This window comes from Caballeronia sp. dw_19 (genome assembly GCF_018449515.1).
GTDB lineage: Bacteria > Pseudomonadota > Gammaproteobacteria > Burkholderiales > Burkholderiaceae > Caballeronia.
Map to the genome: position 1 here is coordinate 1 of NZ_JAAVUQ010000008.1, position 56,395 is coordinate 56,395.

55 protein-coding genes and 1 pseudogene (1 of these 56 cut by a window edge) are annotated in these 56,395 nt (G+C 61.4%); 20 read left to right on the top strand and 36 right to left on the bottom strand.

Going from position 1 to position 56,395, the window contains the following annotated elements; genetic code table 11:
• Positions 1-157: 157 nt before the first annotated feature.
• Entirely contained in the window at positions 158-1,072 is a 915-nt protein-coding gene (locus tag HB376_RS13405) for a LysR substrate-binding domain-containing protein (protein ID WP_213764152.1), read from the bottom strand.
• A 125-nt stretch (positions 1,073-1,197) separates the two neighbouring features.
• Between HB376_RS13405 and HB376_RS13410 the strand changes: the two genes are divergently transcribed.
• The 3 genes from HB376_RS13410 (at position 1,198) to HB376_RS13420 (ending at position 4,942) form a co-directional block, all read left to right on the top strand.
• Positions 1,198-2,352, top strand: coding sequence for a methionine aminotransferase (locus tag HB376_RS13410; RefSeq protein ID WP_213764153.1), 1,155 nt, complete (start codon positions 1,198-1,200; stop codon positions 2,350-2,352).
• A 49-nt stretch (positions 2,353-2,401) separates the two neighbouring features.
• A complete protein-coding gene (locus HB376_RS13415) occupies positions 2,402-3,196 on the top strand; it encodes an ABC transporter substrate-binding protein (protein ID WP_213764154.1) in 795 nt (264 codons plus the stop codon).
• 177 nt (positions 3,197-3,373) lie between these two features.
• Complete coding sequence (locus HB376_RS13420) at positions 3,374-4,942, top strand: DHA2 family efflux MFS transporter permease subunit (protein ID WP_213764155.1); 1,569 nt, start codon at positions 3,374-3,376, stop codon at positions 4,940-4,942.
• Between the two features lie 141 nt (positions 4,943-5,083).
• Here HB376_RS13420 and HB376_RS13425 read toward each other — a convergent pair whose 3' ends face one another.
• From HB376_RS13425 to HB376_RS13435, 3 genes are all read right to left on the bottom strand, one after another.
• Positions 5,084-5,446 (bottom strand): type II toxin-antitoxin system PemK/MazF family toxin, encoded by a 363-nt coding sequence (locus HB376_RS13425; RefSeq protein WP_213764156.1) that lies wholly within the window; start codon positions 5,444-5,446, stop codon positions 5,084-5,086.
• A complete protein-coding gene (locus tag HB376_RS13430) occupies positions 5,446-5,700 on the bottom strand; it encodes an AbrB/MazE/SpoVT family DNA-binding domain-containing protein (protein WP_213764157.1) in 255 nt (84 codons plus the stop codon). The genes HB376_RS13425 and HB376_RS13430 overlap by 1 nt, the downstream gene beginning before the upstream one ends.
• A 187-nt stretch (positions 5,701-5,887) precedes the next feature.
• Positions 5,888-7,396, bottom strand: a complete 1,509-nt coding sequence (locus HB376_RS13435; RefSeq protein WP_213764158.1) for an MFS transporter — start codon at positions 7,394-7,396, stop codon at positions 5,888-5,890.
• A gap of 312 nt (positions 7,397-7,708) precedes the next feature.
• On the opposite strand from HB376_RS13435, the gene HB376_RS13440 reads away from it, so the two are divergent.
• The 3 genes from HB376_RS13440 to HB376_RS13450 all read left to right on the top strand — a co-directional run bounded on the left by HB376_RS13440 (position 7,709) and on the right by HB376_RS13450 (position 10,507).
• On the top strand, positions 7,709-8,182 hold the full coding sequence (locus HB376_RS13440; protein WP_213764159.1) for a universal stress protein: 474 nt from the start codon (positions 7,709-7,711) through the stop codon (positions 8,180-8,182).
• A 135-nt stretch (positions 8,183-8,317) separates the two neighbouring features.
• Complete coding sequence (locus HB376_RS13445; RefSeq protein ID WP_213764160.1) at positions 8,318-9,058, top strand: helix-turn-helix domain-containing protein; 741 nt, start codon at positions 8,318-8,320, stop codon at positions 9,056-9,058.
• A gap of 105 nt (positions 9,059-9,163) precedes the next feature.
• A complete protein-coding gene (locus HB376_RS13450) occupies positions 9,164-10,507 on the top strand; it encodes an SUMF1/EgtB/PvdO family nonheme iron enzyme (RefSeq protein WP_213764161.1) in 1,344 nt (447 codons plus the stop codon).
• Positions 10,508-10,877: 370 nt separating this feature from the next.
• On the opposite strand, the gene HB376_RS13455 is transcribed toward HB376_RS13450, so the two are convergent.
• From HB376_RS13455 to HB376_RS13480, 7 genes are all read right to left on the bottom strand, one after another.
• Positions 10,878-11,231 (bottom strand): copper-binding protein, encoded by a 354-nt coding sequence (locus tag HB376_RS13455; RefSeq protein WP_213764162.1) that lies wholly within the window; start codon positions 11,229-11,231, stop codon positions 10,878-10,880.
• Positions 11,228-14,446, bottom strand: a complete 3,219-nt coding sequence (locus HB376_RS13460) for an efflux RND transporter permease subunit (protein ID WP_213764163.1) — start codon at positions 14,444-14,446, stop codon at positions 11,228-11,230. The genes HB376_RS13455 and HB376_RS13460 overlap by 4 nt, the downstream gene beginning before the upstream one ends.
• The gene (locus HB376_RS13465; protein ID WP_213764164.1) at positions 14,443-15,987 is read right to left on the bottom strand and encodes an efflux RND transporter periplasmic adaptor subunit; all 1,545 of its coding nucleotides are present in this window, start codon (positions 15,985-15,987) and stop codon (positions 14,443-14,445) included. Before HB376_RS13465 ends, HB376_RS13460 begins: the two co-directional genes overlap by 4 nt.
• Positions 15,988-15,998: 11 nt before the next feature.
• Entirely contained in the window at positions 15,999-17,300 is a 1,302-nt protein-coding gene (locus HB376_RS13470; protein ID WP_213764165.1) for a TolC family protein, read from the bottom strand.
• Between the two features lie 112 nt (positions 17,301-17,412).
• Positions 17,413-17,778, bottom strand: a complete 366-nt coding sequence (locus HB376_RS40960; protein WP_255631328.1) for a hypothetical protein — start codon at positions 17,776-17,778, stop codon at positions 17,413-17,415.
• Between the two features lie 145 nt (positions 17,779-17,923).
• On the bottom strand, positions 17,924-18,178 hold the full coding sequence (locus HB376_RS13475) for a DUF2933 domain-containing protein (protein WP_213764166.1): 255 nt from the start codon (positions 18,176-18,178) through the stop codon (positions 17,924-17,926).
• 130 nt (positions 18,179-18,308) lie between these two features.
• Positions 18,309-18,554 carry a hypothetical protein gene (locus HB376_RS13480; protein WP_213764167.1) on the bottom strand — a complete coding sequence of 82 codons (246 nt, stop codon included), beginning with the start codon at positions 18,552-18,554 and terminating at the stop codon, positions 18,309-18,311.
• 699 nt (positions 18,555-19,253) lie between these two features.
• Between HB376_RS13480 and HB376_RS13485 the strand changes: the two genes are divergently transcribed.
• From HB376_RS13485 to HB376_RS41720, 6 genes and pseudogenes are all read left to right on the top strand, one after another.
• A complete protein-coding gene (locus tag HB376_RS13485; RefSeq protein WP_213764168.1) occupies positions 19,254-19,586 on the top strand; it encodes a metalloregulator ArsR/SmtB family transcription factor in 333 nt (110 codons plus the stop codon).
• Between the two features lie 19 nt (positions 19,587-19,605).
• A pseudogene (locus HB376_RS40965) lies at positions 19,606-19,704 on the top strand (arsenate reductase ArsC); the annotation flags it as partial.
• A 25-nt stretch (positions 19,705-19,729) separates the two neighbouring features.
• Positions 19,730-20,815: an ACR3 family arsenite efflux transporter gene (gene arsB / locus HB376_RS13490; RefSeq protein WP_213764169.1), complete on the top strand. Its 1,086-nt coding sequence runs from the start codon at positions 19,730-19,732 to the stop codon at positions 20,813-20,815.
• Positions 20,812-21,237: an arsenate reductase (glutaredoxin) gene (gene arsC, locus HB376_RS13495; RefSeq protein ID WP_213764170.1), complete on the top strand. Its 426-nt coding sequence runs from the start codon at positions 20,812-20,814 to the stop codon at positions 21,235-21,237. The genes arsB and arsC overlap by 4 nt, the downstream gene beginning before the upstream one ends.
• A 125-nt stretch (positions 21,238-21,362) precedes the next feature.
• Entirely contained in the window at positions 21,363-21,494 is a 132-nt protein-coding gene (locus HB376_RS40970) for a hypothetical protein (RefSeq protein WP_255631351.1), read from the top strand.
• Between the two features lie 490 nt (positions 21,495-21,984).
• The gene (locus HB376_RS41720) at positions 21,985-23,298 is read left to right on the top strand and encodes a GGDEF domain-containing protein (RefSeq protein WP_213764171.1); all 1,314 of its coding nucleotides are present in this window, start codon (positions 21,985-21,987) and stop codon (positions 23,296-23,298) included.
• A gap of 112 nt (positions 23,299-23,410) precedes the next feature.
• Here the strand turns inward: HB376_RS41720 and HB376_RS13505 are convergent, their stop codons facing one another.
• Complete coding sequence (locus tag HB376_RS13505) at positions 23,411-23,998, bottom strand: TetR/AcrR family transcriptional regulator (RefSeq protein WP_213764172.1); 588 nt, start codon at positions 23,996-23,998, stop codon at positions 23,411-23,413.
• A 121-nt stretch (positions 23,999-24,119) separates the two neighbouring features.
• Here HB376_RS13505 and HB376_RS13510 point away from each other — a divergent pair, with 121 nt between their 5' ends.
• Positions 24,120-25,481, top strand: coding sequence for a carotenoid oxygenase family protein (locus HB376_RS13510; protein WP_255631341.1), 1,362 nt, complete (start codon positions 24,120-24,122; stop codon positions 25,479-25,481).
• A gap of 224 nt (positions 25,482-25,705) precedes the next feature.
• Here HB376_RS13510 and HB376_RS13515 read toward each other — a convergent pair whose 3' ends face one another.
• The 12 genes from HB376_RS13515 to urtA form a co-directional block, all read right to left on the bottom strand.
• Positions 25,706-26,647 (bottom strand): choline/ethanolamine kinase family protein, encoded by a 942-nt coding sequence (locus HB376_RS13515; protein WP_255631329.1) that lies wholly within the window; start codon positions 26,645-26,647, stop codon positions 25,706-25,708.
• Between the two features lie 13 nt (positions 26,648-26,660).
• On the bottom strand, positions 26,661-27,587 hold the full coding sequence (locus HB376_RS13520; RefSeq protein WP_213764174.1) for a phosphotransferase: 927 nt from the start codon (positions 27,585-27,587) through the stop codon (positions 26,661-26,663).
• A gap of 5 nt (positions 27,588-27,592) precedes the next feature.
• Positions 27,593-28,882, bottom strand: a complete 1,290-nt coding sequence (locus HB376_RS13525) for a Zn-dependent hydrolase (RefSeq protein WP_213764175.1) — start codon at positions 28,880-28,882, stop codon at positions 27,593-27,595.
• The gene (locus HB376_RS13530; RefSeq protein WP_213764176.1) at positions 28,857-29,606 is read right to left on the bottom strand and encodes a DeoR/GlpR family DNA-binding transcription regulator; all 750 of its coding nucleotides are present in this window, start codon (positions 29,604-29,606) and stop codon (positions 28,857-28,859) included. The genes HB376_RS13525 and HB376_RS13530 overlap by 26 nt, the downstream gene beginning before the upstream one ends.
• 72 nt (positions 29,607-29,678) lie before the next feature.
• Entirely contained in the window at positions 29,679-31,217 is a 1,539-nt protein-coding gene (locus tag HB376_RS13535; RefSeq protein WP_213764177.1) for an amidase, read from the bottom strand.
• 44 nt (positions 31,218-31,261) lie between these two features.
• Complete coding sequence (locus tag HB376_RS13540) at positions 31,262-31,990, bottom strand: ABC transporter ATP-binding protein (RefSeq protein ID WP_255631330.1); 729 nt, start codon at positions 31,988-31,990, stop codon at positions 31,262-31,264.
• Complete coding sequence (locus tag HB376_RS13545) at positions 31,987-32,712, bottom strand: ATP-binding cassette domain-containing protein (RefSeq protein WP_213764178.1); 726 nt, start codon at positions 32,710-32,712, stop codon at positions 31,987-31,989. Before HB376_RS13545 ends, HB376_RS13540 begins: the two co-directional genes overlap by 4 nt.
• Positions 32,712-33,767, bottom strand: a complete 1,056-nt coding sequence (locus HB376_RS13550) for a branched-chain amino acid ABC transporter permease (protein ID WP_213764179.1) — start codon at positions 33,765-33,767, stop codon at positions 32,712-32,714. Before HB376_RS13550 ends, HB376_RS13545 begins: the two co-directional genes overlap by 1 nt.
• Positions 33,764-34,630 (bottom strand): branched-chain amino acid ABC transporter permease, encoded by an 867-nt coding sequence (locus HB376_RS13555; protein WP_213764180.1) that lies wholly within the window; start codon positions 34,628-34,630, stop codon positions 33,764-33,766. The genes HB376_RS13550 and HB376_RS13555 overlap by 4 nt, the downstream gene beginning before the upstream one ends.
• A 13-nt stretch (positions 34,631-34,643) precedes the next feature.
• Entirely contained in the window at positions 34,644-35,885 is a 1,242-nt protein-coding gene (locus HB376_RS13560; protein WP_255631331.1) for an ABC transporter substrate-binding protein, read from the bottom strand.
• Positions 35,886-36,110: 225 nt separating this feature from the next.
• Positions 36,111-37,013: an urea ABC transporter permease subunit UrtB gene (gene urtB / locus HB376_RS13565; protein ID WP_213764181.1), complete on the bottom strand. Its 903-nt coding sequence runs from the start codon at positions 37,011-37,013 to the stop codon at positions 36,111-36,113.
• Positions 37,014-37,082: 69 nt separating this feature from the next.
• Positions 37,083-38,276, bottom strand: a complete 1,194-nt coding sequence (gene urtA, locus HB376_RS13570; RefSeq protein WP_213764182.1) for an urea ABC transporter substrate-binding protein — start codon at positions 38,274-38,276, stop codon at positions 37,083-37,085.
• 419 nt (positions 38,277-38,695) lie between these two features.
• On the opposite strand from urtA, the gene HB376_RS13575 reads away from it, so the two are divergent.
• From HB376_RS13575 to HB376_RS13605, 7 genes are all read left to right on the top strand, one after another.
• On the top strand, positions 38,696-39,877 hold the full coding sequence (locus tag HB376_RS13575; RefSeq protein WP_255631332.1) for a transporter substrate-binding domain-containing protein: 1,182 nt from the start codon (positions 38,696-38,698) through the stop codon (positions 39,875-39,877).
• Positions 39,877-40,476: an ANTAR domain-containing protein gene (locus HB376_RS13580; protein ID WP_213764183.1), complete on the top strand. Its 600-nt coding sequence runs from the start codon at positions 39,877-39,879 to the stop codon at positions 40,474-40,476. The genes HB376_RS13575 and HB376_RS13580 overlap by 1 nt, the downstream gene beginning before the upstream one ends.
• Positions 40,477-40,929: 453 nt before the next feature.
• Entirely contained in the window at positions 40,930-41,370 is a 441-nt protein-coding gene (locus HB376_RS13585) for a hypothetical protein (protein WP_213764184.1), read from the top strand.
• 54 nt (positions 41,371-41,424) lie between these two features.
• Positions 41,425-43,851 carry a N,N-dimethylformamidase beta subunit family domain-containing protein gene (locus HB376_RS13590; RefSeq protein ID WP_213764185.1) on the top strand — a complete coding sequence of 809 codons (2,427 nt, stop codon included), beginning with the start codon at positions 41,425-41,427 and terminating at the stop codon, positions 43,849-43,851.
• 18 nt (positions 43,852-43,869) lie between these two features.
• Positions 43,870-44,778 carry a hypothetical protein gene (locus HB376_RS13595; protein ID WP_213764186.1) on the top strand — a complete coding sequence of 303 codons (909 nt, stop codon included), beginning with the start codon at positions 43,870-43,872 and terminating at the stop codon, positions 44,776-44,778.
• The gene (locus HB376_RS13600; RefSeq protein WP_213764187.1) at positions 44,775-45,458 is read left to right on the top strand and encodes a tetratricopeptide repeat protein; all 684 of its coding nucleotides are present in this window, start codon (positions 44,775-44,777) and stop codon (positions 45,456-45,458) included. The genes HB376_RS13595 and HB376_RS13600 overlap by 4 nt, the downstream gene beginning before the upstream one ends.
• 15 nt (positions 45,459-45,473) lie before the next feature.
• Positions 45,474-45,776: a hypothetical protein gene (locus HB376_RS13605; RefSeq protein ID WP_213764188.1), complete on the top strand. Its 303-nt coding sequence runs from the start codon at positions 45,474-45,476 to the stop codon at positions 45,774-45,776.
• Here the strand turns inward: HB376_RS13605 and HB376_RS13610 are convergent, their stop codons facing one another.
• The 12 genes in view from HB376_RS13610 to urtC are tightly spaced (at most 59 nt apart) and all read right to left on the bottom strand, a layout consistent with a single transcriptional unit that may run on beyond the window.
• Positions 45,777-47,504: a hypothetical protein gene (locus tag HB376_RS13610; RefSeq protein WP_213764189.1), complete on the bottom strand. Its 1,728-nt coding sequence runs from the start codon at positions 47,502-47,504 to the stop codon at positions 45,777-45,779.
• 9 nt (positions 47,505-47,513) lie between these two features.
• Positions 47,514-48,344 carry a CbbQ/NirQ/NorQ/GpvN family protein gene (locus HB376_RS13615; protein ID WP_213764190.1) on the bottom strand — a complete coding sequence of 277 codons (831 nt, stop codon included), beginning with the start codon at positions 48,342-48,344 and terminating at the stop codon, positions 47,514-47,516.
• A gap of 36 nt (positions 48,345-48,380) precedes the next feature.
• The gene (locus HB376_RS13620; protein ID WP_213764191.1) at positions 48,381-49,199 is read right to left on the bottom strand and encodes an urease accessory protein UreD; all 819 of its coding nucleotides are present in this window, start codon (positions 49,197-49,199) and stop codon (positions 48,381-48,383) included.
• Positions 49,189-49,851, bottom strand: coding sequence for an urease accessory protein UreG (gene ureG / locus HB376_RS13625; protein ID WP_346730490.1), 663 nt, complete (start codon positions 49,849-49,851; stop codon positions 49,189-49,191). The genes HB376_RS13620 and ureG overlap by 11 nt, the downstream gene beginning before the upstream one ends.
• A 19-nt stretch (positions 49,852-49,870) precedes the next feature.
• The gene (gene ureC, locus HB376_RS13630) at positions 49,871-51,574 is read right to left on the bottom strand and encodes an urease subunit alpha (protein ID WP_346730495.1); all 1,704 of its coding nucleotides are present in this window, start codon (positions 51,572-51,574) and stop codon (positions 49,871-49,873) included.
• A gap of 9 nt (positions 51,575-51,583) precedes the next feature.
• Positions 51,584-52,282 (bottom strand): urease subunit beta, encoded by a 699-nt coding sequence (gene ureB, locus HB376_RS13635; protein WP_213764193.1) that lies wholly within the window; start codon positions 52,280-52,282, stop codon positions 51,584-51,586.
• Positions 52,283-52,300: 18 nt separating this feature from the next.
• The gene (locus HB376_RS13640) at positions 52,301-53,020 is read right to left on the bottom strand and encodes an urease accessory UreF family protein (protein WP_213764194.1); all 720 of its coding nucleotides are present in this window, start codon (positions 53,018-53,020) and stop codon (positions 52,301-52,303) included.
• Positions 52,971-53,435: an urease accessory protein UreE gene (gene ureE, locus HB376_RS13645; RefSeq protein WP_346730491.1), complete on the bottom strand. Its 465-nt coding sequence runs from the start codon at positions 53,433-53,435 to the stop codon at positions 52,971-52,973. Before ureE ends, HB376_RS13640 begins: the two co-directional genes overlap by 50 nt.
• A gap of 51 nt (positions 53,436-53,486) precedes the next feature.
• Positions 53,487-54,527: an aliphatic amidase gene (locus HB376_RS13650; RefSeq protein ID WP_213764196.1), complete on the bottom strand. Its 1,041-nt coding sequence runs from the start codon at positions 54,525-54,527 to the stop codon at positions 53,487-53,489.
• 59 nt (positions 54,528-54,586) lie between these two features.
• Positions 54,587-55,276, bottom strand: coding sequence for an urea ABC transporter ATP-binding subunit UrtE (urtE, locus tag HB376_RS13655; protein WP_213764197.1), 690 nt, complete (start codon positions 55,274-55,276; stop codon positions 54,587-54,589).
• A 2-nt stretch (positions 55,277-55,278) separates the two neighbouring features.
• Positions 55,279-56,016: an urea ABC transporter ATP-binding protein UrtD gene (gene urtD, locus HB376_RS13660; RefSeq protein WP_213764198.1), complete on the bottom strand. Its 738-nt coding sequence runs from the start codon at positions 56,014-56,016 to the stop codon at positions 55,279-55,281.
• Positions 56,013-56,395: the 3' end of an urea ABC transporter permease subunit UrtC gene (gene urtC, locus HB376_RS13665; protein WP_213764199.1), read on the bottom strand. 781 nt of this gene lie beyond the right edge of the window; the window shows 383 of its 1,164 coding nt (coding positions 782-1,164); the start codon falls outside the window, past its right edge — the gene reads right to left on this strand; it ends in the stop codon at positions 56,013-56,015. Before urtC ends, urtD begins: the two co-directional genes overlap by 4 nt.

Genomic DNA, 56,395 nt, shown 5'->3' on the forward strand with positions numbered 1-56,395 from the left:
AATAGTGATAAAGAGAATATCCGACTCTCGCAGACCACTAAGGCCGAAAGCAGCAACCCGGCATTGACCCCGACCGCTAACCCAAAACCGACCACCCCAGCACCGCCCCCGCTCACTACCCCCCAAAACCGCCCCCCACCCCAAGTGCGAACGAAAATCACGCGCTCATGTAAGCCAAAAGATTCGCCCGCGTCACCGCAGCCTCCTCCTCAAGCCATTCAGCAAACTCCCGCAATACCGGCGAAGGCGCCGGCCGCTCCGGATAGATCAGATAATACGAAGCCCCGCTAGGCACACAAAGCGAAAACGGCGTGATGATTCTCTGCGCCCGCAAGTCCTCCTCGATCAGCGATAAATCCCCAATCGTCACGCCCAAGCCCTGCATGGCAGACGAAATGGCAAGATCAAGCGTATCGAAATGCTGCGCTTTCGCCGACGGCAACCCCTGGTACCCATACGCTTGCAGCCACCTGAGCCAGTCCCGTCGATCACGCGTCGGATGCAACAAAGTCTGATTGGCAAGATCATCCGGCGTAGCTGCGCCGACCCGCCCCGCTTTCCACAAACCCGGCGCGCACACCGGCGTCAGCACTTCATCGAACAGATGATGCGAACTCACGCCCTTTAACGTCGGCCGCCCGAACACAATGGCGGCATCGAACTGCTCGGCATTGAACTCCACCCCATGTGACACGGCCGCCGTCACCTCGATCGCGAGCTCCGGACGCTCATTCTGCAACCGGATCACACGCGGCAAAATCCAGCGCATCGCGCACGTGGGACATTTCACCCGCAACGTGCCCGACTGCGCCCCGCTACGCTCCAGCGCCTCAGTAATCTGCGCCAGTGCCTGCTGCAACGGCGCGAGCAGCATCGCGCCATTCGGCGTCAGCGCAAGACCTCGCGGCTGGCGCACGAACAGCGCATAACCCAGATGCGCCTCCAGCCCGGAAATCTGCCGGCTAACAGCGCCTTGCGTGATGTTGAGAACATCGGCGGCACGGGTAAAGTTCAGTCGCTGTGCCACGACCGCGAAGGTTTTAAGCACATCCAAAGACGGCAGCGGTTTCATTGTCGGATCTCGTAAGCCATGAGCTGGATTCATGGCTAGTATGACAAACTTTCGATTGTCCGTACTTTATTGCTGCGGTCGAATGACAATCGATACTTGAATTCAGTCCTCCGGAGACAACCGCCGTGAAAAGTGCCTGGACCCCCGCGTCGAAGCTGCCGAATGTCGGCACGACCATTTTTACCGTGATCGGCCAGCTCGCCGAGGAACATCAAGCGCTGAATCTCTCGCAAGGCGCACCGAATTTCGCGTGCGATCCGAAACTGGTGGACGACGCCGCCCGAGCCATGCGCGCCGGGCATAACCAGTACGCGCCCATGGCCGGCGTGCTGGCGCTGCGCGAAGCCCTCGCGCTGAAAACACAGCAGCTCTACGGCGCCACCTACGACCCGGGCAGCGAAATCACCGTGGTGGCAAGCGCCAGCGAAGGGTTGTACGCCTCGATCAGCGCACTCGTCCATCCCGGCGATGAAGTGATCTACTTCGAACCGTCATTCGATAGCTACGGCCCCATCGTGCAATTGCAGGGCGCAACGCCCATCCCGATCAAGCTCTCGCCGGTGGATTTTCATATCGACTGGGATGAGGTGGCCGCGGCCATCACGCCGCGCACGCGCATGATCATCATCAACTCGCCGCACAATCCGTCCGGCAGCGCATTCACCACGGAAGACATCAATCGCCTCACGGCACTGACGCGCGATTCGAAGATCATCGTGTTGTCGGATGAAGTGTATGAACACGTTGTGTTCGACAGCGCCCTGCATCACAGCATGGCGCGTTACCCGGCGCTGGCCGAGCGCAGCGTGATCGTGTCGTCGTTCGGCAAGTCGTATCACGTGACGGGGTGGCGCGTCGGTTTCACGCTCGCCCCGGCCGAGTTGACCAACGAAATCCGCAAGGTCCATCAGTTCATGACCTTCGCCGCCGATACCCCCATGCAGATCGCATTCGCGCAAGCACTCGGCGACGCATCGAGCTATCTCGGGCTCGGCGAGTTCTATCAGAAGAAACGCGATCTGCTCGCCGAAGCGCTGAGCGGTTCACGCTTCGAACTCTTGCCGAGCGCCGGCAGCTTCTTCATGCTGGCGCGCTTCGGCGCGTTCTCCGATGAATCGGACAGCGACTTCGTGCTGCGCCTGATTCGCGAAAACCGCGTCGCGACCATTCCCTTGTCGGCGTTCTACACCGACGGCACGGACAACCGCATCATCCGACTCAGCTTCGCCAAGGACGACGACACGCTGCGCGAAGGGGCGCGCCGCTTATGCGCGGTTTGACGTTGCCCCCTGATGCCAATTCAACTTCTACCAATAAAGAGACGCTTCAATGAAAAACACCGCTCGCGTTCTGTCGGCCGCCCTGTTGCTGGCCTCATCGTTGTGTAGCGCCGCCGCGTACGCCGCCGAGTCGAACACCCTGCGCTACGGCGTGGAGGCGCAATATCCGCCGTTCGAATCGAAGGCGGCATCCGGTGAATTGCAGGGGCTGGATATCGATGTCGGCAACGCGGTGTGCGCCGCGGCGAAAATGAAATGCGTGTGGGTCGAAACCTCGTTCGACGGTTTGATCCCGGCCCTGCAAGGCCGTAAATTCGACGCAATCTATTCCGCGATGAACGCAACCGATCAACGCCGCCAGGCCATCGAGTTCACGACGGTTGTGTATCGCGTGCCCACGCAACTGATTGCGAAGACGGGTAGCGGGCTTGAGCCGACGCCAGCGTCGCTGAAGGGCAAGAACATCGGCGTGTTGCAGGGTTCGATCCAGGAAAATTTCGCCAAGGCGCATTGGGCGAACGCGGGCGTGAATGTCGTGCCGTACCAGGATCAGAACCAGGCTTATACGGATCTGAAGGCCGGCCGTCTCGACGGCACGCTCGTCCTCTCGGCTGCCGGACAAACCGGCTTCCTGTCGAAACCGGACGGCGCGGGATACGGCTTTGCCGGCGGCCCGGTCAGCGACGACAAGATCCTGGGCAGCGGCATTGCATTCGGCATTCGCAAGAGCGACGATGCGCTGAAACAGCGCTTGAACACGGCTATCGCGAGGCTCAAGGCGGACGGAACGATTGCGCAGTTCGCGAAGAAGTATCTCGGCGACATCGACGTGTCAGCTAAATAAAACTCGTCTGAAACAGGGATATCCGAAGTTGATGGAAGGGCCGCTTAAAGCTTGATAGCTGGATGAAAGCCGCAGCGCGATCAGCGAGGTTTTTTGAACGCTGGCACACTGCGGCCTTCGTTGTTGGCACAATCGGCCGCTGTGTTGCATCGGGTGGCCGCTTTATCCGGATATCCCATGAGCACTGCGCCTGCCGCGCCGCCTGCGCCCTCCCCGCCGCCATTGAAAGGCGGCCAACTGGTTCTCGCGACCATTGCCGTGGCGCTCGCCACGTTCATGAACGTGCTCGACTCATCGATCGCGAACGTCGCTATCCCGACTATTTCCGGCAATCTCGGCGTGTCCGTCGATGAAGGCACGTGGGTCGTGACGGTGTTCGCCGCGGCCAATGCCGTGTCGATTCCGCTGACCGGCTGGCTGACTCAGCGCATTGGGCAGATCAAGCTGTTTGTTGGCGCAATATTGTTGTTCGTGATTTCTTCGTGGCTTTGCGGGCTTGCACCCACATTGCCGATCCTGCTCGCCGCGCGGGTTTTGCAAGGCGCCGTTGCCGGGCCGCTGATTCCGCTGTCGCAGGCGATCTTGCTGGGTTCGTATCCTAAGGAGAAAGCGTCGATGGCGCTTTCCCTTTGGGCGATGACCGCCGTTGTCGGGCCGATTGCCGGGCCGGCTTTAGGTGGCTGGATTACCGACAGTTATAGCTGGTCGTGGATCTTCTATATCAACATTCCCGTCGGCTTATTCGCCGCCAGCGTCACGTGGTTCATCTATCGAAAACGTGAATCGGCGACGCGTAAGGCGCCTATCGATACGATCGGGCTTATTTTGTTGATTGCCTGGGTTGCGTCGCTGCAGGTCATGCTCGACAAGGGACGGGACCTTGACTGGTTTTCATCACCGGTAATCGTATGGCTGGGCATCATTGCACTGATTGCCTTTGCGCTTTTTGTGGTGTGGGAATTGACCGATGCCAATCCCGTCGTCGATCTTCGGCTGTTCGCCGGGCGGAATTTCTTCGGCGGAACGGTGGCTATTTCCGTGGCTTACGGGGTCTTCTTCGGCAACCTTGTTTTGTTGCCGCAATGGCTGCAGGAATATCTGAATTACCGTTCCGTCGATGCCGGGCTGGTCACCGCGCCATTGGGGATCTTTGCGGTGATTCTCACGCCGGTCATGGGACGGTTTTTACCGCGGAGTGACGCGCGTGTTGTCGCGACCATGGCGTTTATCGGGTTCGCCATTGTGTTTTACATGCGCTCGAAGTATGTGATTGAGGTCGATACCTGGCACTTGGTGTTGCCAACGCTTTTGCAGGGCATTCCCATGGCACTGTTTTTTGTGCCGTTGACGTCGATTATCTTGTCGGGGTTGCCGCCATCGAAGATTCCGGCTGCTGCGGGGTTATCGAATTTTGCGCGGGTGTTTTGCGGGGCGGTGGGGACGTCGCTTGCAGGCAATGAGTGGACGAATCGGATAGCCTTGCATCATGAGCGGCTGACCGAGCAAGCCAATGCAAATAATCCGATATTCTTGCAGTCAATACAGGCGTCGCAGGGGGTGCTGAATATCAACGAAGCTCAGGCGCGCGGGTTGTTCGATTTCACGGTGAATACGCAAGCCGCGATGATGGGGCTGAACGATATTTTTTTCGCTTCCTCCATTATTTTCATTCTGATTATTCCGCTTATCTGGATTACAAAGCGGGCGAAAGGCGGTGGAGGCGGAGCGGCGGCAGGCGCGCATTGAGTTTCGCTCGCGCGGGGGATTAAGGTGGTCGTTTGGCGGCCCCGCGCGATCCGCGTTCGGAAAGCGAGTAACGATCAGTTTAACCACTCATTGCGACGTGTCAGCCGCAGCTTGGGCCACGTCGCTATGCTTTATCTTTTCCTAGTCGCCAATCGCGATAATCTGGTTCAACTGCTCGCACGCTGCGGCAAACACCTCATCGGATGCACGCTTCCACGGATGGGCCTTCGCTCCTCGCGCTCGCCAATCGAAAGACTTGGGCTGGTGTCCAAGCACGTAGCTCGTAACGTTTCTCGGCCCCTGGAATTTGATTGCAAACGGATTCGTGTCGTTGAACGCCGCTGTCGTCATCGGAAGCCCGATGACGATCCCGGTGCGCTCGTTGAATGGCTTCGGTGACAAAACCAGCATGGGGTGCATATCCTTCATCTCGCGACCGACCTGAGGGTTGCAATCAATCCAGATAATGTCGCGTCGATCCGGCGCCCACAAAGCGACTGCCATCAAAACGCCTCCACACCGATGCGGCCCGTGGCCATCGCTTCACCACCGTGCGTTGCAGGATCGAACTTCGCCAGTTTCTCCGCGAGCGTGAGCTTGCGAGGACCCACCGGCTTCACCGTCACGCCGATCTCGTCAGTCGTCACCTCGACCTCCTGACCGACCTCGAAATGCGCGGAGCGTGCAATAGCGGCGGGGATACGGACAGCCAGACTGTTTCCCCACTGCTGGATCGTGAGCGTTGCTGTTTTCGCCATGATGCCAACCTCCCATTAACGTTGATACAAGTATATACGTTGCATAGCGAGGTTTCAACATGTCTAAACGGCCAAAACGCGCTTGGGGTCAGTGATATGCCTGGGCAAAAGCCCGTGTGCTGTCCGTCGATTTTCAGGCTGGTTGCAAACGTCCTGTCAATGATGTTCGGCAAGTAATACCCACCCCCTACCCCTTCCGAAAGGTAATGTGCGAAACCCTCCGCACCATCAGCACCGCCGATAACGCCGCCACCGCGGTCAGCGCCACACCAATGTGAATGGACTGCACGAGCACCTCGCGGGCGCTCTCGATCAGCGCCGGCCCATCCAGCCCGGCCGGCACCAGATCGGCCAGCAACTTCCCCCGCAACGCGGAATCAATCAGGATTCGCGGATCGTCAAATCTTGGCAGCCACGCGGTACTCGCCGGTTCGCCGAGCACTCGCAGCGTGCGCGTAATCACGTCCCGGTAATGATGCTGCACGATCACCGCGACCACGCTCGTTCCGAGCATCCCGCCGACCATTCGAGTGGACTGCAGCAACGCCGTGGTAATGCCAAAGCGCTCACGCCCGGCAATCTCCTGCCCGAAAACATTCAGGTTATTCAGCACGAAACCCAGGCCGATACCAATACCCGCCATCGGAATCTCGATCCAGATATGCTGCGTGGAAGCATCGGCAAACGCCAGCGCAATGCACGCGAATAGCAGCAACGTGAATCCAATCGACAAGATGAATGTAGGCTTACGCAAATGAATCACAATGCGCGTGTTGATAAAACTGCCGATGGCAATAAACATCGCAATTGGAGTAGCCAGTAATCCAGCCTCCTGCGGCGATAAACCAAAACCACCCTGCAGCAAAAGCGGCGCAAAAAAGATCAGCGAAAACATCACGAAACCCGACAGCATCGACAACGTGAATAACGTAACAAGCTGCGGGTCTTTGAAGAGGTCGAGGGGAATGATCGGATGCGTCGCGCGACGCTCGCAGATCAGCAACGCCACGGCGGCGCCCGCCACGCACACAGCCAACACCACGTTCCCCGTGGTCAGGCCGCTCTTCGGCACGGCTTCAATGAATGCCTGCAAGCCGCCGAGCACGAGGGCAACCAGCACCGCGCCCAGCCAGTCGATCTTCACCGCACCCTCACGCGGCCGATGGAAATTCGGCAAATGCGCCCATATGAAATAAAACGCGGCAATCCCCACCGGCAGGTTGATCAGGAAAGTCGAGCGCCATCCCCAATGCTCACTCATCCAGCCGCCCAACGACGGCCCCGCCGCCGTCCCGATTCCATATGACGCCGCCATTACCACCTGCCAGCGCACCCGCAAACGCGGATCGGGGAAGAGATCGGGAATGGACGCGAACGCCGTGCCGACCATCATCCCGCCGCCCACGCCCTGCAAACCGCGCGCGATGACCAGGAACAGCATGTCGTTGGCCACGCCGCACAACACCGAAGCCGCCGTGAACGTGATCACCGCGGCAATCACGAACCACTTTCGCCCGAAATAATCGCCAAGCCTGCCGAATACCGGCACCGTCACCACCGATGCCAGCAAATACGCGCTCGCAATCCACGCGTAATACTCGAAACCATGCAATTCCGCGACAATCGACGGCAGCGCGGTACTGACCACAGTCTGGTCAAGCGCAACCAACATGTTGACGAGACCGATGCCGAGCATGGCGAGAAGAGCGTTGCGGAAAGGCAGTGGAGCGGGGGAGTCGGGATGGGACGGGGAGGCGGACTGAGGAGCAGATTGGGACACGGGCTGGGACTAGGAGAGTAAAAATAGAAGGAATCGATACAAAGACCACGTTCCGGATTGTATGACGACATTATTTCGTCCGGTTGGTCAGGATTGACGGGTTGTCGACAAAGAAGAACATTAATCGGATTATTACTGTCGTACATTTGTAAGCCGAACAATCAGACGCGACCGTTTTCATCGATTAAAAAACCGTCGCTTGCATTTCAACCGCTGAAGGAGAACCGTATGTTCAAACGAATCGTCGTGGCTATTGACGGCAGCCACACCTCGCGCCGCGCATTCGAATCCGCGCTCGAACTCGCCGCCACGCACGGCGCGGTGCTGCAGCCCTATTACGTGGTCGCGAACGCATCGGTCTATTACGACGTGCCAGGCTACGACCCATCCAGCCTGCGCGACGAGCTCGTCGACGAGGGCGCCAAACTCGCCAGCGAAGCCAACGCCGAGATGAAACAGCGCGGCGTGCAAGGCGCAGTGGTCATTGCAGAAGGTTCGTCGGTGGATGATGTCGCGGAGATGGTGCTTGCCGCCGCAGTCGCGTTCAACGCGGAACTGCTCGTGATGGGCACGCACGGCCGCAAGGGCTTCCAGCGGCTGCTACTCGGCAGTGTCGCGGAAAGGTGCCTGCGCCAGGCAACGTTGCCGGTGCTGCTGATTCCAGCCGCCGCCGGGGCCGAAGCGCCTGAGTCAAAGCAATAAAGGCAGCGGGGCGAGCGGGCAAGCAAGCATGCGAGCAACCGCGTTCTCACGCGACGTTTTGCCACCCGGGGGCGGATCGCATCGATGGGACAATTTCCTTGTTCCAGATCAAAACGAACCAAAAGCGAGCGAGCCATGCAAACCGTCCACGAGACCTCAGTTCCTCTGCCCAGCGCCCCCTCGCGGCACGCCGCGCATTGCTCGACCTGCGCCTTGAAGCACTACTGCCTGCCGCAAGGCCTCTCTTCCGACGACGTCAACAGGCTCCAGACGGTCATCGTCAACGCTCGCACGATCAAGCGGGGCGAAACCCTGTTTCGCGTCGGAGACACCTTCGACACGCTCTACGCCATCCGCTCCGGCTCGATCAAAACGGTTGTATCAACACCGAACGGCAACGGCCGCGAACAGGTCATGGGTCTTCATCTCGGCGGCGATGCGCTCGGCCTCGAAGGATTCGATAATGGCCGGCACGCATGCCACGCCATCGCCCTCGAAGACAGTTCGGTCTGCCTGATCCCCTACGTGCACTTTGAGCGCGCCTGCCGCGAGACCAGTTCCCTCCAGCGCCGGCTGCTGCAGTTGCTGAGCCGCGAAGTTGTCCGGAAGGCGACGCAAACCCTGATCCTCGGCACATTGCGCGCCGACGAGCGGGTAGCCGCCCTGCTGCTTGATCTCTCCGCCCGGCTGGCCCGCCGCGGTTATGCGGGCAACGAGTTCAACCTGCGCCTCACGCGCGACGACATGGGCAGTTTTCTCGGCATCACGCTGGAAACGGTCAGCCGGACGTTGTCGCGTTTTCAGGCAAAGGGCCTGATCGATGCAAACGGCAAGCTCATCCAGATCCTCGACTTCGACGGCCTGCGCGCGATCTGATTTCCGACCGCTTCTCCGGCCCGCTTGACGATCCAAGCAGGCTTGGCATGTCCTCTGCTACGATTTATCGTTCTGCATCGGCCCATGCCCGGAGACAAGAGCGAAATGAATCGCGAACCTACCCCGCTGCATCCGCTGCTCGCCCGCCTGCGCGAAGCGCGCCAGACTACTGACGCGTTGTTCGGCATCGTCAAACCGGAATTCCTGTATGAACGCCCGATTTCCGAGCGGCATCGGATCGTGTTCTACATCGGGCATCTGGAGGCGTTCGACCGCAATCTGTTCGATCAGCGGCTCTTCGACCTGCCCAGCCGGAATCCCGAGTTCGACCAGTTGTTTGCATTCGGCATTGATCCCGTCGATGGGGGTCTGCCAAGCGACCAGCCTCAAGACTGGCCGTCGCTCGACACGATTCGCGCCTATGTGCAGCGGATTCGCGATGACATCGATGCGCGTTTCGATTCCGTCGAAATTACAAACCGCGAAGATAGCCATGACAATTCCAACGCTCCGGACGCTGCGCCCGAGACGCTGCTGGAGGTCGCGATCGAGCACAGGCTGATGCACGCGGAAACGCTCGCGTACATGTTGCATCAGTTGCCGCTGCATCAGAAAACCGGACCCGCGGTCACCGAAGACACTGCGAAACACCCGCTCGACGAGACCCTGCCAAGGGAAATGGTCCATGTGCCTGCAGGCATGGCTACGCTGGGGCTTAAGCGTGATAGCGGCACGTTCGGCTGGGACAACGAGTTCGGCGAACATAGCGTGGAGGTGCCGGCATTCGAGATGGACCGCTACATGGTGACGAATTCGGACTGGCTGGATTTCATCGATGCCGGCGGTTACGCGCATCGCGATTATTGGCGCGACAGCGACTGGGCGTGGAAAGAACGTGAAGGCATCGAAAAGCCGGCGTTCTGGGTGCGTGATGAATCGTCGGCGGAATCGGAAGACGCCGCAAAGCGCTCACGCTGGAAGCTGCGGACCATGTTCGCCGAGATCTCGCTGCCGGCGGACTGGCCGGTGTATGTGAGCCACGCTGAAGCCAGCGCCTATGCGAAGTGGGCGGGCAAGTCGCTGCCGACCGAAGCACAATGGCAACGCGCCGCCGAGGCGGCCCCACATGCCCAACAGGGCAATTTCGATTTCCGCCGATGGGAACCGTCACCGGTCCAGGCTCACCCGGAGAATCACAGCGCGGCGGGCGTGGTGGGACAGTTCGGCAACGGCTGGGAGTGGACGTCGACGACCTTCGGGCCGTTACCCGGGTTCGAGCCATTTCCGTTCTACCTGGGTTACTCCGCGAACTTCTATGACGACCAGCATTTCGTGCTCAAAGGCGGCTCGCAACGCACGGCGGCCTGCATGCTGAGACCGAGTTTTCGTAACTGGTTTCAAGCGCATTATCAGTACGTGTATGCCGGGTTTCGGTGCGTGCGGGGGTGACTATTGCTTTAACGTGAGCCAACTATCGTTCGGCAGAGCCGGTCTTATCATGGTCCCAGTGACTTTGAACGCGTTGCATCGATTGAAAACACAGCAGGCAGCTTCTATATGCAGACGTGGCCTGAAACTGACGGCCGCAAGACGTGTCATTTGCCAATCGACTAGGATCATCCGTGTATGAGCGCGACTTATTCTATTGGTGCGTCGAGCACGCTCTGCGCGTCAATATCGAAACCATCCGTTATTACGAGCGCGTGCGGCTAATGCCCGTGTGGCCGGGCACGTTTGAACGCGGTCCGGCGCCAGCAAGGCAATGCGGGGCGCCAAGACAAGACGCCGCCACATTGCCGTGCAACCGGCGTAACGGGCGTTACTGTTTCATCAGCTTCACGATGGTCAGCGTCCCATCGACATTCTCCACGCGAACTTTGACCTTCTCACCCTCCTTCGCCTGTTTGATCATTGACGCGTCCTTCGCCTTGTAAGCCATCGTCATTGCCGACATGTTGATGTTCTCCAAGGCTCCATGCTGAAGCGTCACCATGCCGGTGGATGGATCAACCTTCTTGACGACCGCATCGGTGAGCGCTGAGTTGTCCGGCGCCATGGCACTCATTGCGCCATTGTCCATCTTCATGCCCGCCATGTTGTCGGCCGCCAGCGCTGCGGTGGCCAGCGTGAAGGGGGCACAAAAGGCGGCGGTCAGGGTTATCAACTTCTTCATTGGCTTTCTCCAGAGTGAGTTTGCGGCACGAGCGTGCCAGTGGGTACTGCGTGAGGTTGAAGCGTTTCTTCGGTGTTTCGATTCGTGCGCGCGACGCGTCGGCGTTGCAGCAGGAGCCAGGCCGCCGGAATGATGAGCATGGACAAAAGCGGTGCGGTCACCATGCCGCCAACCATGGGCGCCGCGATGCGCTGCATGACTTCGGAGCCGGAACCATGGCCCAGCATGATGGGGATGAGGCCCGCCAGTACGACGGCGACCGTCATCGCCTTGGGCCTCACGCGCAGCACGGCGCCTTCACGGATGGCATCGATGAGCGTTGCTTCGGTAAAGGGCTCGCCTTCTTCTAGCCGACGATTAAGCGCGCCCTTCAGATAGAGCAGCATCACGACACCGAATTCCGCCGCCACGCCCGACAACGCGATGAAACCTACCGCCGTGGCAACGGACACCGCATGTCCCAGTATCCAGATCAGCCAGAAGCCGCCGACCAGTGCAAAAGGCACCGTCGACATCAGCAACAACGCATCGGCCGCCGAGTTGAACGTCAGGAAGAGCAACACGAAAATAACGACGAGCGTCACCGGAATTACCGTCCGCAACTTGGCCGCCGCTCGCTCCAGATACTCGAACTGCCCCGACCACGCGATCGAATAGCCGGGCGGCAGCACGACATTCTGCGCAACCGCGACCTGCATCGCCTTCACGGCCGATTGCAGGTCCGTGTCGCGAATGTCGACGTAGACGTAACCCGTCAACCGCGCATTTTCGCTCCGGATCATCGGCGGCCCATCGGAAATCTTCAGGGTGGACACGTCGCCCAACGTGATCTGCGCGCCCCGGTCCGTGACGATCGGTAACTGCCGCAGATTGTCAACGGAGTTCCGGATCTCCCGTGGATAGCGGATATTGATCGGAAAGCGCTCGCGCCCATCGATGACCTCACCGACGTTATCCCCGCCGACAGCGGACGACACGATGGATTGAACGTCAGTAATCGACATGCCATAACGGGCGGCCGCCAGCCGGTCGATATCGACGTCGATGTAATGCCCGCCGTTCAGACGTTCCGCCAGTGCCGACGTCACGCCCGGGACATTCTTGACGGTGGACTCGACCTGCGTCGCGATCTTGTCGATCTGCCCGAGGTCCGGGCCGGAGATCTTCACCCCCACGGGTGTCTTGATGCCGGTCGACAGCATGTCCAGGCGGTTGCGGATCGGCGGTACCCAGACGTTCGACAAACCGGGAACCTTGACGCGCGCGTCGAGTTCATCGATGAGCTTCTGGGGCGTCATGCCGGGGCGCCATTCGCTGCGCGGCTTGAACTGGATGGTGGTCTCGAACATCTCGAACGGCGCGGGGTCGGTCGCGGTGTCGGCGCGGCCCGATTTGCCGAACACGGTCTTCACTTCGGGCACCGTCTTGATGAGCCGATCCGTCTGCTGCAGCAACTCGGCCGCCTTGTCTGCCGAGATGCCGGGTAACGCGGTCGGCATGTAGAGCAGGTCGCCTTCGTCGAGCGGCGGCATGAATTCGCCACCGAGCCGCGACACGGGAATCATCGTGACACCGAGCGCGACGACCGCCAGCGCAATCGCAATCCATGGCCGCCGTAGCGTCGCTTCGAGCAATGGGCGGTACAGCCGGATCAGCACACGATTGATCGGATTGGCGTTCTCATGCGGAATCCGGCCGCGGATCAGAAAGCCCATCAGCACCGGCACGAGCGTCACGGATAACCCGGCCGCTGCGGCGATCGTGTAGGTCTTGGTGAACGCCAGCGGTGCGAAAAGCTTCCCTTCCTGTCCTTCCAGCGAGAACACCGGGATGAACGACAGCGTGATGATGAGCAGCGAGAAGAACAGGGCTGGCCCGACCTCGGCTGCGGACTCTGCAATCAATTCCCATCGCTGGGAATTGGTGATCGGTACATCGGGGTGCTTATGATCGTACGCTTCCAGATGCTTGTGAGCGTTCTCGATCATCACGATAGCCGCATCGATCATCGCACCAATCGCAATCGCAATGCCGCCTAGCGACATCAGGTTCGCGTTGACGCCCTGATAGCGCATGACGATGAATGCGGCCAGCACGCCCAGCGGCAACGACAGGATGGCAACGAACGCACTGCGCAAGTGGAACAGGAACACCGCGCAGACCAGCCCGACGATGATGAATTCCTCAAGAAGCTTGTCCTTGAGGTTGTCGACCGCACTGTTGATCAACTGCGAGCGGTCATACGTCGTCACGACCTCGACGCCCGGAGGCAGCGATTTCTTCAGGTCTGCGAACTTCGCCTTGACTGCGTCGATGGTCGTCAGCGCGTTTTTGCCCGAACGCATCACGATCACGCCGCCCGCCACCTCGCCTTCACCGTTCAATTCAGCGATACCGCGGCGCATTTCAGGCCCGATCTGGATGCGGGCGACGTCGCCAAGCAGCACGGGCGTCCCTGCGTCATTCGTGCGCAGCGCGATGTTGCGGAAGTCGTCGAGCGAATGCAGATACCCGGATGTCCTGATCATGTACTCGGACTCGCCCAGTTCGACGACGGACCCGCCCGATTCCTGGTTCGCCTTGCCAATCGCCTCCCCAACGGTTGCCTGTGTGATGCCGAAGGCGCGCAACTTGTCCGGGTCCAGGACGACCTGATATTGCTGCACCATGCCGCCGATGCTGGCAACCTCCGAAACGTCCGGTACCGATTTCAACTCGAATTTGAGGAACCAGTCATTGAGCGCGCGAAGCTGCCCCAGGTCATGCTGGCCGGTTCGATCGACGAGCGCATATTCGTAGACCCAGCCGACACCGGTCGCATCCGGTCCGAGCGACACGGTCGCGCCCGGTGGCAAACGGCTCTGCACCTGATTCAGGTATTCGAGCACGCGCGATCGTGCCCAATACTGGTCCGTCTTGTCATCAAAAAGCACATAGACGAACGCGTCCCCGAACGAGGAATACGCGCGAATGGTGGTAGCCCCCGGCACACCCAGCAGCGTCGTCGTAAGTGGATACGTCACCTGATCCTCGATGACCTGCGGCGCCTTGCCGGGATACGAGGCCTTGATGATGACCTGCGTGTCCGAGAGATCCGGGAGGGCGTCGAGCGGCGTCTGGGTCAGCGAGTAAAAGCCCCATGCGGTGACGAGCACGGTTGCGAGCAACACGAGGAAACGGTTGTAAATCGACCAGCGAATGATGCGTGCAATCATTTCATCCCCCCGACCGGCTCGACCTTCGTCAATTGATATCCGTCATCAGACTGCTTGAAGACGAAATGCACGGCTTCGCCTACCGAGACGTCCGGGAAGGCCGTTGGAGACGGCTTGTCGAAGGTCATGGTCATCGCGCCCCATCCCAACGCCGGCACGGGTTGATGCGAGAACGTAATGTCACTGGAAGTGACTTTCTCGACCTTTCCAATCGTTTCGTAGGTTTGCGCGACAGCAGGCGCGGAAGCGGAGGCAGCCGCAGGTGCCACGGCCGACGCCGACGCGCCGGGAGCCGCGCTTCCTTCGAGCTTCGGCAGCACGGAGGTCAGACTCGCTTCCGAGTCGATCAGGAACTGGCCGGAGGCGACAACCTGCTGACCTTCAGTGAGCCCGCTCGCGACTTCAGTGCTGTTGCCGCTGTCGTTGCCCACGGTGATCTCCACAGGCTGCAGCCGACCGTCGCCATTCCTGACGATAACAATCGACCGCTTGCCGGTCGTGATGACCGCTTCGGACGGCACGAGCAGGCGCGATACCGGTTTCGCCCCACTGACGCGCGCGCGCATCAACATGCCCGGGGTCAGTTTCAACCCGGCGTTATCAATTTCGAGGCGCGCCTGCAACGTGCGGCTGTCGGCACTGATGCCCGGCAGGATTTCGCGGATGTGGCCGCTGAAATGCTGTGACGGGTCGCCGGCGAAAGTCGCGTCTACCGTCATGCCGGGCTGTACCTGCAACGCGAGCGACTCGGGTATTTCCACGATCAGCCATAGCTTCGACAGACCCGCGATCTTGGCGAGCGTTTGCCCCGGCGAGACCATCGCGCCATCGCGGACATTGAGCTCAGTCAACACACCCGCGTCCTGGGCGAATAGCGTCACGTGCGTCTGCGCTTTGCCGGTCCGGTCCAGGCTTGAGATGAGCCCTTCCGGAATCGATAGCGCCTGCATGCGCGCGCGTGCCGCGGCAAGCAGGCCGTCATCCATGCCGCCGCGCTTGAGCGCCAGATATTCTTCCTGCGGCGCCAGCCAGTCCGGGACGAACAGCGACGCGATTGGCGCGCCCTTGGCCACCCGCTGCATCGGAGCGCTGGCATACAGATGATCGATATAACCCGTCACGCGCGACTGGACAACGTCCGCCATCGACTCGTCGAACTGGGTGGTGCCGACCGCGTCGAAACCTTCGGCCGTGTCCTGCCGGCGCACCGTTGCGTATCGGATGCCGAGATTCTGTTGAAGCCCGGAGTCGACCTTGACGCCGCTTGAACCGCCTTCGTCCGCAAAGACGGGCTGAAGCTCCATGTTCATGAAGGGAGATTTTCCGGGCTTATCGAAGTGCTGGGCCGGTACCATCGGGTCGTGCCAATACAGTACTTTGCGGCCCGTCTTCGGATCGATGTCATTTCCTGGCGCCGGCGTGGCGGCGGCCATGGGGGCTTCTGTTCCGGGACGGTGGGTGCCGGCCACATAGCCGGCACCGAGCAGCGCGGCGGCAACGAACACCGCTGCAACGGCACGTACGAGTAGTTTCTGATTCATGTTTTTTCTCTTCATTGGCTGGCGGTCACGTCAGCCGGCAGAATCTGATATTCGAGCTGCGCCCAGATCAACGAAACGTCCCGTTCGACGTTCAACACCTGAAGGTCCGTTTCGAGCTGCATGTGCCTCGCGTCCAATGCATCGGAGAGCGTGCCGGAACCAGACCGATAGGCGGCATTGGCGAGTTCCACTTTCTGTCCAGCGGCGGGGAGAACGGTTTGCTTCAGATTGGCCAGGCGCTCCCGGCCGCTGGCGAGCTTCGCCGTCAAACTCTGGATATCGGCCAGGACTTGTCGCTCGGTATCTTCATAAGTGAGCCGCGCTTGCGTACCCATCTCGGACTTCTGCTGGACGTCGCGATCCTCGACATTCCTGCGGTTGATCGGCAAAGGGATAGAAACCCCTACCGACACATAGTCCGGAAAATTCCCGCCGCTCTTGAAGTAGGTCAACCCCCAGGTCCAGTTCGGGCTTCTATTGCTTCGGGTCACGTCGGTATCGGCGTCGGCCAGCGAGATAGCCGAGCGGGCTGCGATCAATGCAGGCTGAACCTGATCGAGTTGCTCCGCGCTTAAACCGGACACTTGCGATTCAAGCTCGGGCGGATCTCCCCCGACCTCCAGCACGTTGCCTCTGGCGGTCCAGCGCGACAAGACGATCAACGCGATCTTCTCGTCTTGCTGCGCATTGATCAGTTCGTTACGCGCATTGCCGAGGGTCAGGTTCGCTTGGGCGACATCGACCGCACTCCCTTTTGCGCCACGATATGACGCTTTTTTTGCGGCAAGTTCCTGGCCCAGATGGTCCACCAGGGCCTGGTTCAAGGCGACAGCCTTTTTCGCATAGATAGCGTTGAGCCATGCCATCGCCGTTTGTTGACGGACATTGGCCACGGTCTCGAGGTAAGTCGATTTATCGCGGTCCACAGCCCGATTCGCCATCGCCGTTTGTAGCCGGCGCTTGTCCGCGGACACCCATTCCTGCTGAATGCCGACGCCACGCATCGTGAAATTATCTTGTCCGATGGTGAAGGCATTACGTCCATTGATCGGCAGGTCCTGAACACTCAGGTTCAAGGTCGGATTAGGCAGTTGTCCGGCTTTGACGACCACATCGGATGTGCCCCGAACCGAGGCTTGCGAAGCCTGGATCGACGAAGAGTTGCTGGTCGCTATTTGGAGCGCCTCGTTGAGCGTCATGCCCGCGTCCTGAGCGTGCGCGGCGCTGCCTGCAAAGATACTGAGCGTGAAGAAAACGGCACGCGAGTGTGCCGAGGCGCGCCAGGATCCCGGCGTGCCGATAATTGAAAGCATGGTCTAACCCCGAATGGTCGAGCCACGCATGACCGCACGAGCGGACATACGGACTCACGTCCTGAGAAAGGACGACATCACCGCGTCAAAGCGGCGAACCAGAATGATGGAGTTAGAGAGACCGCGGAGGACGCCAGGGGCCATCCGGCTCGCGGACGGAGAGCGACTCTGCGTAGTGGAAACTGACGGGGACAAACGACCCGACGGGTCGGACAACGGTGGGAGAAGAGACCGGGTGATAGAGGCTGCCCATCTGACACTGGGCAGTCACCTTGCATAAAGACGCTTTCGACTTACCGTGCTCGCTGGACGCTGGTGTCATCGAATCACAATTCGGCATATCGGCCGACATGGCAGCGGTGTCGCCGGTCATGTCGGCTTGCATCGGGCACTGTCCGGTCGTGCCGCTCGCTGCCAGCCCGCTCAGGGGCAGCATTGCACACAGCAGCAAGACGAGAAGTGTCCGGAGAATTTTCATCGCAGCAAGTATAGCTCAGCAATTTCGATCTGATTGGCGGCCGTTTAACTCGACGAGTCAGTGTTCCGCGCAGGCGTTGCAATGACGACGCAGACGAAGATTCAGCGGACTCCGTTTTCGTCTGCGTCTCTACGTCGTTGGTTGCTTATAGCCGGCTCGACCTGCTTTCGCTTGAGGACAGCAACTTGCTCGCTTGTGGCGCGGCAGTGCTGTCCGACTCAACGGGGCGCTGCATGAACCACATCATCAGCAGCATCGACAACGGACACAGCATCACTGCGGCGAAAGGCGCCAAAGCCAGGATCTCGGCGCGATACTGAGGCAGTGCCCAGTATGCGATCGCGAGAACCGCTACCAGCGCACCGGCGACTCTAAACAGGTATTTCATATTGCATTTCATGGAAGACTCCAGCCTCGGGGCCGATCGACCCCGAGGCGTCAGCAAAGCTCAGTTAATAAAGTGATGAGTCGACCTCATCCAAAGCGAACCGCTGCGGATCGATACCGCCTCATTGGACGGGTCTCGCGGCTCAGTTTTTGCCGTTCGCGCGCTGCTTGCTCATCATCGGACAGTCACCGTTGCTCATCATTGGACAACCGTCCATGTTCATCCCGCCGCTGGCCCCGGATCGCATCATTGGGCCCGCGTTGTCGACGGCAATAGAATCGGTCGGATACGCTCCACCACGAGGTCCGCCGCCGTTGGCCATGGCCAGACCGGCGAAACCAGTGATAAACATGAGCAGAATGGACATTGTCAGTCGTTTGATATTCATTTTGAACTCCGGAAATGAGAGGTAATTCGGGGTGCGTGTTCGAGACAGGAGCGCGCGGGACCAGGCGCGGATCGCGACTAGGCTGAACGCCCGGCGAGCGTTACACGCGCTCCGATCGACAGACGGCCTGACGCACGGCAGCGTCGTCACGGCTCTGTTTTACAGGGGGCGGGGTTAAGCGGTTTGTGGGGGGCGTTGGGGCGGTTCGGGGACGAACTGCGCATTGAGGACGCGGCTCATAGGCCGGTAGGAGGGCACCAAAGCCATCGCTGCAATGAATTGATAGGGTGGTGAGGCAAGCATGCCCAACGGGCCGCAGCAGGGACTATATGTGCCGGTTTGACACGCTGTCTGCATCTGGACACATGGTGCTTTGATGCCATCTGTGCGGCGCTCCGAACCAGCCGTTGTAGACAGGTGCTCGTGGCTGGAGGAAACCGCTATCGAATTCCCGGAACATATCGGTGTCTGTGCCGAGTAGCCGACGAGCGGCAACCAGGCAATCAGAAAGCAGGCCATCAGTTTGATCAGGAATTTCATGGTCTCAGTCAAGGCACCGCATCTTCGCCCACTGCGTCAGGTCTTTCTGGATACTCAACCTTCCCTCGGTGGGAAGGTCAACACTTTTTTCAAACTGCTTTTGTCACGTCATTTCGATAATAGTTGAAATATCGAAACCAGTGCTTTAAGGTTCAACGCATGAACTCCAATCTCGTTGTACGCGCCCTGAGCGCGCTCGCCCATGAATCGCGTCTCGCTATCTTCCGCATGCTGGTCGTAGCGGGGCCGGACGGCATGGCTGCCGGGGAAATCGCACAGCAGCTCGGGCTTTCCCCTTCAAGCCTGTCGTTCCACCTCAAGGATCTGTCACAGGCAGACCTGGTGAAACCACGGCAAGAAAGCCGCTTCATCATCTACACCGCGAATTTTGACGCGATGACAGGCCTGATCGGCTTCCTGACGGAGAACTGCTGCGCTGGCGCGACCTGTGCCGCGAGTGACCTGCCCAACTGCTGCGGAGACACACCATGAAGAGTTCGCGATGAAGAGTTCGCGACTCGACGCTCCACACATGGATTTTGTGACCATGGTCTGCGACCAAGCGGCGGGAGAAGCCTGCCCGGTCTGGCCGGGCAAACCGATGACGGCGGGTGAAAGACCTGCAGAGGAATCCAATGAGCAGCACTGACACGGCGGTTAGCGCCGCACATCCGGCGATCGGATTTTTCGAACGTTACCTGACGGTCTGGGTCGCCCTTTGCATCGTGGGCGGCATTCTTCTCGGGCAGGTGCTTCCCCAGTTCTTTCAGGCGATCGGCCGCATGGAAGTGGCACAGGTCAATCTTCCGGTCGGCGTGCTCATCTGGGTGATGATCATTCCGATGCTGGTCAAGATTGATTTTGCCGCGATGACTCAGGTCAAAAGTCAGTGGCGTGGCATTGGCGTCACGCTATTTGTGAACTGGTTCGTCAAACCGTTCTCGATGGCGTTGCTCGGCTGGATCTTCATCCGCCATGTGTTCGCGCCGTGGCTTCCCGCCGATCAGCTTGACAGCTACATCGCCGGCTTGATCCTGCTGGCCGCGGCCCCTTGCACAGCAATGGTGTTCGTCTGGTCGCAGCTCTGCAAGGGCGATCCGTACTTCACGTTATCGCAAGTGGCGCTGAACGACTCCATCATGATCGTGGCCTTCGCGCCGCTCGTCGCGTTGTTGCTTGGCTTGTCGGCCATTACGGTGCCGTGGGATACGCTGATTATTTCGGTCGGCCTCTACATCATCATCCCTGTCATCCTCGCTCAACTGCTGCGCCGAATGCTGATGGCGAAGGGCGAGGCGCATTTTCGGAAGACCGTCGCACACCTCGGCCCTTATTCGATCTGCGCGCTTCTCGCGACATTGGTGCTGCTCTTCGCCTTCCAGGGGCAGGCGATCATCGAGGAACCATTCGTGATTGCAATGCTCGCAGTGCCGATCCTCATTCAGGTGTTTTTCAATTCCGGCCTCGCCTACCTGTTGAATCGCCGGCTCGGTGTCGCACATTGCGTTGCGGGACCGTCCAGTCTGATCGGTGCGAGCAATTTCTTCGAGCTGGCCGTGGCGACGGCAATCAGCTTGTTCGGCTTTCACTCCGGCGCGGCGCTGGCCACCGTGGTCGGCGTGCTGATCGAGGTCCCGGTGATGCTGCTCGTCGTCGGGGTCGTCAATCGATCACAGCATTGGTATGAAGCGAAACACAGCATCAAAGGACAACGTGTATGAGCGTCACGATCTATCACAATCCGGATTGCGGCACGTCGCGCAACACGCTGGCGATGATCCGCAACGCGGGCATCGAGCCGGAGATTATCGAGTACCTGAAAACCCCGCCGAACAAGAGCACGCTGAAGGATCTGATCTCCCGCGCCGGTCTCACGGTACGCGCTGCGCTGCGTGAAAAGGGCACGCCTTATGCCGATCTTGGCCTGGGCGATCCGTCAGTAGGCGATGAGCAATTACTCGACGCGATGCTGGAACACCCGATCCTCATCAATCGGCCGCTGGTCGTCACACTGCTTGGCGTACGCCTGTGCCGGCCCTCCGAAGTCGTTCTCGACATCCTGCCCGCAGCGCAAAAAGGTGCTTTCACCAAGGAGGACGGCGAAGCTGTCATCAATAGCGAAGGACGCAGGGTCCACGAATGACACAGGATCGTCCCAACGTCAGCACACCACACCTCGGCACGCCGGATATGCGCATCCGGCGCTGGCCACGACGCTGGCGAGCGCTGCGATGAATCAGGAGGCGGTGAGCATCAACGCCGATACCGATGACAGCGAAACGGATTGACGGCGCGCGCGAAGTTATCGCGACATGGGCGCTCGCAGCCGCGCAACTCGTGTCGTGGGGTTCGATCTATTACGCGTTCTCGCTGTTTGTCGGGCGGCCGGTATCAAACTGATTTGCGACGCTCGACGCCAGTTCGTCAGCGGCTCTTGTCGTGGCCTGTTGGCGCCTTTGCCAGCTATCGTCGAAATGGATCACGGAGGGATCGCGTTCGCCCCGAGGACGCTCATTAGAGTCTTCGCGTTACGCTGTCCTTGGTCCTCCTGATCATTGGCCTATATGCCGCGCGCCGCTACCGTTTAACAGTTGAAGGATGGGCCTCGACCGAGGTAGCGGCCCGTTTAAAATCTGTATTTCGCCGCGATCCGAAGGCGGTCCAATTGCAGAACCGGTATCGCCCCCGAGAGCGCGCGACATCCCGCAAAACTGCCTACCAGATCTTCCTGCCACCTGCAGGCGATTTACTTTCAAGACCAAGTCAATTCCAACATTTCATTTCATTTGTCGTATAAATTGGATTAACTGCTGGTGCCGCCATGCATTCGACGCGACCTTCGCACGGAGCATCAAGCCCGACGGAACGCCCTTGTCAGGAGACGGATCGCGTGAATTTCAATTTCTATGGGCTCCCGGAATTTGTCTCTTACAGCATCTTGCTGGGGATCTCTCTTGTCCTGATCAGGCAAAAGCGGGAGGTCCGGCTGCGATATTGGCTGGCCGGTTGGCTTCTCGTCCTTTTGCACGCCGGCATTTTCATGCTTTTGCCGCAAAGTTTCCCGTTCGACGTGCTCGCCCGAGGGACCCTCGCTTTGGCCGGGCAGGTATTCGTTCTCGCCGCCTATTATCAAGGGCCGACGATCGACTCCTCCCGGCTCATTCCGAGGGTGGGCCTTTCGGGAGCATTGAACCTGACCTTTGCGGTGGCGTGCGCGGCCTATGCCGAATTGCAGCCGGCTGGCCAACAAGTGGGGCCGTTCTATCTACTGACGGCGCTGGGAGCAGCCAGCACCGTCTGGCTCGCCGCTGCCGACAACGCGGAAACCAGCTGGCATCCTCGCGTCTCGGTCGCGCTGGTACTACTGGCGTACGCGCTCCAGGCCTGGGCGCTGCATGCGTATGGTATCGCCATGGCCAGTCAGTGGTTGATGTGCTGGACCTATCTCGCGGTGGCGTATTTCTTCCTGCGCCAGACGCCAAAGCTGACCATGGGCGTCGTGTTCATCGCACTAAGCTTCGTCCTTTGGGGCCTGGTTTTCCCTGTCTACTCACTGCTCAACTTGCATGCCCCAACGATTTCGAGTCACATCGAAGCGGAAGTCTGGAACCTGCCGAAATTTCTCGCTGCCGCCAGCATGATTCTCGTGCTGCTGGAAGAGCGCGTGGACCTGGCTACCCATCTTGCCGCCCATGACGAGCTTACCGGTTTGCCGAACCGTCGCCTGTATGCTGACCGCTTCGACCAGGCCGTGGCACGAGCCGCCCGTGACGGTTCTGGATTCGGCTTTCTGGTCATCGATCTGAACCGCTTCAAGCTGGTGAACGACACGCTGGGCCATCAGGCCGGGGACGATGTGCTGAAAGGGGTCAGCGATCGGTTCCGTAAAGTCCTGCGCGGCGTTGACACGCTTGCACGAACCGGCGGGGACGAGTTCACCGTGATCCTGGACGGTATCAGCAACCTGCCTGATGCCGAGGCTGTCGGCGATGCGCTGCGGAAAGCGCTCGATGCTCCGATCCTTCTCGCGGAGGGACCGTACCATGCGAGCGCCAGCGTCGGCGCCGCCGTCTATCCCGGCGACGGATTGACCCAGATTCAGTTACATGCTGTCGCGGACGAACGCATGTATGCCGGCAAGGAGCAGTACCGCATCGAGTCGGCGCACTACGGAAAGGTAATCAACGATCCAGACCGCGCTTAGGATTGCGCCGGGCGCGGGATCGATTTCACCGCGCCCGCCCCTTCTCAGCCGTTCAGGTCCGCGCGACTTGAATGGCCGCTCGAAAACGAACTGTGGAATCTCCCTGGAAAGCTTAAAGAGCAAGCTCCGCCAGCAAAGTTTCAAGTGCTTGCGGCACGAAGCCGTCCGCCTTCAGCATGACCAGTCCATGCAACTGGGCCCACACCGCCGTGGCAGACCTCAATGGCCCGCTACGGCCACGGACCGAGACGCCCGCGAGCAGCAATTGATAGCTTTCCTCTGCCGCCTGGCTCAGCGGGCTATCCGGCGCGGCATCGGGAACCAGGCGCGAGGCGAACATCAATCGATAAAGTTCCACATTTTGCTCGCCGAACCGCAGGTACGCCGCAGCCATAGGCCTGACGTAACCATCGTCTCCTCCAGATTCCGCCGCATGGCGCAGCGCCGCTGAAAACTCATGGAATCCTTCCACCGCCACCGCAAACAGCAGGTCATCCCGGTCCACAAAGTGGCGGTAGGGTGCCGACTGAGCGACGCCGGCACGCCGTGCAAGTGAAGCGAGCGTCAGACTCTGGGCGCCGTTCGCCGTGATCTCCTCGCGCGCGGCGTCGAGCAATGCCCGTCGCAGATCGCCATGGTGATAGGTCTTGCGGCCCCGGGATCGTTTCTCGGGCGTCTTTGTCGTCGTGTCTTTACTCATAACCATGTTTTGAGGCCAATGTGATAGGTCATAACTTTTTCTTGACTCCCGACTGGGAAGGGCATCAAAATGATACCTCATCACATTACGAGTAGCGACCCAAATGACACCAATGACCCCAATGACCCACGAACCCGTCCACCCCATCTCATCGGGAAAAACCTATCTGTCTGGCAATTTCGCGCCAGTCGAGGTCGAAACGACCGCTTTCAACTTGAAGGTAACGGGGAGCATCCCCGAGGAACTTAACGGCCGCTTCCTGCGAATCGGCCCCAATCCGGTGACGGTGCCAGATGTGGCCCGCTATCACTGGTTTGCTGCATCGGGCATGGTGCATGGCTTGCGGCTTCGCGACGGCAAGGCTGAATGGTTCCGGAGCCGCTTCGTAAAGGACGCAGATGCGTCTGCGGCCTTGGGCCGTGAGCCAATACCAGGCCCCGCGCCGCAGCACCGTGACGGGCCAGTAAATACAAATTTCACGCGAGTCGGGGACAAGGTGTATGCGGTCGTCGAAGCTGGCAACTTACCGGTCGAGCTCGATTACGAACTGGAGAGCGTCGCGCGCTCTGACTTCGACGGGACGCTGGAGACCGGCTTCACAGGGCACCCCAAGTTCGACCCCATCACCGGCGAACAACACGCTTTGACGTACGAACCCGAACAGCCGATCCGGTACGTTTCAGTCGACCGAAACGGTCGCGCCACCACCAAGGCACGTATCGACTTACCCCACATCCCGCTCATTCACGACGTTGCGTTCACGGCATCATTTATCGTTGTGCCTGACTTGCCCGTGACCTTCCAGCCGCAGACCGCGCGAACGGCTTTCCCGTGGATATGGGATGAAAGTCGCGATTCCAGAATCGGTCTGCTGCCACGGGACGGCGACGTGTCGCGTCTTCAATGGTTTTCGGCTCCTCGCTGCTTCGTCTTCCACTTCGTCAATGCTTATGACGAGGGCGATCGCACGATCATCGACCTCATCCGCCATCCGCGCATGTTCGAGCGCGATCATCACGGTCCCAACGAGGGCGTGCCGGTTCTCGTCCGCTGGACGCTCGAGCGCAGCAGCGGCCGGTTGAGCGAAACCGTACTTGACGATCGCGGCAATGAATTTCCGCGCATCAATGGTCGCTTTGAAGGGCAGGCCTATCGGTATGCCTATACGGCGCACTGGGGCGATCAGGTTTCGTTTGGTCCGGCCAGGAAGCACGACATGCTGCGCGGCACATCTGAAGTGCATGACTACGGCGCTGGCCGAATGACGCTTGAGCCGGTGTTCGTGCGACGCCCCGGCGCCGTTCAGGAGGACGACGGCTGGATCATGTCCTACGTCTACGATGGCAACCGCAACCTCAGTGACGTGGTCATTCTCGACGCGCAGGACTTCGCAGGCGACCCAATCGCGACTATCCGCCTACCGGTTCGCGTGCCATTCGGTTTCCACGGCGGCTGGGCCGCGGATACTGGTCCGTCCTCGTGATGCATCTGACGCATCAGACGCATCGCCCTTGAGCGGACATTGCCTCGTGCGGGGCGAAAAGCGTCTGACCGACTGGCTGACTGGCTGACTGGCTGACATTGCGCGAAGACTCATTCGAGTTCCTCGGAACACATGTTCATTGCGCAGAACGTCATGAGCTGGTTGAACGGGGCTCAGGGCGAACTTATGAAAAAAGAAAGGTATCCTGATTACATCATGCTCACTCAACAACTGCGCAAGAGCTCGTTCCACGCAGGTTCATCGATCACGGAGCGCGCACGCATGAATTTCCACGCGCCGTATTTGAAGTAGTCGAAGTCGAGCGTCGATATTTCGTTCTGAAGCATCGACCAGGTCGCCCATTTCAGATCCGCAAGCGCCTTGTGCACGGTGACACGCGCCAGGTTCGCCGGGCTCACGCTGCCGAAGTAGGACTCGACCATTTCTTCTTCGACCTCACGCGTAAAAAACATCTCGCCGCTCAACGCGCCCAAGTCGTAGCATCGGTCGTTATTCGATGCGTATTCGTAGTCGATCAGAAGGATTGTCCCGGCCTCATCGCGGAGAAAATTGCCTGGCATGGGATCGTTGAAACACGGGACAATATCCAGTCCCGATGCTTCCAGCGCGGCACGTGCACGGGTGTATTCCCTATAGAGCCGCGGGAAATCGGCGGGCAGCTTGCCACCCGCCTGGCGCACCTGCTCAACATGTTCATCGATCAGATCGAAAATGGTCTTGGTCAACGGCAACAATGGCGAGGCATGCAGCGCGCGGTATGCGTTCATGACCGAAGCGCGAACCGGCGCATCGAGAAAATCGCGGTTCGAGCACGTGGTGCGCCCCTCCACGAAGTCGTTGATCTCCACGCCTAGTTCTGCCGCATAGTCATATAAGCGCGGCCCGATGCCAATGCTTTCAGCCTGCTTGCTCGCCGCGAACGCCGCCTTCCGGTCGATGAACTGCTCTGTTCCGCGGCCCGGCACCTTGACGAAATAACTGGACACTTCGCCGTCCAGCCAGACACGCCAGTTGCTATTGCTGATACCGCCCGCTACGGGCGCATATCGCAACGTGCGGCCGTTCCAGGGTTGGACGCCGCGCAACACGGCTTCAATTTCCCGTTCGGCGTCGCTTGAGCCACTGCCCAGCATTTTTGTCTGCATCGTCATCGCCCTTTCAGATCAGCTTGAGCAAGCCGTCGGCATCGATGCGCGACGACGCCATCGAGCAACGCAGCAGACGCCATTGCGCATACTTCAGGAACTCTATATGGCGGCGTGGCGACGTTGCGTTCATCTTCAATCCCCACAGTCCCCAGCGCAGGTCGTCGGCGAATGCGTAGCAACGGCTGCGCGCGAGCTCCGCGTCCGTGACGTGGCCGTTCGCCATTTCCAGCGCTGCCGGCCACGCAGAAAGCGCCGGCAGGATTTCGTTTAACGTCACGGCAAGGTCGAATGCGGGATCGGTGTTGGCGGCTTCGTCGAAATCGACGAGTTGCAACGCGCCGTCCTCACGCAGCATCACGTTGGATGTCACGCCGTCCGCGTGACAGGGACACATGTCGATGCCGGAAGCGGCCATGGCGGCGCTCATGCGCGACGCGGTCGCTGTCAGTGCTGCAAGGTCTGCCGTCAACGTCATGGAAGCAGCGAGACGGCCGATGCGATCGAAGACGTTCGAATCGCGTTCGAATTGCGGGAGCGCATGGATCGCGCGCTTCGCCGCGAGCAGTTTTTCAAACGTGGGCGGCACGGCGAGGTCGTCGAGATGGGCGGTCTGCCAGGTTTCGTCGAGCAGATCGAACACGGTTATACCGAACGCTTCGTTTGAATGACGCGGGCTTGGCGTGAGACCGATTGCGGCCACGGCGGCAGCGGCGCGAAACGATGCCCCCGTGTCCACCGTTTCAGCCAGATCAGGATGCGCTATCTTGACGAAGAACGCCGGCGGCGCGTCGTCGATACCCACGCGCAAGCACTCGCTCGAGACGCCGCGATGCATCGGCGACATGACCGGTGAAAGCGCGTGTTCATAGCTGATCCGGCGGTTCGCCCAGGCATCGATTGAATGGAGCGCGACGTCCACGCTTGGCGATATGGACATGGGAATCAGCCTCTCGCCGCTGCGATCACGGGGTCGCCGCCCGACTGGCAGAGACGGGTGGCCACGTCCATGAGCACCGTCATGCCTGTATCGAGATCGTCCGTGTGCGTGTCCTCGTTTTCGTTGTGCGCAATGCCGCCGATGCTCGGCACGAATACGAGTCCGGTGGGACATGTGTCGAGCAGGCTAAGTGCGTCGTGACCGGACACGGTATCGATCTCCCGGCTGCGCACGCCCGCTGCCCGCGCGCAAACCTTCACGAGTTCGCCCACCGCCGAAGGCAACACCCGAATCGGCCGGCTCGTGCGATTGACGATCTCGAACGTGACATTAGCGAGCCGCGCGGCCCGCTCGATTGCCTGGATCGCGATGGTTTCAGCTTCCTGGAGAATACTGTCCTCGATAGCGCGCATTTCTATGGACAGTTCCGTTTGCGAGGGCACCACGTTAGGAGAGTTGGGCTGCACAACAAGCCTTCCCACCGAGGTATGAATGCGGTCATGCCACTTGTGGGCGATCGCGCGCACGTCGCAGATCACCTGCGCCGCTGCAAACAGTGCATCGCGGCGCGCGTCCATTTTTGCAGGACCCGTATGCGCCTGCTCGCCCTTGAACGACACATCCATCTTCGCCGCGCCCCAGTTGCGCGTGACGATTCCGATAGGAACGTTGTCCGCTTCCAGCAGCGCGCCCTGCTCCACATGCAGCTCCACGTAGCAGGAAGGCGCGGGAGGCGGCGCATCCTTGCCACGGTAGCCTATCGCAGCGAGAGCGTCGGCGAGCGTCACGCCGTCATCGTCGCGGCTCGCGAGTGCATCGTCCATGGTTATCTTGCCGACGAACGTCCCGCTGCCGAGCAAGCTCGGGCGGAATCGCGCGCCCTCCTCGTTGGTCCAGTTGACCGCGCAAAAATCGCAGTCGAACGATGCGCCGGCGTGCTTCGCAAGCATCAGGCGGCGTCCCGCCTCGAATGCCGCCAGCACGCCGAGCACGCCGTCGAAGCGGCCGCCGCGGGGCTGGCTGTCGAGATGCGAGCCCATCATCACGAGCGGCGCGCCGGCGCGATGCGCCAGCCTGAAGATGCCAAACTGATTTCCAACGCCGTCGGTGAGAACCTCGGCGCCTGCGTCACGCAGCAGCGTCGCGAACGCATCGCGCGCTTCTCCGTCCGCCGCGCTTGCACACAGGCGAGTCACGCCGCCCGTGGTTAAACCGCCAAACTGGGCGAAATGGGCAAGCAGGTGGGTGAGCTTGCCCGTTTCAGATGTCTCAGGAATGGATGAGTTCGATGTCATGCTCTGCAAAAATTTCCTTGAATGGCGCAGATGGCGCGCGGTCACAGACCACCGTCACCTTTTCGGTAATGGGAAACGTATTCAGGTAAGCCTCGCGCCCGAACTTGTCGATGTCGGCGAGGATCACCGACAAGCGCGCTTGTGACTTCAGCACGCCGCGCAGGTTCGATTCGTGTTCTTCGTAGTCCATCCAGCCGTGCTTCAGGTCGCATGCAGCGATCCCCATGAACGCGGCATCGTAGAAAAAGCGCCGCGCGTACGAGAGCGTCTCGTAACCCACAAGCGCGTTGTCCTTGCCGCGCAACATGCCCGGCGTCAGGTTCACGCGGCTCACGCTGGTGCCGAGCAGCAGCGCAATGTCGATGGAATTGGTCGTCACCGTCACGTTGCGCCCGATCAGCCGGCGCGCGAACGCAATGGTGGTCGTGCCCGAATCGATGAACACCGACATGCCGTCCTCGACCAGCGTCTGCGCCAGTTCCGCGACGCGCGCCTTGCCGCGCACATTGACCTTGCCGCGCTCGGTCACGGGACGTTCCACGTCGAGCCGTGGCGGCACCGCGCCGCCATAGATACGCCGCAGCATGCCGCTTTGCTCCAGTTCCTTCAGGTCGCGGCGGATGGTTTCCTCCGACACGCTCAGCAGCTTCGCAAGCGGCGTCACCGAGACGCGCCCGTTGTCCCGAAGCCGGGTCAGGATCTCCTGATATCGATGCTCGGACATAACTTGTTCTGTTCCTGCGTGTTCACGATTGCACCATGACGCGATTGCACCATGACACGATAGCGGCCGTCCTCACGGCTGCAGGACGGGCGTTCGCCGGTGCGCCCCGGCGGTTTCGTAATCGTAAGCCATCGCGAGCAGCGCCGGCTCGCTCCATCGGCGGCCGACGAAGATCAGGTTGAACGGCGAGCCCGATTCGTAGTATCCAGCCGGCAGCGTCACCCCCGGCAGCCCGGCAATATTGATCTCGCACACGGTCGTTTCGTGCAGCGTTTCCGTGCCTTCGCGTGGCGGCAATGCATCGCGCAGTTGCGGGAACACGAGGCCGTCGAGCGCGTGCTTCGTCATGACGTCTTCGAAGATCGAAAGATAGGTTTCGCGCAGTGCATAGAACGCATTGATCACCGGCGGCGCCGCGGCATTTCGCAAGTTCGCTTCCATGTCGGGCAGTGTGGACATGTAGGTCAGCACGCCCGACGGACCGAACGGATCTTCGGCGCGGGTGGCATTGACGAAATCTGTCCACGTCCTGATCGTGTTACCCGGGCCGAGGCGTTCAAGGTACTTCTGCATGTCGTATGGGAGGCTTTCCATGCCGCGTGCATCGAAGTGATCGGAGCCTGGCGCCGGCTTGCCGAGCGCCGCGAAACCGCTGCCGGCAAACGGGTCATCGACGAGAATCGCGCCGCGTGCTTCGAGCTCTTTCTGCGCGCGCTCATACAGCGCGATGGTTTCCTCCGATAACGCCCGCGCGCGCCATCCTGGTCCGTAAAGCCCGAGCCGCTTGCCCTTGAGCGCGTCATCGCGCAAGTCGGCCGCGTAACCGCCGCGCGGCTTCATTCCCACGCCCGCCACGGTCTTCAGGTCTTCCTCGCAGAAACCCGCGAGCACGTCGAGTGTGAGCGCCGCGTCCCGCACGCAACGCGCGATAGGACCGACTACGTCGCGCGTGCTGCCGGCAAGCGGCATCACACCCGCATTAGGCACGAGCGCGAAGGTTGGCTTGATGCCGACCAGCGCCTGCGCCGATGCAGGATTCTGGATCGATCCCCCGGTTTCTTCGGCAAGGCCAAGAACGGCCATGCTCGTGCCGACCGCCGTCGCCGTGCCCGCGCTGCTGCCGCCCGGCATGAACGATGTGTCCACCGAGTTGAGCGTCGGGCCGGCCCAGCTATCGTTCGCGTGCGAACCCGTGGCGCTCAGCACCGGCACGTTCGTCTTGCCGAGAATCACGCAGCCGGCCGCGCGCATGCGAGCCACGACCGGCGAGTCCGTGGCCGGCATCAGGTCGACGCCGCCCGTCGGGCTGTAAAGAAGCGTCCAGCCGCCGGTCGTGGGGAAACCGGCCATGTCCATGGTGTCCTTCACCACGACCGGCACGCCCGCGAGCGGGCCGAGCGCTTCGCCGGCCGCGCGGCGTGCGTCGATGGCGCGTGCGTCGTCAAGTGCCTGGGGATTCAGGAAGATGATCGCGTTATAGCGCGGATTGATTTGCGCAATGCGTTCGAGGAACGCCGCGGTCAGCGACTCGGAGGTCAGGGCGCCGTTCGCGAAGCCGGACTGGATTTGCGCAACGGTGAGTTCGATGACATCGGGGGTCGTGTGGGTCATGGAAAAGTTCCGGTTTCAAACGAGCGATGAATGAGTGAAATGGATCAGGCAATGCCGGCAAACTCGTCGAGCATGGCCGGGTCGGTGACGATCTCGGGCGGAATCTCGCGCGTGACCGTGCCCTTCTGCAGAATCAGGATGCGCTGCGACAGCGACGCAATGAAGTTGAGGTTCTGCTCGACCAGCAAGATGGTCAGGCTGCGCTGCTCCGCGACGCTCTTCAGCGTGTCGATGATTTCATCGATGATCGAAGGTTGAATCCCTTCTGTCGGTTCATCGAGCAACACGATGCGCGGGCCGCCGCACAGGCATCGCGCGAGCGCCAGCAATTGCTGCTCGCCGCCCGAGAGCGCACCGCCCGCCCGGTCGAGATACGCCTTCAGCCGTGGAAACAGCTCAAGGATTTCCGCGATGGTCTCGCTCTCGCCACGCTTTGACAGCAGGCAGCCTACGCGCAGGTTTTCCATCACGCTCAGGGTCGGGAAGATCTCACGCCCCTGCGGCACGTAGCCAATTCCCGCTTTGGCGCGCGCCGTTGCGCTGTCATGCGTGATGTCAACGCCGTTGAAACGCACCTGCCCGGACGTGGTCGGCAAGTGCCCGGTCAACGTGCGCAGCAGCGTGGTCTTGCCCATGCCGTTATGGCCGAGAATGCCCACGCGCTCGCCCTGCTTCACTGAAAAATTAACCTCGTTGAGAATCGGGATGCGCCCATAACCGGAACACAACCCGGTCGCCTCGAACAGCACTGCGCCTGCGTTTTCATCGATCATGCCGCACGCCTCCCGAGATATACATCTTTCACGCGCTGGTCCGACAACACGGTATCCACCGACCCTTCCACCAGCACCGCGCCCTGCGAGAATACGGTCACGGTACGCGCGATCATGCGAATGAACTGCATGTCATGCTCCACGACCACCAGCGCCTGCGTCTTGTTGATTTCCTGGATCAGTTCCGCCGTGCGATGCACCTCTTCATGGTTCATTCCGGCAGCAGGTTCGTCGAGCAAAATCAGTTCGGGTTCCTGAGCAAGCACCGTTGCAATTTCCACCCACTGGCGTTGCCCGTGCGCGAGTTGGCCGACGATCCGCTCGGCGATGCCGTCCAGCTTGAGCCGCGTCAGGGTTTCATCGACGATACGCCGGGCGTGAGCCAGCGACTTGCGCCGGCCCGCACCAATGAACACGTTCTCGCGCACGCTGAGTCCGTTGAACACATTAGGCACCTGCGTCTTGATGCCCACGCCCAGGCGAGCGATCTGATGCGGGTTGCTGCCGGTGATATCGTGGCTGCGAAAATGGATGCTGCCCTCGGTCGGCTTCAACTGCCCGGTCAGCATCTTGAAGAAGGTGCTTTTACCCGCGCCATTCGGGCCGATGAGGCATCGCAGTTCGACTTCCCGCAAGGTGAAGTCGACGGCGCGAACGGCGGTCACACCGCCAAAGCGCATGGTGACGCCTTGTGCCTGGAGAAGCGGAGGAAGCGCATTCATCAGCGTGACTCCGGTTTGGCGGCGGACGATGAGGTAGACGACGAGGCCGCGTTCCCCCTGGATGGCGAAGTCACGCGCAGCAACAGCGCGCGTGCGACCGGCACGACGCCTTGCGGCACGAGCAGCACGAACGCCACCAGCACGATGCCCAGGCCCAGGCTTGGATCGATGACATGCTGCGTGCCCGCAATGTTGATCAGATACTGGATCGCGACCGCACCGAGAATAGGCCCGATCAGTGTCCCCAGTCCGCCGATCAGCACCGAGATGATCACCTGCGCCGACATGGTGAGCGCGAACACGGTCGGGCTGATGAAGCCGCCCCAGTTCGCGAAGATGCAGCCCGCCGCTCCGGCAATGCCTGCGCCAACGACGAACGACAGCAGCTTGTACATGCGCGGGTCATAGCCGATCAGCATCGCACGCGTTTCGTTCTCGCGGATAGCCACCACAACGCGTCCGAAGCGTGACGCAAGGATCCATTTCAGCAGCGCGTACACCACGATCAGCGCGCCCATTGCGATATACCAGACGCCGATCTGGTCCAGCGGCTCGTCCGGTTTGCCGGGCGGCGCGAACACCGGAATGGCGGGGATGCCGTTGAAGCCGCCCAGCACCGCATCGCCGATGTGATACTGGCTGCCCGAGGTCGAGTTCATCAACTCGAACAGGATCACGGACACAGTCAGCGTGATCACGCCAATGTAGGCATCGGAGATACGGCCGTAGAACATGAAGTAGCCAAGCAACGCCGCGAACAACATGGGCGCGATGATCGACAACGCGGCGGCCAAAGTGGTGTCGCCGAGATTGATCGCCGCAATGGCGTACGTGTAGGCGCCAATGCCGAGAAACGCGGCCTGCCCGAACGACAGGATGCCCGCGTAACCCCACACGAAACCCTGGCTCAGGCCGTAGATCGCCATGCCCGCGAACAGCGTTGCCTGCATCACGCCGAACGCGCTGATTGTGCGGGGCAGCGCGAACATGACCACGAGGCAAACGACGACCACCAGCGTGCCGCCTGAAAAGGTGCTTGAACGAAGCGATTTCATGAGCTGCGCCTGAGGAAACGTCCCGTAATGCCCTGCGGCAAGATGCGGATCAGCAAGACCGCTGAAGCCAGCAGTGCGATATCGCCGATGACCGGCGTAGACAGGAACGAGACGATTTCATTGATGGCGCCGAACAGCCCGGCCGCGAGACCCGTCCCCGCGATGATCGCAGGGCCGCCGCCCAGCACGGTAATGAACGCCTTCGCAATGTACGCGCCGCCCATGCCCGGCGACACGCCCGAGATGGGCGACAGCACGCCGCCCGCAAGACCGGCAAGCGCCGCGCCAAGTGAGAACGTGGCCATGTAGACCGCCGACGGCCGCACGCCGAGCGACGCCGACATGGCCGGATTCTGCATCGTCGCGCGCAGGATCAGGCCGAAGCGCGTGCGGCGCAGCAGCACCAGGAGCGCCACCAGCACGACCACGCCAACGCCGATGATAACCAGGCTATACGCGCTCACGTGGTACTGCCCGATCGAAAAACTACCCACGGGCATCTGCACCGACTTCACCACGTTGCCGAAGATCGACGTGATGAGGCCGATGAGACCGAGACTGATGCCCCAGGTGGCGAGCATCGTGTCCATCATGCGGCCGTAGAGGAAACGGATGATGGTCCGTTCCAGGACCAGACCGACGAGGCCGACAACAATGGGCGGCAGGATCAGCATCGATACCCAGATGTTGATGCCCGCCGTGCTGGCGGTCACGGCCGTGTAAGCCCCGAGCATCATGAACTCGCCGTGCGCGAGATTGATGATGCGCATCATGCCGTAGATGACGCCGAGGCCGATCGTGATCAGCACAAGCGTGGCCACGCCGGTCAGCACATTGAAGGCGAGTAGCCCGGTCATATCCATGAGTCGCGCCTCCTCAGGCCGGCGTGAACTGCTTGTTCGTGCGCGGTGACTTGATGAGATCGCATGCGCCGCCCGTGTCGGAGGGGAACTGGTTCGGGAAGGTCTGCAGGATCTCCCAAGCCTTGTCTTTCGGACGCGCGAGATAGGCGTTGCGAATGGTATGGTGCGTCGCCGGGTCCATCTTGACGGTGCCCGACGGCCCTTCGATCGTGATGCCAGTCTCGAGCGCCGTCACCACCTTCGCCTGTTCAACGGAACCCGCCTTCTTCACCGCCTCCGCCCATAGCATGATGCCTTCGTAGGTAGCGGTGTCGAGTTCGCCGAGGTCCGTGAGGCTCGGTCCGTACTTTGCCTGCATGCCCTTGATGAACGCATTCGCGTTGGGCGTGTTGAGGTTGTTGTAGAAGCCGAAGCAGGTGATGATGCCGTCGGTGGTCGCGGCGTCCATGGTCGTGAGTTCATCGCCGAGACCAAACACGGTCGCGCCCACCGGGATCTTCGACTTCATTCCCGCGGCCGCCCATTGCCGGTAAAACCCCACGTGGTTTGCACCGACCAGCGCCGAGAGCACCATGTCGGGCTTCGCTTCCTGGATGCGGCTGATGGTGGAGGAAAAGTTGGTGACGTCCAGCGGGAAGAAATCGGTATTCACCACCGTGCCGCCCGCCGCCTTCACGAACTTGGTCATCCAGCTCGCGGTGATGTGGCCATAGTTGTAGTCGGCCGCGACGATGTACACCTTCTTGCCCCAGTTCTTCATCGCATATTCGACAATGTGATCCACCGTCTGCGCGGGCGTCGTGCCGGTGCAGAACACGTTGCGGTCGCAGACGCCGCCTTCGTATTGCGTATTGTAGAAATAGAGCGTCTTGCTGCGGTCGAAGATCGGCCGGATGGCTTCACGCGATGCCGACGTGATGCCGCCCTGGATTACATCGACCTTATCCTGCAGTACCAGTTGCTGCGCGTATTGCGTGTAGAGCTGGATGCTGCTTTGCGTGTCGTACGCAATCAGCTTGACCGGCCGTCCGAGCAGGCCGCCTTTATCGTTGATCTGGCCGACCGCGAATTCGGTTGCCTGGATCATGCGCCGGCCTTCGAGGCCAAGTGCTCCGGTTCCGTCGAGCAGGCTGCCCAGCTTGATCGGCTCCGCCGCCGATGCGTTGCGCGTAACGTACGGTCCCACCAGGACGCCCGCTGCGGCCGCCGCTCCAAACTTCAACGCTTTACGACGAGATCCGGATTCCATAGTCATCGATTTGCTCCGCATGCGATTGTGTTTGATTTGCCCGGTTCCAGTGTAGGCAACCAAAAATAAGCAAGATATTTATCAAAATAACCAACACATCGGGCAAATCGGGCATGATCAGGCAAAATAAAAGGTGCTGGCGGCAGCACCTTGACGCTTGAGCGCTTCACGCGAAGCGCCTTGCGTTGTTTACCTCGAAGGCAAATCTCGAAGGCAATCGAGGTGGCTCCGTCATCGCCGCAACTTCAGCGCGAACAGCCCTTGCGGCCTGAAATACAGCGCGACAATCACGAGGAGCAGGATGCTCGCCTTGGCCATCGAACCGCTCAGGAGGAGTTCGAACATCGACTGAAGCTGGCCGATCGCGAATGCTGAAAGGAAGGTTCCCAGCAAGCTTTCGATCCCGCCGAACACGACCACGATGAACGTGTCCACGATGTACTGCTGCCCTGTCGCGGGACCCGTCGACGCCAGCATGGTCAGCGCACTGCCCGCGATCCCGGCGAGCCCGCAGCCCACGGCGAACGTCACGGCGTCGACCCGTTCGGTATCGATGCCGGCCGCGCCCGCCATCGCGCGATTTTGCATCACCGAGCGAATCCGCAGCCCCCATCGGCTACGGAAAAGGAAGAGGTACACCACGAGCGCCACCGCGAACGTCAGGAACAAAATGAAGATGCGGCTGAGCGGCAGCGCAATGTTGGGCGTCACGTTCCAGGCGCCCTGCAGCCAGCTCACCGTCGGGACGCTGACGTCGATCGGCCCGAATATCTGCCGATACACCTGCTGGAGCACCAGCGAGAGCCCCCAGGTTGCCAGCATGGTGTCGAGGGGACGATGATAGAGACGGCGGATCATGACCCGTTCGAGCACGAAACCCACAGCCGCGGTCACGGTGAAGGCAATCACGATCCCCACCAGGAAATAGGCGCCCATCAGAGAGGGAAGCCAGCGCTCGAATATCACCGCGGTCAGATAGGTCATATACGCGCCCAGCGCCATGAGTTCGCCATGCGCCATGTTGATCACGCCCATCAATCCGAAGACGATGGCAAGGCCGACCGCCATCAACGCAAGGACCGTGAATAGCGACAAGCCGTTAAATACCTGGACGAGAAAGGTGTCAAGAGACATGGGGCGACCCTGTAAGCGAACATCGGGAGCGCAAGGAAACAAGGCTCCCGATGTTCTTCATCAAGCGACTTAACCGAGCTTCGGGAAAGGGTTCGGTTCGATCAGCGGCGATTCGTAAATGATGTCGACCTGGCCATCGGGTTTGAACATCCCGATGAGGGAATGCTTCCACAAGTGATGGTTGCTGACATGAAAATGCACGTCCCCTTCGGGCGCGCTCCAGCCCAGTCCCGATGACGCGGCCACCACCTTGGCGACGTCGGTGCTCTGCGCTTTCTCAACGCCCAGCTTCCACAAATAGACCGCCGTATAGGCCGCTTCCAGCGTGTCGCCCAGCACCCGGTCCTGTCCATATTTCGCCTTGAAGGCCTTCACGAATTTTTCGTTCTGGGGGTTCTTCTCGCTCTGGAAATAGCCCATGCACGAATAGACTCCCACCAGATTGTCCGTGCCGATACCGATCGCCTCTTCCTCGGTCACGGCGAGCGCCATGATTGCCTGGTTCTTGCCCGTGATGCCTACCGAGTTGAGCTGCTTGTAGAAAGCAACGTTCGAACCACCGACAATCGTCGAGAGAATCACGTCCGGCTTGGCCGCCTTGATCTTGCTGATGACCGACGAGAACTCGGTTGCGCCCAGCGGGAAATAGTCTTCTCCGACCACCGTGCCGCCGGCCTTGGCAATTGCCGACTTGGCAATGCGGTTGGTCGTACGCGGCCAGATGTAGTCCGAGCCGATCAGGTAGAACTTCTTGCCCTTGTTCTTCGCCAGCCAGTTGACCGCGGGAATGGTTTGCTGCGTGGCTTCCTGCCCGGTGTACATGATGTTCTTCGACATCTCCAGCCCTTCGTAATACGTCGGGTAATAGAGCAGGCCGTTATAGCGCTCGAACACCGGCAGCACCGCCTTGCGCGAGGCCGAGGTATAGCAGCCGAACACGGCCGCCACCTTGTCGCTCTCCACGAGCTTCTGCGCCTTTTCCGCGAAGGTCGGCCAGTCGCTGGCGCCGTCTTCGACAATCGCCGAAATCGGCCGGCCCATGACACCGCCGGCGGCGTTGATCTCGTCGATAGCGAGTTTTTCGGCATCCACCACATGGGCTTCAGCGATCGCGATCGTGCCGGTCAGCGAATGCAGGATGCCCACCTTGATCGGGTCCGCGGCGTTTGCCGCGCGTGCGCCCAGCATGAGCGCTCCCGGGATCGCACTGGCGGCAGTCGCGGCGGCGGCGGTCTTCAAAAAGTCGCGGCGAGAATTCTTCATGGTGCCTTCATCGAGAAAAGGTAAACGAAAAAAAGCCCGCAACTAAGGATGACTTAGTTGTCGGGCTTTTTGGCCATTGCCGCAAATGACACCTTTGTCACATGCGGCGGAATTCACTATGATCGGACTTCAGGACTGGCGTGCTGCTCCAGATCACGAACGTTAGTCAGCAAGGTTCGTGCCAAAATGGCCGCATCCGGATTCGATTCGGCCAGCCGCTTGGCACCGCCTTATACATTGAATGAACGACGACGCGGCAAGCTCATGAAGTCTCCATTTTCGTCTGGCCGTGCCTGCATCCGGCACGCCAATTTGTGGCAGACGCGCACTTCAACTGTGCGCATCACGGTCCCTGCGCACAAGTTTGGGCGAATCGAGGCAATAACGAAAAGGCGCGTCGGCGCAACAGGAAGCTCACTATGTCTTCGCCCATGTATGAACCCGTGAAAATCGGTGTGGTGTATTCGACCACGGGGGTAACCGGTCTTATCGAATCCACGCAGCAGAGCGCCACCCTCTTCGCGGCCGACGAGATCAACCGGGCCGGCGGTATCAACGGACGGCAGATCCAGCTATATCTGCGCGATCCGGGCTCCATTGCCGCGAACTATGCTTCCATGCTGGAACAACTGATCGTGGAGGACGGCGTGCGGCTCTTCATGGGCTGCTACATGTCCAGTGGCCGCAAGGCCGTGATTCCAGTGGTCGAGCGGCACAATGCGCTGCTCTTCTACCCCACGCTTTACGAAGGCTTCGAATACAGCCGCAATGTCTTTTGCACGGGCACGCTGCCCAACCAGACCTGCGTGCCGCTCGCGGACTACATGCTGGAGAACTTCGGTTCGCGCGTGTTCATGATCGGCTCGGATTACATTTACCCGTACGAGACGAATCGCATCATGAAAGACTTCGTGTTCGAGCGCGGCGGCGAAACGGTCGATGAAATCTACGTACCGCTCGACGCGAGCGAAGACAGTTACCGGGCCATCACGGACCGCATTGCCGCGCTTTCGCCGGACTTCGTTTTCTCGACGGTGGTCGGCGTAGGCGTCGAGCGCCTGTACCGCAGCTTCGCAAAAAGCGGCCTCGACCCGAACGCCATTCCCATTGCCAGCGTGACGACCTCGGAAGCGGAAATCGCCGCCATGGGCGCGCATCTCGGCGAAGGCCATTTCACCTCGGCCTCCTACTTCCAGTCGGTTGATACCCCTACCAACCGCGCCTGCATCGACAATTACCGTCGCTTCATGGGCGGCGACGCCGTCACCAACATGTGCTGGGAGGCGGCTTACTTCCAGATGCACGTGCTCGCTAACGCCATGCGCAGCATGGGGTCATCCGGCAGCGACAACCCGGTGTCCCTGTTGCGCGTTTTACCGGGCATGGAGTTCGATGCGCCGCAAGGACGCATCCGCATGGACGAGGAAAATCACCACGCTTATCTGCATACGCGTATTGGCCGATGCAACGCGTCAGGGCAATTCGACATCGTCGCCGCGATGCCCGCTCGCGTGCGCGCCGATCCCTTCGTGATCGCGCACAAGCCGGCCGAGGGCGGTCAATTCGAAAGCTTCGCCCCCACGGTCGCCGGGAGCCGCTGATGACGCGCAGCCAGCCCACGCTGCAGTCCTTGCAGGACATACGTTCGCTGCGCATAGCGGTCGTGCACCCGCCCGACCAGGACCGGGATGAACTGCTCGGGCACCTGAAGCGGATCGGCTGCAAGGTCCAGGTGTGCTGGCCCAACCTGGACGCGGAGCTCCACGATGTCGACCTGGTGATCATGGCGGTGAATCCACAGACTGCGGCATGCCATTTCGAGTGGCTCGGCCAGGAAGGCGCGCCGCCCATCATTCCAGTGGTCACCTATGAGAACCCCGTGGTGATTCAGGCGGTCATGCAACTGAATGCGTTCAGCGTGATTCCGTCGCCGGTGCGTTCGTTTGGCATACTGACCGCGATTGCGGTGACGCTCGCGCAGCACAAGACGCAAAAAACACTTGAGAAAACCATCAGGCGGGTGGAAGAAAAATCCGCCAAGCAACGGACGATCGAACTCGCGAAGTCGATTCTCATGGAGACCCAACAGATCTCCGATAAAGACGCTTACCTTCTCCTTCAAACGCAGGCGCGCGTGAATCACTTGCACATAGAATCGGTAGCCGACGAAATCGTGAGAGCGGCCGCTGTCAGGACTTAAGACTTCACGCATGCAGTGCGATGCGCACCAAAGCAATCCGAAGACGCACCTCGATTGCACATATGATCCAGGCGCGAATTTGATGCACAAGGGCTCGCACTACACGCAGCATCAGTCAGCACAAGCGTCGGTAGTAAAATCGCCATGACCCAAAAATGTGGGCATGCTTGTTGCATTAAGATCGACGCACCACGTATTCGTTTCTGTTGATCGAAGCGGAACGGAAGCAACAAAGCACACCTTCTTGATACCGAACGAGACAAAGACGTCTCGGACGGTAACGGCCAAAAAGCCCGATTTGCCAGTGTTCCTGGCGATCGGGCTTTTTGCGTTTTGACGCGTGCCACACGTCGGTTCGGTCTGGTAAAGCGGATGCCGGACCGATCGGCTTGCATTGGCGCTCCGACATTAATAATTCGTAATCCTTCCAAATTTCTTGAAGAGGATGAACCCATGATACCGATTCCGAAGAAAGGAACGCCGGAACGCGATCGGCTGATCGCGCTTCACAAGGAATGCACCGAGTCCATGCATGGCGTGGCGGGCTTTTCGGTCCTCAAGTGCGGCACGCCCGGCGACACCACCGTCGTCACCGGCGGCACGCACGAACACGCCGATCTCAGGCGCGTGCTGCTGCGCATGCGCGGGGCATCGCCGAAAAACAAACTGGTGATCATCTGCACGAAGGTCGATGCCGAATGGCGCATCGGCCGCCTGTCAGGCATTCGCGGCGTCCCGCCCGTGTTCGCCACAGACGATGTATACGCGAGCGAACAGGACATCCAGCACGCGATCTTCCTGATGCGCCTGGACGAGATGCCCGAGACCGACGGCATGCCGGAACACTATACGCAGGGCTACAAGCGCCGCGACGACAACTGGCCGGTGACCTGATTCGCGCGCATAGCAACGTCCCTTTCAATGCTGTATCCCTACGACCACCGCTCAATGAGCGGCATGAAGGCAGGAGCCATTACCATGTGTGCGATGCGACTCACCGGCTACGCGGACAAATTCAGCGTGCATCCGGGCGACACGATCAAGTTCTATGTCAACTGTGACGGCCCGGCGCAGTATCGCGCGTCGATCGTGCAAATGATCAACGGCGACACCAACCCGCGAGGCCCGGGCTTTGTTGAAAAAGCCGTCATGGCGGACTGCGAAGCCACCTACGATGGCCGTGCGCAAGCGGTCTACGGCGGCTCTTACGCCTATGTGGAAGACGCGCCGCAACTGCGGGTCGAGAGCTTTACGCTGCAATGCTGGATCTGGCCGACAACACCTTGCACCGACGCGCGCTACTGGAAGCATGGCGCGCAGGGGCTCATCACCAAATGGTCCGACGATGCGGGCTACGGCCTGTTCATCAACGAGCAAGGCTGCGCGGAGTTGCGCATCAACGGCAGGACCTTCACGACCGGTGCGCGCCTGCGCGATCACGCCTGGCACTTTCTCGCCGCCACATTCGACGCAAAGACCGGTGCGGTCATGCTGTATCACGAACCGCAGATCGTCTATGCGCTTGATCCGGTGATTGCGCCGGTCGAAGCACAATTCGCCGATGCCATTGCGCATGCCGACTACCCGCTCGTCATTGCGGGCTATGTCAAAGGCCTGGAAAGCGGCCCTATCGGCCGCTCGTCGCTACCGCAAGGCGTGTTGATCGGCGGCCATTACAACGGCAAGATCGACAGCCCGCGCCTGTGCAATCGCGCGCTCACGCGTGCCGAGATCGAGACCATGAAGGCAGGCGTTCAGCCGGGTCTCACCGAGCGCCGCAATTCCGGCCCGACCGGACCGCTTTCGGAATGCATTGTCGCTGCGTGGGATTTCTCGGATGGCATCGACACAATCGTTTGCCGCGATCAGGGTCCCTACAAGTTCAATGCATCCCTCGTGAATTGTCCGACCCGCGCGCTCACCGGCTACAACTGGGCCGGTCGCAACTTCGACTGGAAGCATGCGCAAAAGGAGTATGGCGCGATCCACTTTCACGACGACGATCTCGACAACGCACGCTGGGATGTCAGCTTCGAATGGACCGTGCCGGAGGACATCAAAAGCCGCTTCTACGCGGCGAAACTGACCACGTCCGAAGGCGACGAGGATTACATCCCCTTCTGGATCGTGCCGAAGCTCGGCGCGAAGAAGTCGAAGATCGCGGTGATGGTGCCGACCATCAGCTACATGGCGTACGCGAATGAACACGTGGCCTGCAACGCGGGCGGGGCGGAGCTGTTCGTGTACCGCGTGCCGATCATGCAACAGCAGAACATGTTCCTCTCCGAGCATCGCGAATATGGCGGATCGATCTACGATACCCACACCGACGGCAGCGGCATCTGCCTCTCCACGCGGTTGCGTCCGATCCTGAGCATCCGGCCCAAGTACGACCACTTCCTCGCCCAGGCGCCCTGGCAATATCCGGCCGACCTGCATCTGGTGTACTGGCTCGAGACGCTCGGTTACGAGTACGACGTCTTCACCGACGAAGACCTGACCTACGACGGACTCGCGCGGCTCGAGGACTACAACGTCATCATCACGGGTTCCCACCCCGAGCACAATTCCGGCGCGCAACTCGACGCGTTGCACGACTACACGCAGCGCGGCGGCCGGATCATGTACATGGGCGCGGACGGCTGGTACTGGGTCCATTCGTATCACCCCGCCTACGAGGACGTCGGTCGTGGCGTCGTCACGGAAATGCGCCGCTGCGAGTCGGGCATACGCACATGGCGCGCGGATCCGGGCGAGTACTACCATCAGGGCACGGGCGAGCTCGGCGGGATGTGGCGCTATCGGGGACGCTATCTCCATTCGGTCGCGGGCACCGGCATGTCATCGGAAGGGTTCGATATCTCCAGCTATTTTTCGCGCACGCCCGAGAGTCTGGACGATCGCGTCGGCTGGGCGTTCGAAGGTATCGAGTATGACGAAAAGCTCGGCAACTTCGGTCTGGTCGGCGGCGGCGCGGCGGGACTGGAACTGGATATTGTCGATACCATGCTCGGCTCGCCGCCGCATATCCTGACGGTTGCGACTTCGGCCGGACGGCACACTGAAGCGTACCTGCTCGTCATGGAAGACTTCGGCTTCAACCAGCAAGGTCTCGACGGCACGGTGCATCCGCGTGTGCGCGCCGACATCACCTTCCATGAGACCCCGAACGGCGGCGGCTGCTTTGCGTTCAGCTCGATCGCGTATTGCGGGTCGCTGCCCTGGAACAACTGCGACAACAACATTTCGCGGCTCACCCAAAACGTACTCGACCGCTTCAGCGCCGATGGTCCGCTGCCCGTCGCACCGGACAGCGCGATCAAGCATCGGGGACGCGCGGATTATGAATCGCCGGCCGTCGTCACAACGAGCTGATCTTCCGGGAGACCCGCCATGAGTGCAATCGTTGCCCCACGAATGCACGCCGATGCCTACCATTCGCTGGCGTTCGCCAGGATCGAGGATGAAACGATCTGGACCCGCGAATGGCTTTGCGTCGGCGTCGACGAGGATATTGCCGGCGTGGGCGACTTGTTGCCCTTCACCGCCGGCGATCACGCCGTGCATGTTCAGCGCCTCGCCAGCGGCCGCCTCGCGGGACGCTTTAATCTTGCGCAGCACGGCGGCTGCCGCGTCATACCCTTGCAGTGCAGGCAGGGCGCGAAGACGTCGTGTTCGTTCACGTCATGCGGGCACAGCCGCGATCGTCCGCCCTTGCTGGCGGACGCTGCCAGCCAGCCCAGTGCGCAGATGCACCAGTATCTCGGTCTGCGGCCCGAGCGTCTCCTCGGGGTACGGACTGCCGTGGCGGGGGCCTTGCTGTTCGTTCATCTGGACCCGGCCGGCAGCGCATTCCAGGCGACCTCCGCCCCGAGCTTTTCCAATCATGCGCCGTCCCGGCAGGGTCACGCGTGGCTGGAAATCGAGGGCAACTGGAAGCATGTCGGCCAACGTATCGCAGCAGGAAAGATCGCGCCGGGCGACACGGATCGATGCGCGTCCTTTCATCGCGTCGACAGTACGGTCAATGCATCGTGGTTCTTCCCGAACCTGATCGTCCTCACACATGCGGGGAGTACGTGTGTTGTCGTGCTTCAACCCATCGCGTTGCAGCGTACGGTGTGCCGCCTCAGCGTATATGGCGCCGATTCGCTGCCTCTGTGGCGCGACCGGCTGCTGCACGCCTGCATCCCGCCCTATTCCCAAGCCGATGAATCCGATTCGCGCCGCTGGTTCGAGACCCTGCTGGACGCGCGCATCGCTCATCGCATGGACCTTACCTTTAATGGAGACGACCTATGAACCCTGTCAAGGAAGCCAGTCTGGCCGATGCCGTGACGCACTACACGAAGGGCCGCTTCAACGAAGCCTTCGTGTTGTTCGAGGCCCTCGCTCACGCCGGCGATCAACACGCGCAAGCGTGGCTCGCCGCGTTGTACGCGAACGGCGAAGGCGTCCCGGCCGATCTGCCGCGGGCGATCGAGTGGTACAAAAGGGCCGCGATCCAGGGCCATACGCAGGCGCAAACCAATCTCGGCGCGATGATGTTGTCGGCACACGAGGCCTTGCAGAACGAGGTCGAGGGCGTGCGCTGGATCACGATTGCGGCCGAGAACGGTGACCCCTTCGCGCAGGCGAATCTCGCGGGCCTCTACACAAAGGGGCGCGGCGTGGCCCAGGACGATGCCGCTGCGGCGAGTTGGTACCGGCGGGCGGCGGAGCAAGGGCATTACCCTTCGCAGGCGCGATTGGGTTTTAGTTACGCGACCGGACGCGGTGTGGAACGCGACCGGGTGCAGGCGTTCGCGTGGCTGTCGCTTGCCGCGCAGCACGGTGTCGGCACCGCACTCAATGCACTGGAAAATGTGCTGACCGATATGTCGGTTGAAGAGAAGCGCGCGGGCGCCACGCTTTTCGATCAATGGCGCTCGCGCACGGCAAGCGGCGCGTCGCCCGCACGCCTGATGCCGTTGCCAGGCTAGCCGCAGGAGACAGCAATGAACTACAGCGTGCAGCAGATCAAGTTCGAGTGCTTCAGCTATATCAAGGAATTCGGCGCCCGCATGGAAGACTGGGTGATCGGCGCGGCCAGCGATCCGGACAGCGCGCTGTTCGGGGAACTCGCGCTCGATCGCACTGACGATATCTGGATGTGGAAGCCGGCGTTGTCGCCGGCAGCGGCCCGTGCGGTTATCGAATTCATGACGTCGCGGTACCGGTTGGAACGCGCGTGGCCGACTATCGGCGATACCCCCGCGCGCTTCGTGTTCATGTACAGGAAGCGTACGGTCGACGCCTGATCATGTCACGCGTCTGAGTGCGTTCGCGAGTCCGGCGGCTCCGGTCAGCAACGCCAGGCGATTGCGGCCGAACATGGCGGCCGCCACATCGAGCGACGCAACATCAGGCGACAGGCACGCGCAGCGAATCCCCTGCTCTGCCAGTTCGCCGATCGCGCGGCGCATGTCATCGCGCAGATAGCGGGGGTCGAAGCTGTCGATGTCATAGGGCACGCCATCCGACACAACACACACCGAGGCCGGTAACCCTGTCGTCATCTGCGGCCGGAGTTGCTCGCCCATATGCCGGAGCGCTGCGCCAAAACGCGTCGAGAGGCCGGGTGTCGCGCGCATCAATCGCTGTTCGATGGCGGGATTCCAGGCATCGTCGAAATCCTTGAAGAGGTGAATCAGCACGCGCTCACGGCCATCGGAATGGAAGCCGTACAGCGCAAAGCGGCGCTCGCTCGCGGCGAGCGCACGTCCGAGCACGCAACTCGATGCCAGTGCGCCCTGCATGCGCCCCGCTGTTCCCGACGATGCGGACAGGTCGAGCAGCACCGCCAGCGGCCCGCTCTCCGGGCGCATTCGCCGGGTGACAAACGCCTTGAAGTCGTCGGCTGCGCCGCGTCGCGCATCGACGCGGCCTGCGATGCAGGCATCGAGATCGAGCACGTCTCCTTCGTGCGCACGCGTCCTCCCCGCCACCACGCGATGCCGTGCCGCCCGCAACATCGCGCGCACGCGGCGCCCGGCGGCGTCATCCGGCTGCGGCGCGACGATCGTCGCATCGGGTGGCTCGGCGCGCCGCATCTCGACGCGGCACCAGTTCGCCCGATAGCGCCGGATCACGTAGTCCCATTCGCGATACCGCGCGACCGACACGACAGTGAACGGCGTCTCGTCGTCGCGCCCATCCGGCCCCGACGCGTGAACTTCACCGGGGCTATCGGCGACCTTTTGGGGCGGCGTGGCATCGTCGGCCTGCAGGTTGCGCAGGTCCCGCGATGCCTGCATCGATGCGTTGCGCTCAGCCGGTGCATCGTCGGGGGCAGGCGCAATCGGCGTCGGCTCCGCGTGCCAGACGAGGCTGTTGTCGTCGCGATACGGCGCTTCCTGCGCATAGGTCTTCGCATTGAACTGCACGCGCATCTGGCCCAGATCGTTGCCAAGCAGATTGCCGAGTTCGCGCGATATCAAGGGGTCCAAACCATTTGTGTCGCGGAACGCACCGTCGAACAACATGCGGCCTTTGTTCACCCAGCCGTCATCGTCGGCATAGAGTGGATCGAGCAAGGCGCGCGACAGACGTGCCATCAGCGCCGTCGCCGTCTTCACGCTGCCCGGGCCGGTCTGGTGAAACGGCAGCCACCAGTTGCGCAGCCCGGGATAGCGCTGCATAGCCAGCCGCTCGACCCGCGCGTCCTCGATCGCACCGACCAGCGCCACCTGGAGCGGCCGGAGCTTGCCGCGCTCGTAACGCACGGTGGACCACGTCAGGTGAGCGGCCGCGTGGGCGGCACTGGCAAGATAGAAGCGCCGTTCGTCGACCCCGCCATCGCACGCAAGATGGGCGTCGGGCAGAAACAGGACCGCATCGGTCAGCACCGGGCGATCCGCGCGCAGCTCGCCATCTTCCCGCGCGGCCATCAATGGCTGAACCTGCGCCGCGACGTTCCAGGCCGCCTTGAGGTAGAAGCCCAGCACGCGCGTCGCGGCATTCACAGAGCCTGGTTCGGCGAGTGCCATCGCCGTCACCTAGCCGACTATGCCGGCGGCCACCGCGATCAGCGCGGCGCTCAGGTCCGGGTCGTCGGTCAGCGGCTGGATCACGCCGATACGGCATGCCGACGCCGCGTCCATCCCGCCCGCGATCAGCGTCGCGGCGTAGATCAGCATGCGCGTGGAGGCGCCTTCGGGCAGCGAAGCGTCATCGAGCGCGCGCGTGCGGCTGGCGAGCGTCACGAGTTGCCGGGCGACGTCCACGCTCACGCCCGTTTCGTGCGCCACGATTCCGGCCTCCACGTCCGCTTCCGGCCAGTGCATGTCGATGGCGACAAAGCGTTGCCGCGTGGAGGGCTTCAAGTCCTTCGATACATGCTGGTAGTGCGGATTAAACGAAATCACGAGGGCAAAGTCGGGATGCGCCGCAATCACTTCGCCGCATTTATCGATGGGCAGGATGCGACGCGAATCGGTCAGCGGATGGATGACCACGGTCGTGTCCGTACGCGCTTCGACGACTTCATCCAGATAACAGATCGCACCGTGCCGCACGGCTTGCGTGAGCGGACCGTCCTGCCAGTATGTCCCGTTGCCGTCGAGCAGATAGCGTCCTACCAGATCGCCCGCGGTCATGTCCTCGTGGCACGCAATCGTGACGAGCGGACGCCCGAGTTGCCACGCCATGTATTCCACGAGCCGCGTCTTGCCGCAGCCGGTCGGCCCTTTCAGCATGATCGGCAGCCGGGCGTGATAAGCCGCCGTGAACCACTCGGTTTCCCGATGCACGGGGCAATACCACGGCTCCCGCGAAAGCCGCCATGCGTCGAGCGGTTCGGTAGTGGACGCCAGGTGAGGTCGGGTCATGGACGCTCCTTGAGTTGAATGCGGGCGGACATGCGGTCAGGACGGCAACACGTGGCGCGCCGCATCGATCGCGCGCGCCAGCGTTGCGCGCAACGACTGGCTGTCGGTCGCGAGGATGCGCGCGAACGCGCCGCAATGATTGGGCAGCAGGCCCGCGCCCGCGTAGAACGCGTCTTGCGTGGCGCGTTCCAGCGCATCGGCGACGGCGGCGGCCTCGGCTTTGTCGAAGGTCAGCACCATCAGGCCGCCGTGCGCGGCAAAGACCTGACGCACGCCGCCAAGGGGACGGTCGGACGCGCCATCGAGAAAAAACCGGTCGCGTGCAAGCAGGCGACCCGCGCCGTTGCGCACGGACACTGCGGCATCGAGCGAACCGAACGCACGCGTGCCCCCACCCGGATCGTGCGATGTGTAGCAGTCGGCTACCAGGATGCGCGCACCCGGATGCAGGTTCACATCGATATGACTGGTCAGTCTCGCCCCCGGAAAGAGGATCGACGGATGCGGCAACCAGTCGAGACGCGCGCCGTCGTGCACGTCGATACCAACGCGCGAAATCGCCTGACCCCGCGTCATGCTATGAACGATGGTCGCCGCCGCCGTTTCCACCCGGGCATGTGCACCGGGGGCAGCCACGAGATGCTGGTGAACGTCGTCGTCCTCGAACAGGCCGCCTGAGGACGACTGCACGATCACGCGCGCGCCGCCCTCGTCCGTAAGCAGCCGTCCCACGTGAAAGGGGTACCCCGCGCGCTGCCGCGACAGATACGTCGTCCCCGACGGCGCCCGCGAAAAGCACAGGTCGAGTTGCGGGCGAGCGTGGCCGAGCGCGGCCGGCGGCGCTTCAAGTCGCATCGAAGAGCACGTTCGCCACGATCGCATCGACGACCGCATCCACGCCCACGCCGGTCGCGCAGTTCGTGAGCGATACCGCGCGCTGGCCCCGCACCTCAAGCGCCTCCTTCACCATGCGCTCAAGGTCGACGCCCACGTACGGCGCGAGGTCGAACTTGTTGATCACGAGCAGGTCGCACGACACGACGCCGAGACCGCGCTTGCGGGGGATATCGTCGCCGGCGGCGACATCGATCACGAAGATCCAGTAGTCCACCAGGTCGAGCGAGAACGACGACGCGAGGTTGTCGCCGCCCGATTCGATCAGCACGAGTTGCAGGCCGGCAAACTGCGCGTCGAGTTCATCGGCGGCCTGCAGGTTAAGCGTCGGATCCTCGCGGATCGCGGTATGCGGACACGCACCGGTCTCGACCGCGAGCACGCGCGCCGGATCGATCAGGCCGCTGCGACGCACACGCTCGGCGTCCTCGCGCGTCACGAGATCATTAGTGATCACGGCAAGGTCGATACCGCGCGCCGCGAAACGCGGGATCAATTGTTCGAGCAAGCGCGTCTTGCCGGAGCCCACCGGGCCGCCGATACCCACCCTCGCCGCCCGTCCCGCAGGCAGCGTGGTTTGCTCAATTCCGAAAACTTCCATTTCACCTGGCATCAAATGTCTCCCTGGTCCTTCAGCGCAACATGTAGCGCCGTGACAGCGGCACTTCGTGCGCCGGGTCGCATCGAATGATCTGCCCGTCGATCATCACGTCGAACGTCTGCGGATTGACCGTGAGATTCGGGCAGGCGTCGTTGTGCAGCATGTCGCGCTTCGTGAGCTTCCGCGTGCCATGGGCGCCGACCAGTTGGCGCGCAAGCCCGAGCTTGCCGGCAGCGCCCGCATCAAGCGCGAGCGGACTGACGAAATTGACCGCCAGCGAAGACGGCGCCCGGCCGAAGGCACCCCATTGCGGACGCATGGCGAGCGGTTCGCAGGTCATCAGCGAGGCCGCCGAATCGCCCATCGCGCCCCACGCGATAAACCCGCCCTTGATCACGACCTCCGGCTTGATGCCGAAGAACGCCGGACGCCACAGCACGATGTCAGCGAGCTTGCCGTCTTCGAGCGAGCCGACCGTATCGGCGATGCCGAACGTGCGCGCCGCGTTGATCGTGTACTTCGCGATATATCGCTTGATGCGCTCGTTGTCGCCCCGCGCCGTGCGCTCGCTGGACAGACGTCCGCGCTGGTCCTTCATCTTCGATGCAAGCTGCCAGGTCCGGCAGATCACTTCATTGATGCGGCCCATGCCCTGGCTGTCCGAGCCGAGCATCGAGATCGCGCCCAGGTCGTGCAGCACGTCCTCAGCGGAGATGGTCTGCGCGCGCACCCGCGACTCGGCGAACGCGACGTCCTCGGGCACCGCCGGGTTCAGGTGATGGCACACCATGATCATGTCGAGATGTTCATCGAATGTATTGATGGTGTACGGGTTGGTCGGATTGGTGGACGACGGCAGGCAGTTCATGCGTCCCGCCACCGCGATGATGTCCGGCGCGTGGCCGCCCCCCGCGCCTTCCGTGTGATACATGTGGATGGTGCGGTCCTTCATGGCCGCGATGGTGTCTTCGAGAAAGCCCGATTCGTTGAGCGTGTCCGAGTGCAGCTGGACCTGGAAGTCGTATTCATCGGCCACGGTGAGACAGGTGTCGATGACAGCCGGCATCGCCCCCCAGTCCTCGTGAATCTTGAGCCCCAGGCAACCGCCGCGCAGCTGGTCGACGAGCGAGCCCGGCTTGCTCGAATTTCCGCGTCCCAGGAAGCCGAAGTTGATCGGCCACTGCTCGGAAGCCTGCATCATGCGCCCGACGTTCCACGCCCCGCCGCAGTCGATGCCCACGGTGATAGGCCCCAGCGATCCGCCGATCAGCGTGGTCAGTCCCGATGCCAGCGCGTGCTCGCATAGCTGGGCCGAATCGAAATGCACATGCACATCTATGCCGCCCGGTGTCGCGATCAATCCTTCGGCATCCTTGACAGTTGTCGCCACGCCGCACACGAGCTTCGGGTGCACGCCATCCATGACCTGCGGATTGCCGGCCTTGCCGATAGCGACAATGCGCCCTTCCTTGATGCCGATATCGCCCTTGATCACCCCGAGCACCGGATCGATGATCGTCGCGTTGCAGATCAGCATGTCGAGCGCGCCGTCTGCGCTGTCATGCCCCGCCTTCAGGCCCATGCCATCGCGCAGGGTCTTGCCGCCGCCGTGCAGGCATTCATCGCCGGGCACTGCGAAGTCGTGCTCGATCTCGGCGAGGAGCGAGGTATCGCCGAGACGCACGGCGTCGCCCGTTGTCGGACCGAACATCTCGGCGTAGGCCTTGCGTGTCATCGTGACCATTCACGCTCCCTTGAAGCCGCGCGCAGCCGCGCGGCCGATCGCGGCTTCACGCAAGCCCGCTTCGCCCACGGCGCCGTCGGTCAGGCCATTGAGGCCGAATATTTCGCGCGAGCCGCCGAAGGCAACCAGCGTGACTTCCTTGTTGTCGCCCGGTTCGAAGCGCACCGCGGTGCCCGCGGGAATGTCGAGCCGCATGCCGAACGCGGCCGCGCGATCGAAGCGCAGCGCACGATTCACTTCGAAGAAATGGAAATGACTGCCGACCTGGATCGGCCGGTCGCCGGTGTTCATCGCGGTCAGCACGGCCTTCTCGCGGCCGGCATTCAGTTCGATATCGCCATCGGCGGCCAGCAGTTCGCCCGGCACGAGGGTGTCGGCGGCCGGCGGCTGGGTGCCTGCGCGAATGGGCTGGTGCACCGTGACGAGCTTCGTGCCGTCGGGGAACGATCCTTCGACCTGCAGCATCGGCAGCAGGTCGGCGACACCCGGCAGGACATCGTCTTCGTTCAGCAGCGTCGAGCCGTAGGCAATCAGGTCCGCCACGCTGCGGCCTTCGCGCGCGCCTTCCAGTATCTCGTCCGCGATGATCGCGACCGCTTCCGGATGATTGAGCTTGAGGCCCTTGTCACGATGACGGCGCGCCAGTTGCGCAGCGGTAAAGAGCGTGAGGCGTTCGTATTCGGTCGGTGTCAGCAACATCCGCGCATTCCTCTCGGTTCAGTTGGCAAAGAGCCGTGCTTCGTGGCGATGGCGCCGCATGACGGCAATGTCGGCGGCGAAGGTGCTCGACCAGAGGTCGTCCATGGCGGGCGCCGGTGCTTCCAGCACGCTCGCCAGCGGCTCACGCAGGCGCGTCAGGATCCGCTGCGCATCGAGATGCCCGACGATGCCGAGCCGCACCGCCGAACTCACCGCGCCCGTGCAGGCTGCGTGCGCCGACATGGCGCGCGCTTCATCCTGGCCGATGCCGAAGCTGCGCCACAGTCGTCCCTGCACGGCCGAAAGATGCCCCGGCGTGCGCCCCGCAATGATCGCGGCGCGCAATTCGGCGGCAACGGGCGAGTCGAGCCGGGCGTGGACATCGGCGAGCGTGCGTCCGAGGCGGTGCGCCCCTTTTCGCATCGGTTCGGGCAAGGTCACGGTCTCGGCAAGCGCATCGACGTCGAGCCAGGCATCGAAGGAATCGGCCTGCCACGCGGCGCAGACTATGCCCTGGTCGAGACTCGCCCAGCGTGCGAGCGCCTGTCCCTCGACAAACACCTGCAACGATGACGCGTCTCTGACCAGTCCGTCCTGCAGCAACGCTTCGAGACCCCATGAGAAGGCCATCGAACCGCTCGGAAAGAAGCTGTCCGAATGCTGGAAGCTCGCGAGCAGACTCGTGAAGTCACTCATGGGCGTGCGCGTGATCGTGATGGTGATGAGGATGCTGCTCATGCTCATGCTCATGCTCATGGATCAGCTCCACGATCCGTCCCGCGTCGAGCAGCGGGGCCAGCCGCGAACGATAATCATCGGCCGGTCCCTTGAGCGCCACCTCCAGCACGTCGCCGTCGAAACGCACCGCCCAGTGCATGTTGCCCGCGAAGTAACCGAGCTCGAGCGCAGCGGCGTCGTCCCGCGCGCGCAGGCGCAGCCATCGCGTATTCTCGGTCCGCACGACGAGCGCCCGGTCGGCATCGAGATGCAGCACCGCACCGTCGAAAAGATGCGTCTGGCGATCGAGCGCGATGCCGCATTCGTCGCCGCCTTGCGTGCGCACCCGCAAACGGTGGCGGCGGATATCGTCGGCGGCGAGCGTGACCGTATCCACGCCGCCGCGATGCGCGAGCGTATGCAGCAGATCAGCCACGCGCGGGTCGGACGCGCTGCCAACGATGGACGTGTAAGTCCTCATGGCGCGTTACCGGTGCGTGAGGTCTGACGGGTTCGGAATACCCGGGATCGGGCACTCCTCGGTGCCGGGCGTGCTGCGCGTCAGGTCCTCAACCATCTTGCGGGTCGCCTCGGGGTCCGTGATCCACTTCGAATAGAAATCGAACGGACACTCGGCCACGCCATTGGCATCCTCGCGCGAATTGATCTTGCCCGTATAACCGCGATGCAGGAGCTTGTACAGGTGGTTCTCCGACTGCATGTTCTTGCGCGCATCGCGGATCAGGCTCTTCGAGAGCGCCGCGTACTGGATGCCCATTTCCTCGGTGCCGCATTCGCCGAGCGTGCGCCCGTCGAAGCCGACAATCGATGAATGGCCAAAGTACGAATACACGCCGTCGAAACCGGCTGCATTCGCCACCGCCACATACACGTTGTTCGCCCACGCCATGGACTTCGCCATGATGATCTGCTGTTCCTTGGCCGGGTACATGTAGCCCTGACAACGGATGATGAGTTCGGCGCCCTTCATTGCGCAGTCGCGCCAGATCTCCGGGTAGTTGCCGTCATCGCAGATGATGAGACTCATCTTCATGCCCTTCGGTCCTTCCGATACATACGTGCAATTGCCCGGATACCAGCCCTCGATCGGCACCCACGGCATGATCTTGCGATACTTCTGCACGATCTCGCCCTGGTCGTTCATCAGGATCAAGGTGTTGTAGGGCGCCTTGTTCGGGTGCTCCTCATGGCGCTCGCCGGTCAGCGAGAACACGCCCCACACCTTGGCGCTCCGGCACGCCTCCGCGAAGATCGCCGTCTCTTCGCCGGGCACGGCGGCGGCCGTGTCGTACATCTCCTGCTGGTCGTACATGATCCCGTGCGTGCTGTACTCCGGAAAGATCACGAGGTCCATGCCGGGGAGACCGGACTTCATGCCCTTGAGCATCTCCGCGATGTTCCGGGCGTTCGCGAGCACCTCCGCTTTCGTATGCAGGCGCGGCATCTTGTAGTTCACGACCGCAACGCCGACCGTATCGAGACTGCTTGAAATATCACCATGCATCATGGCCATCTCCTCGTGGATAGTGGGCGCCTGTCGGGGCGCCTGGGAAAGCAAAGGGTCAATCAGATAGTCAGGTAGCGCATGATGCGGTCCGCATCGACGTTCTCGCGCCGGTCGCTGTGCACGAAGCGTCCCTTCTCGATGATCAGGAAACGGTCCGCGATCTCAAGCGTGAAAGTCAGTACCTGCTCGGAGACGATCAACGCAAAGTCACGCTCCTTTTTCAGGCGGTTCAGCGCCCGCGCGATGTCCTTGATGATCGACGGCTGGATGCCTTCGGTCGGTTCATCGAGGATCAGCACCTTCGGTTCCGAGACCAGCGCGCGCGCAATCGCCAGTTGCTGCTGTTGTCCGCCCGACAGGTTGCCGCCCCGGCGGTGACGCATCTCGTGCAAGACGGGAAACGATTCGAAGATGTACTCGGGAATCACGGGCCGCTTGAAGCGATCCATGCCCGAGAGGATGTTTTCTTCCACGCTCAGGTACGGAAAGATCATGCGGCCCTGCGGCACGTAGCCGAAGCCCGCGCCCACGCGGTCATAGCTCTTCGCCTTCACGAGGTCGCGCTCGTTGAGCGTGATATGGCCGCTGCGGGAAGGGATCATGCCGATCAGCGCCTTGAGCAGGGTCGTCTTGCCCATGCCGTTGCGTCCCATGACCGCGACGGTCTCGCCCGCCGCAAGATCGAAGCTCAGGTCGTGCAGCACATGGCTCTCGCCATAAAAGACATTGAGGTTATCGACAGAAAGCATGGTCAGTGTCCCAAGTAAACTTCAATGACCCGCGGGTCGTTCTGAACCTCTTCCATCCTGCCCTCCGCGAGCTTCTTGCCCTGGTGCAGCACCGTGACCTTATGGGCGACCGATTTCACGAATTCCATGTCGTGTTCGATCACGACCACCGAGCGGCCCTCGGCAATCTTGCGCAGGAGCACGCCCGTGAGTTCGCGTTCCTTCGCGCTCATGCCCGCAACGGGTTCGTCCAGCAGCAATAGTTCGGGGTCCTGCATGAGCAGCATGCCGATCTCCAGCCACTGCTTCTGCCCGTGCGACAGCAAGGCGGCCTTGCGATCGAGTTGATCATCGAGAAAAATCATTGCCGCGATGCGATCGATTTCGTCGCGGACCTCTTCGGTCCGGTTAAAGAACAGACAGCCGATGACATCGCGTTTCTTCGGATAAGAGATCTCGAGATTCTCCGCGACGGTGAGGTCCTCATAGACCATGGGGTTCTGGAATTTCCGGCCCACCCCCGCGCGCGTGATCTGGTACTCCAGCATCTTTTCGAGGTACAGCCCTTTGAAGTCGATTCTGCCGCTGGTTGGCTTCGTCTTGCCGCAGATCATGTCCAGCAACGTGGTCTTGCCAGCGCCGTTTGGTCCGATCACCACGTGCAGTTCGTTCTCTTCCACGTAGAAATTGAGGCCATCCACGGCCTTGAAGCCATCGAAGGAGACGGTGAGGTCTTCCACTGCCAGGATCATCGGCCTCATTGCGCGCCTCCGTGATTCTTATCCTGACGGATCTGCTCGCGGTCGCGTAACCAGTCGATGATCCCGGCCAGTCCCTTCGGCAGGAACATCGGCACGAAGATAAACAGCGCACCGATGAAATACACCCAGAACCCCACGAAATTTTCAGACAGGAAGCTCTTCGCCGCACCCACGATGACGGTACCGTACACCGCGCCGACGAGCGACAGCCGGCCGCCGACCGCCGCATAGATCACCATCTCGATGGACGGCACGATCCCGCAGACGGACGGCGAGGCAAAGCCGACCTGCAGCGTGAACATCGCGCCGCCGACCGCGGAGAACAGCGCGGCAACCGCAAAGATAAAGCCCTTGAAGAGCGCGGGATCGTAGCCCGAGA

What these genes read in the sequence shown, in the direction of transcription:
- HB376_RS13605 (WP_213764188.1), top strand. Translation starts at nt 45,474, where the DNA reads ATGAACTACAGCGTGCAGCAGATCAAGTTCGAGTGCTTCAGCTATATC.
- HB376_RS40960 (WP_255631328.1), bottom strand. Translation starts at nt 17,778, where the DNA reads ATGAAAATTCTCCGGACACTTCTCGTCTTGCTGCTGTGTGCAATGCTG.
- HB376_RS13580 (WP_213764183.1), top strand. Translation starts at nt 39,877, where the DNA reads ATGACGCGCAGCCAGCCCACGCTGCAGTCCTTGCAGGACATACGTTCG.
- HB376_RS13420 (WP_213764155.1), top strand. Translation starts at nt 3,374, where the DNA reads ATGAGCACTGCGCCTGCCGCGCCGCCTGCGCCCTCCCCGCCGCCATTG.
- HB376_RS13640 (WP_213764194.1), bottom strand. Translation starts at nt 53,020, where the DNA reads ATGAGCAGCATCCTCATCACCATCACGATCACGCGCACGCCCATGAGT.
- HB376_RS40970 (WP_255631351.1), top strand. Translation starts at nt 21,363, where the DNA reads ATGACAGCGAAACGGATTGACGGCGCGCGCGAAGTTATCGCGACATGG.
- HB376_RS13590 (WP_213764185.1), top strand. Translation starts at nt 41,425, where the DNA reads ATGAGCGGCATGAAGGCAGGAGCCATTACCATGTGTGCGATGCGACTC.
- urtB (WP_213764181.1), bottom strand. Translation starts at nt 37,013, where the DNA reads ATGTCTCTTGACACCTTTCTCGTCCAGGTATTTAACGGCTTGTCGCTA.
- HB376_RS13415 (WP_213764154.1), top strand. Translation starts at nt 2,402, where the DNA reads ATGAAAAACACCGCTCGCGTTCTGTCGGCCGCCCTGTTGCTGGCCTCA.
- HB376_RS13540 (WP_255631330.1), bottom strand. Translation starts at nt 31,990, where the DNA reads ATGATCGATGAAAACGCAGGCGCAGTGCTGTTCGAGGCGACCGGGTTG.
- HB376_RS13615 (WP_213764190.1), bottom strand. Translation starts at nt 48,344, where the DNA reads ATGACCCGACCTCACCTGGCGTCCACTACCGAACCGCTCGACGCATGG.
- HB376_RS13475 (WP_213764166.1), bottom strand. Translation starts at nt 18,178, where the DNA reads ATGAAATGCAATATGAAATACCTGTTTAGAGTCGCCGGTGCGCTGGTA.
- HB376_RS13465 (WP_213764164.1), bottom strand. Translation starts at nt 15,987, where the DNA reads ATGAATCAGAAACTACTCGTACGTGCCGTTGCAGCGGTGTTCGTTGCC.
- HB376_RS13610 (WP_213764189.1), bottom strand. Translation starts at nt 47,504, where the DNA reads ATGGCACTCGCCGAACCAGGCTCTGTGAATGCCGCGACGCGCGTGCTG.
- HB376_RS13560 (WP_255631331.1), bottom strand. Translation starts at nt 35,885, where the DNA reads ATGACTATGGAATCCGGATCTCGTCGTAAAGCGTTGAAGTTTGGAGCG.
- HB376_RS13525 (WP_213764175.1), bottom strand. Translation starts at nt 28,882, where the DNA reads ATGACATCGAACTCATCCATTCCTGAGACATCTGAAACGGGCAAGCTC.
- HB376_RS13435 (WP_213764158.1), bottom strand. Translation starts at nt 7,396, where the DNA reads ATGCTCGGCATCGGTCTCGTCAACATGTTGGTTGCGCTTGACCAGACT.
- HB376_RS13480 (WP_213764167.1), bottom strand. Translation starts at nt 18,554, where the DNA reads ATGAATATCAAACGACTGACAATGTCCATTCTGCTCATGTTTATCACT.
- HB376_RS13485 (WP_213764168.1), top strand. Translation starts at nt 19,254, where the DNA reads ATGAACTCCAATCTCGTTGTACGCGCCCTGAGCGCGCTCGCCCATGAA.
- HB376_RS13620 (WP_213764191.1), bottom strand. Translation starts at nt 49,199, where the DNA reads ATGCGACTTGAAGCGCCGCCGGCCGCGCTCGGCCACGCTCGCCCGCAA.
- urtE (WP_213764197.1), bottom strand. Translation starts at nt 55,276, where the DNA reads ATGCTTTCTGTCGATAACCTCAATGTCTTTTATGGCGAGAGCCATGTG.
- HB376_RS13555 (WP_213764180.1), bottom strand. Translation starts at nt 34,630, where the DNA reads ATGGATATGACCGGGCTACTCGCCTTCAATGTGCTGACCGGCGTGGCC.
- HB376_RS13440 (WP_213764159.1), top strand. Translation starts at nt 7,709, where the DNA reads ATGTTCAAACGAATCGTCGTGGCTATTGACGGCAGCCACACCTCGCGC.
- HB376_RS13595 (WP_213764186.1), top strand. Translation starts at nt 43,870, where the DNA reads ATGAGTGCAATCGTTGCCCCACGAATGCACGCCGATGCCTACCATTCG.
- HB376_RS13515 (WP_255631329.1), bottom strand. Translation starts at nt 26,647, where the DNA reads ATGCAGACAAAAATGCTGGGCAGTGGCTCAAGCGACGCCGAACGGGAA.
- urtD (WP_213764198.1), bottom strand. Translation starts at nt 56,016, where the DNA reads ATGAGGCCGATGATCCTGGCAGTGGAAGACCTCACCGTCTCCTTCGAT.
- ureG (WP_346730490.1), bottom strand. Translation starts at nt 49,851, where the DNA reads ATGCCAGGTGAAATGGAAGTTTTCGGAATTGAGCAAACCACGCTGCCT.
- HB376_RS13425 (WP_213764156.1), bottom strand. Translation starts at nt 5,446, where the DNA reads ATGGCAGTCGCTTTGTGGGCGCCGGATCGACGCGACATTATCTGGATT.
- HB376_RS13600 (WP_213764187.1), top strand. Translation starts at nt 44,775, where the DNA reads ATGAACCCTGTCAAGGAAGCCAGTCTGGCCGATGCCGTGACGCACTAC.
- HB376_RS13545 (WP_213764178.1), bottom strand. Translation starts at nt 32,712, where the DNA reads ATGAATGCGCTTCCTCCGCTTCTCCAGGCACAAGGCGTCACCATGCGC.
- urtA (WP_213764182.1), bottom strand. Translation starts at nt 38,276, where the DNA reads ATGAAGAATTCTCGCCGCGACTTTTTGAAGACCGCCGCCGCCGCGACT.
- HB376_RS13505 (WP_213764172.1), bottom strand. Translation starts at nt 23,998, where the DNA reads ATGAGTAAAGACACGACGACAAAGACGCCCGAGAAACGATCCCGGGGC.
- HB376_RS13520 (WP_213764174.1), bottom strand. Translation starts at nt 27,587, where the DNA reads ATGTCCATATCGCCAAGCGTGGACGTCGCGCTCCATTCAATCGATGCC.
- HB376_RS13450 (WP_213764161.1), top strand. Translation starts at nt 9,164, where the DNA reads ATGAATCGCGAACCTACCCCGCTGCATCCGCTGCTCGCCCGCCTGCGC.
- arsC (WP_213764170.1), top strand. Translation starts at nt 20,812, where the DNA reads ATGAGCGTCACGATCTATCACAATCCGGATTGCGGCACGTCGCGCAAC.
- HB376_RS13650 (WP_213764196.1), bottom strand. Translation starts at nt 54,527, where the DNA reads ATGATGCATGGTGATATTTCAAGCAGTCTCGATACGGTCGGCGTTGCG.
- ureC (WP_346730495.1), bottom strand. Translation starts at nt 51,574, where the DNA reads ATGACACGCAAGGCCTACGCCGAGATGTTCGGTCCGACAACGGGCGAC.
- HB376_RS13460 (WP_213764163.1), bottom strand. Translation starts at nt 14,446, where the DNA reads ATGATTGCACGCATCATTCGCTGGTCGATTTACAACCGTTTCCTCGTG.
- HB376_RS13575 (WP_255631332.1), top strand. Translation starts at nt 38,696, where the DNA reads ATGTCTTCGCCCATGTATGAACCCGTGAAAATCGGTGTGGTGTATTCG.
- ureB (WP_213764193.1), bottom strand. Translation starts at nt 52,282, where the DNA reads ATGTTGCTGACACCGACCGAATACGAACGCCTCACGCTCTTTACCGCT.
- HB376_RS13470 (WP_213764165.1), bottom strand. Translation starts at nt 17,300, where the DNA reads ATGCTTTCAATTATCGGCACGCCGGGATCCTGGCGCGCCTCGGCACAC.
- HB376_RS13445 (WP_213764160.1), top strand. Translation starts at nt 8,318, where the DNA reads ATGCAAACCGTCCACGAGACCTCAGTTCCTCTGCCCAGCGCCCCCTCG.
- HB376_RS13550 (WP_213764179.1), bottom strand. Translation starts at nt 33,767, where the DNA reads ATGAAATCGCTTCGTTCAAGCACCTTTTCAGGCGGCACGCTGGTGGTC.
- HB376_RS13530 (WP_213764176.1), bottom strand. Translation starts at nt 29,606, where the DNA reads ATGTCCGAGCATCGATATCAGGAGATCCTGACCCGGCTTCGGGACAAC.
- HB376_RS13585 (WP_213764184.1), top strand. Translation starts at nt 40,930, where the DNA reads ATGATACCGATTCCGAAGAAAGGAACGCCGGAACGCGATCGGCTGATC.
- HB376_RS13405 (WP_213764152.1), bottom strand. Translation starts at nt 1,072, where the DNA reads ATGAAACCGCTGCCGTCTTTGGATGTGCTTAAAACCTTCGCGGTCGTG.
- HB376_RS13510 (WP_255631341.1), top strand. Translation starts at nt 24,120, where the DNA reads ATGACCCACGAACCCGTCCACCCCATCTCATCGGGAAAAACCTATCTG.
- HB376_RS13455 (WP_213764162.1), bottom strand. Translation starts at nt 11,231, where the DNA reads ATGAAGAAGTTGATAACCCTGACCGCCGCCTTTTGTGCCCCCTTCACG.
- HB376_RS13430 (WP_213764157.1), bottom strand. Translation starts at nt 5,700, where the DNA reads ATGGCGAAAACAGCAACGCTCACGATCCAGCAGTGGGGAAACAGTCTG.
- HB376_RS13535 (WP_213764177.1), bottom strand. Translation starts at nt 31,217, where the DNA reads ATGACCCACACGACCCCCGATGTCATCGAACTCACCGTTGCGCAAATC.
- arsB (WP_213764169.1), top strand. Translation starts at nt 19,730, where the DNA reads ATGAGCAGCACTGACACGGCGGTTAGCGCCGCACATCCGGCGATCGGA.